Origin of the sequence: Dietzia alimentaria 72 (assembly GCF_000226215.1) — a bacterium.
GTDB lineage: Bacteria > Actinomycetota > Actinomycetes > Mycobacteriales > Mycobacteriaceae > Dietzia > Dietzia alimentaria.
Window position 1 is genome coordinate 1 of the sequence record NZ_AGFF01000021.1, and the last position, 52,037, is coordinate 52,037.

The window sequence follows — 52,037 nt, forward strand, 5'->3', positions numbered from 1 at the left end:
ACCCACTGGCCCTATCTGCCACCTGTTCGTTGGGTGCCTGCCATTTAGCCGATGCGCGTTCGTCTACCCGGCGACCGACATGCAGCAAGACGCCTGGCTTCGAGCGCACGTAGCGATGTTCGAGGCGCTCGGCGGCTCGGTACCGCGGATCGTGTGCGACAACCTCAAAACCGGCGTGGTCAAGCACCCACGCGACGGGGAGATCGTGCTTAATGACGCCTACCGGGAGATGGCCGCCCACTACTCCGCAGCCGTCCTACCAGGAAGAATCCGGCGCCCGAAAGACAAATCTGGGGCCGAAAACACCGTCTTGCATGTGGCGACCTGGGTCATCGCCGGACTGCGGGACCGGCAGTTCGCCACACTGCACACGCTGGCCGAGGCGATCGGCGAGCGGATGGACGCCTGCAACCGCGAGCCGTTCCAGAAACGCCCCGGCTCGAGGCTCAGCGTGTTCACCGCCGAGGAGCAGCCGCTGCTGACGCCGCTGCCGGCAGTGGCGTACGAGATCAGCCGGTGGCTCTACAGTCGGCGCGTGGGCCGCAACGGCCACGTGGTGGTCGAGCGCAACTACTACTCCGCCCCGCTGGCGCACATCGGCACCAAGGTCGACGTCCGGATCACCGCCCGCACGCTGGAGATCTACCGCGGCACCGAACGACTCTCCAGTCATCTTCTGCTGCCGGACAGCGCCTCGGGCCAGTACCGCACCAACGACGCTGACCTGCCGGCCGGTAAGCAGTACCAACAGTGGGATGCACCCCGGGTGCGCCAGTGGGCCGAACGGGTAGGACCCTCAGCAGTGATCGTGATCAACCGGATCTTCGAATCCGTGCCCGTCGACGAGCAAGGCCTGGACGCCGCCCTGGCGGTGCTGCGCCTTTCGCGGCGCTTCTCGGCCGAGCGGGTCGAAGCCGCGTGCGCCCTGGCGCTGACCGGCCCGATCCGCTCGCCCCGGTACGCGCACATCCAGCCGATCCTGGTCACCGGCCAAGACAGGACCGCGACTCTGCGGCCACCACGGGAAGCACCGAATGAAGTCGGCGGATACGTCCGCGGGGCCGACTACTACGCCGGAGGTACCCGATGAGCAGCATCGACATCGAAACCAAACGCAAACTCCGCGAGATGGGCGCCCAGCCCCTGCTCGAGGCCATCGAGGCCCAACACGAGGACCACGTCCTCGGGATGAGCTTTCACGAGCGGCTGCAGCTGTTCGTCGACCACGCGCACGAGAGTTTCAACCATTCCAAAGTCGATGGTCTGATCCGCCGAGCAGGGCTTCGGTACCCGAGCGCGGATCTGCGGCGAGTGGACCTGATCGAGGAGCGTGGCCTGAACCGAGCGGTGCTCGCCCAGCTGGCGACCTGCTCGTTCATCGATCGTCAGCAGAACGTCGTGTTCCAGGGTTTCACCGGCTCGGGCAAGTCCTACCTCGGATGCGCCCTGGCCAAGCAGGCCTGCACCCACCGGTTCCGGGCGCACTACATTCGGATGCCCGACCTCGAAGAGGCCTGGGCGTTGGCGAAAGACCGACCGCAGGGGCAGACGAAGTTCCTGAAGAAGTACGCCGCGTTCTCACTGCTGGTGATCGACGAATGGCTGCTCGACCACCCGGACGAGGCGATGCGCAGCATGCTGCTCGAACTCCTCGAGCGGCGCTACGACACCGGCTCCACCGTGTTCTGCACCCAGTACGCGAAGAAGGACTGGCACCAGCGCCTGGGCTCCGGGGTCCACGCCGACGCGATCATGGACCGAATCGTCCACAGCGCCATCTGGATCGACACCGGCACCCACAACATGCGCGAACACGCCGCAGCAAACCAGTAAGTAACTCCCCGGACGGGGCCGGTGGACCCCACGGACGCGATCACCGGCCCCCAACGGCAATACTGCTGGCCCCCGGACGCAATATCCGGTGGCCCCCAAACCTCCAAATACTCACTCCGGGGCCACCGCAGTGCAGATTTGGGAGAAGATCCGCGGCCGACGCCAGCTGGTGGCGCACATCGGCTCCGCCCATACGCCGGGTGAACTCGCCGCGTTGATTGAGATCGCCAAGCAGCGAATCCATGCTGACCAGCACGAACTTGATCTCGGCCTGGAAGACGCGGCCTCCGCGGTGATCGATCTGCCTGCTCGTTCGGCCGCCGTGGCAAAACGGTCATCGTCACGAATCCTGTGGCAGGGCCTGGCAGGCAGCTACGAGCGTCTCGGGTTCAACGTGGTGGCCGACCCGGTGTTCCGTGACTTGGTACTGGCCCGTCTGGTCGAGCCGACAAGCAAACTCGATTCGGTACGGGTGCTCGAACGTCTTGGTCTGGATGCTCCGCACGTCAACACGCTCTACAACTGTTTGGGCCGGGTTGTCGCCCGCGACTACCGCTCCAAGATCGCTACCGCGTGTTGGCATCACGTCACGGCGGCCAACGGCCCTGGCGTCGCCCTGATCTTGTACGACCTGACCACGCTCTATTTCGAGGCGGAGAAGGAAGATGATCTACGCAAAGTCGGCATGAGCAAGGAACGCCGGGTCGACCCGCAGATCACGGTCGGACTGCTGGTGGCCCGTGACGGATTCCCGCTGGATATCCACGTCTTCGAGGGAAATAAGGCAGAGTGCGACACGAGGTCGCATGTGTGAGTGGATCACGATGAAGGAGGCACCGATGGTGACGTGATTCCCGGTTCGTGCTCAACGACCGGTCTCCTCCCTGGCGTGCGTCGCGGGTAACTGCGAGGTGCGAAGCCCAGGGTTCAAGCCGAAGGGCGCTCGATCCTTTCCGAGTGCCACGGGCGAGGAGAAGGACGGGCGGGCGAACACGAGTGAACCCTTGGTTGATGCCTCGTCATGTTGAAGGTCCGGGTAGAAGGGATGCGGGACCGGACCGAGTTCAGGGATGGGCCGCTGAGATGCGGCAGATGCCGGGCGCTGATCGGCAAGCGTCTGGGTGAGCACCATCGTCCCCGGGGTATAGAGGGCGCCCTCTCCGTCCGCGTCTGACGCATGTGGAACGTGGAAACCCCGTCTGGGTCCAGTCAGTGCCCAATGGGCAGGGCTGGTAGGCCGACCGTGAGGAAGGTGCAATCCCCAGCCGGGAACAGGATGACCCGAGAAGCAAACGCCGGCGGCCGAAAGGCAACGGGAAGGGCGTCACCGAGATGCGGCCACCTCCTGGCCGTGGTGGCGTCGAACCGGCCGGATACGAGCGTTGTGCTCGGCCCGAGAGGGAGCCCACGCGGGTCAGGTGAGTTCGTGAAGAAAGGACGATGATCGTGACGTCAGCATCCGCGGGGACGTTGGACGCCGACACCGAGGTGGCGGTGAACGGATCGCGGGACCGTGCCGAGGACTGGGACCAGGTCGACTGGGACCGTGCCGAGGCGGAGGTACGGCGGCTGCGGCAGCGCATCTTCACGGCGTCGAGGGCAGGCGAGCACCGCAAGGTGCGGAGTCTGCAACGGTTGATGCTGCGGTCCAGGGCGAACGCTCTGGTCGGGACGCGGCGCGTCACGCAGATCAACCGGGGACGGCGGACCGCTGGGATCGATGGACTGACCGCGCTGCACGGCCAGGATCGGGTAGAACTTGCCCGGTGGGCCCAGCAGCGCGGCCATGAGCCACCGGCCCTGCCGGTACGTCGGATCTACATCCCGAAGGCGAACGGCAAACGGCGCCCGCTCGGCATCCCCGTGATCGCCGACCGTGTTGCCCAAGCCGTGGTGCTCAACGCACTGGAGCCCGAGTGGGAGGCCCGGTTCGAGACACGAAGCTATGGCTTCCGTCCCGGACGGGGCTGTCACGACGCGATCGAGGCCATCTACACGGTGTGCAAGGGCAAGCACCCTGCACGATCGTGGGTCCTCGATGCGGACCTGACAGCGGCGTTCGACCGGATCGACCACGACCGGCTACTCGATCATCTGTCCGGGTTTCCCGCCAAAGAGCAGGTGGCCCGGTGGTTGAGGGCCGGAGTGGACGAGAGGGGAAAGTTCGCCTCGACCAGCGAAGGCACGCCGCAAGGCGGAGTCATCAGCCCGCTGCTGATGAACATCGCCTTGCACGGGATGGAAGATGCTGCAGGAGCCCGGTACAAACCGTGGCGCTCAACCCGGGGCTGGTCCGTGCAGGGAACACCTGTGCTGGTCAGATACGCCGACGACCTGGTGGCTCTGTGTCACTCCCGGCAACAAGCCGAACAGGTCAAGGAGCGCCTTACCGCGTGGCTGGCACCCCGAGGGTTGTCGTTCAACGAGGACAAGACGAAGATCGTCCATCTGTCCGAGGGATTCGACTTCCTAGGGTTCAACGTCCGCCACTACCCCGAGCCGGGGAAGTTGTTGATCAAGCCGTCGAAGGCAGCCGTCAAACGGTTTCGTGCCCGGTTGCGTGCCGAGATACGCAGCCTTCACGGCGCGAATGCTGCGGCGGTGGTCAGCAGACTCAACCCGATCCTCCGGGGATGGTCGGAATACTACCGGACGGCAGTGTCGAAGAAGGTCTTCTCGAGCGTCGACCACACGCTGTGGTGGTTGCTGTACAAGTGGGGTCGACGCCAACACAACACGAAGACCGGCCAGTGGATCACCGACCGCTACTTCGGACGGTTTCATCCACAGCGACACGACCAATGGGTCTTCGGCGACCGGGAAACCGGCGCCTACCTACGGAAACTGTCGTGGACGCCGATCCGTCGCCACCAGATGGTCAAGGCCGATGCGTCACCTGACGACCCGGAACTGACCGAATACTGGCAACGACGACGGCGGCGTCACCGGCCACCCGACACGGCGGCACCGCTGCCTCATTACCTACGACGCCCACGGGAATTTGCTTGAGCCGGATGCGGTGAAAGTCGCACGTCCGGTTCTGAGGGGGCCCCGGCCCGGTAACGGGCTGGGGCTACCCGACGACCAAGACGTTGATCCCGGTGATCACCGCCTTCCAGGAGCGGCACGCGATCACTGACATGGTCGTTGTGGCGGACGCCGGAATGCTCTCTGCGGCCAACCTGAACGCCCTGGAGGACGCCGGCCTGTCGTTCATCGTCGGCTCCCGCACGTCCAAAGCGCCGAAAGAGCTCGAGGACCACTTCGGGCGCCGCGGTAATGCGATCGCCGACGGCGAGACCGTGGAGCTGACCCGACCTATGGGGCAAGGCCGCGACCGGCGAGACCGCAGAGTGGTGTGGCATTACAAGTGGGAACGTGCCCAGCGAGACCGCCGTACGCTCAATGCGCAGATTGACCGCGCCCAGCGGGTGGCCGACCGGGCCGAACCGTTGAAGAAGCAACGGTTCGTCAAGCTAACCGGTCAGAACGTCACCTTGGACGAGGCATCGATCGAACGAGCTCGTCAGGCGGCCGGCTACAAGGGCTATGTCACCAATATCGGCCCGGAGATCATGAACGGGAAGGCGATTGTCGCGGCGTACCACGACCTGTGGAAAGTCGAGCAGTCCTTCCGCATGGCCAAATCTGATCTGAAGGCGCGGCCGATCTTCCACCGGACCCGGGACTCCATCGAAGCGCACCTGACCGTCGTGTTCGCCGCTCTCGCGGTCGCCCGCTACCTGCAGAACATCACCGGCACGTCGATAAAGAAGATCGTCGGCACCCTCGAACCCCTGCGCACCATTGTCGTCGCCATCGGTGACCACGAGATGGTCGTCGAACCGACCGTCAACGACGACGCCCGAAACCTCATCGACGCCATCAACGCGGGTCACTAAAAGTTGTGGAACTCAGGTCTGGCCAACCGGCTCGCCGTGCTGGAGCCGACCTCGCAGCGGCGGTTGGATTTCCTGACCGACCTGCACAACTGTGACCTGCTGGTATTGGACGACTTTTTGACCACGCCAGTCGCACCGCACACCGCGGCCGAGTTGCTCAACATCCTGGCCGCCCGCGAAGGCCGAGGCTCGACCTTGGTGACCTCGCAGTTCGATCCGCCCGACTGGTACAAGTCCCTCCAGGACGCGGTCATCGCCGAATCAATCCTCAACCGGATCGTCGCCGGCGCCGAGATCGTCGCCCTCGACGGGCCGAACATGCGCCGGCAGCTCGCCGACGCGCAGTAGTCAGTCGGAACACAGCGGTCGGACGGGTGGCACCACCGCTACCGGATACCCGTCCGACCGCTACCGGATCGTCAGAACCGCGCTACCAAAAACACGTCCCTAACACCAAGTCGGGTGCCACACTCGGCGCAGACCGGATTAGCGGTGACGGGGGCGCAGAACAGGTGCGTGAATTCGTCGGCCACGGCGGCGTCGGTGATGGTCACCCCGAGTTCGACGGTGCGGCAGATGGTGTCGGCGAGCAGACTGGCGGTAGCGTTCAAAGTGGGCCCTGGGGTGTCCGATGCGTGGTGTGAGAACCTGCATCTTCACACGCCCCAGGACCCTTACATCTTGTGCCTCACCGCGTCACCGCCGCAGCCCAGCTACGCACTCCGGATCCGGAAGGGCTCAGTTAGCCATACGGGGACAGCATTCCTCAGCGCGCTCAACGAGTCGGCCTTGCAGCCAGCTCTACTGCTGCATCATCATCTCAAAGTGAGCTGAGTGGCCAGCGGCTTCAAAAATCTGTCGAAAAGCGCGCAGGTGCATGGTTGCGTCAGAAGAAATACTGGAGTAGTCGACATCCCAAGGCGCAGTATGGGACCCATCGTTATACCAGGACAGAAGCGCCTGGCATGCCCACCGATCGCTTTCCGAGACATCCGCGATAATCTTGTCGGTATCGAGCCCCCCTGCGATTTGAAAGTAGTTCTCGATGATCCTCCGCATGGCATTGGGGAGCCAAGCTGAATGCTCAAGATTGTCTGCCTCGGATGCGGCGCGCACTTGGTCCCAGAGTTGCGTGTAGTTGGACTTTATCGGCGACCTTTCATAGTGTTTATGGGTGGAAGTTCCGTTAGCTTCCTTGGTTAGTACTAGGTACGAGCGTGTGCCTGGGCTGACGCCCTTTGGGGTGAACACAGATTCCTTGTAAAAGAATGCGTTGTGGGTTAGAAGGATGACTTGTTCAAGTCTTCCCGTCTCCTGCACGCAGGACTCGAAGAGAGTCCTAAGGAGGAGGTTAATTACAAAGAGGGTTTCACCGTCTAGGCTGGAAACTGGGTCGTCAATTATCGCTACTACCCGATCGGAGGCGCTCTTGTCCTCATGTAAGCGAAGAAGTTTGTGGAAATAGTAAAGGAAGGAGATTAGGGTCCTCTCTCCTTCACTCAGTGTGTGGCCGGCGGGCGCGCCGTCGGCGCGAGTTAGTCGGTATGAGTCATCGTCGTCAAGGTGCTGAATCGTGAAGTTAAGAAAACCGAGACTTCGAAGCGTACTGTTGATAGCTTCTACTGTGGGCGCAGCCGACGTCAATCGTTTTTGCAAATCGGCTAGCTCGCCTCGCTTTTGAATGAGTGTTTGCTTCGCCGAATCTAGCTTTGGTCGCAAGCTTTTGAGCGCCTTTGTGGGTGCTTCGATGGCGCCATCGAAAGTGGCTAGGTCGTTATCGACAACGGAGTGGACGTAGTACCGCCAGACCTCCTTTTTGAGATCGTCCTTCGCCTGTTCGCGGTTGCGAAGCAGTGAATTGGTTTCGTCGATTCGTTTGTTTGTAGTGGCGACGATTCTCTCAAGCTCTGTCTCGGAGTCTGAAATCCCCGGCAGGACTACGCGCGACGACGGGGCATTTACCTTAACTTCGATCTGCCGCTTTCGGGCGACTATGCGCTGTTCCAGCGCTTCTGCTGCTTTCAGAATTGCCGGCGTTTCGTCGACGGGATTAGCGCGGACTCCGGACAGGAAATTGCTGACCATGGTGAGACGTCGCTCTTCTTCGGCTAGTACCTCTCGGGCACTGCGTATTTGATCTGCGTAGAAGTGATCGAAAAGCGCATTAAGTGAAGCTGAAATGTCTTTGTCAATTGCCTGCTGGCAAAACGGACACTGGCCGTTCGACTGATCCAAATATTGTAGTCCCTGTCTCACCCAGTCGGTATTGCTGAGAAATCGGGTAAAATCCCCGAAGCTAGTTTCATCTTTCGGTTTTATTGGTTCCTCTAAGAGGTAAGCTTGTTCGGAAGTTATCTCACCTACCGAAGGTAGAGGCGCAATGCGGGGAACCTCCTGCGCGTTCTCTTCTCCTAATGTCTCGTAAGAGGCAACGAGTTCATCCTCGGACTTTATCCCCTGTGCGGGGGTGTGATTGCGCACTCTGAGGGCTTCGGACACGTTCTTATTTGAATCTCTAAGAAACCCTTGGAAAGCTTGTTGTAGGGGCTCCGGCAGCGTCTTGCGTGCCTGCCAGCAAGCATTGGTAAGTGTCTTTTTCGCGTTGACAATTAACTCTTCTTGCCTGCGTATCGTAGTGTCGAACTGTGCGGCCACCGTTTCGGCCGATTTAATTTCACCGGTTTGGGTCGCGCCACCATTACTGGGTCGCTTACCGGTGAGCTCATCAATTCGTTTTTGATCGTCAGGGTTGCCGTCCCTGATTGCAAAAACTCCAGGTATGCGTTGATCCGGATGAAGAAGAAGCTCAACGAAGTTTTTGTCAAAAAGCTCTAGGCTACGCCCTGGCTCCTTCATTGAATTAAGACTTTTGGCGATTGAGGATTTTCCTGAACCGTTTGGTCCGTAGAGAAAAGTTATCTGAGCGAAGGGCTGTAAGGGTGGCGCATCAGCGCCGAAGCACGGGATGTGGTCGAGTTTCAATGATTCGATCATCTTAGTTCGCTTTCGTTCGCTTCAACTGCACCCGAAATTGGTTGCTCCGCTTACCTGAAGTGTTCCTTCAATGTGGGGCGCTGGATGTTCGCGTGCTGCTCGCTCCCCGCGCCAATTCTCGTCGACGAGTGAGCCGAGGGAGTGACCCCGACGGTCATCGCCCATGTTAACCGTGTACGAGTCAAATTCTGGCGCGCTTTGCTACAGCGTGTCTGATACTTGGGCTGCGATAGCCAGCTGAGTTCGAATCCGACGAGGCCGACGGTGCTTGGTGTCGCCGGTGAATCTTGGAGCGATATGCGAGCGTTGACGAAGGGGGAAGGCTGAGACGAGACACGGACCTCGCGAGCTGGGTGTCTGTGTTCCGGCCATCGCGCCGATCGGGAGACGTACCCATGCTCCCCTGAATGGACGTATGGTTCGCGCTCAGACCCCGGCGTTGAGCAGTCGCACCCAGGTCTTTGGCAGAGATATCGAGGGCGGTCTGCGCTGTGACCACAGCCGCGCCCGCGCTGGCCGACAGCAAACCGCCGCCCGTAACGCGGCGACCTACCAAGCCCGACGCGCCCCACCCGGCCCTCGTTTACACATCGCCTCAGTCGTCGGCGGCAGCCGATGTCTCGCGGTCGTAGCGAGCGTACTCATGCGTTTTGCCCGTGGTGGACCGAGAGACCGGAACGCGCGCCCACTGCCCTTCGCCTGGCTACCGCCCACCTTGTCGTCGTTGCCCCAACGTCTCAGCGCGGCGCGGGGATCCAACTTTCCCAAGACGGAAACCCGATCTGAAAACCTGTCAACTCGAGCACGTCATCGTCGCGTGATCGCCTTCGACTCATTCCCTCGCCTTACGTCTCTCGGCCGGATTGGCCCCATGGGGACGCCCAACCGCATCGTGCTGCCGGCTGTGGATATTAACCCCCCTGATTCATGGGGTGTGGGAGATTCGGTTCTCTACGGATGTTGCGTCCTGATCGGCGAGTAGGCGTGCGAAAGCTCCGGCTGGCGCTGCCGGTGGGCGGGTCTCCGGGTGGTGCTGTCGTGGGCGGACAGGTGGAGTCAGGCGGGTTTGGGGATCGCGGCGATCGTGTGGAACACGGAGTCAATGGCGGCGGCCCAGGGCCAGGTCTCGGGGATTCTCACGCGTCGTCGGCGGCTGCTGCGAGTCAACAGAGCTGCGACGTGCAGAAAGCGGTAGCGCATCGCTTTGGGCTCGCACGCAGCGAGGATGGCGGCCTCGCCGATGCAGGCCAGCATCCGGGTTCACGCGATGAGGTCCGCGGCGATCATCACCGCCACCAGCCAGGCCTGATTGAGGGCGAACTCGCGTGAGGGAAGCCGGCCCAGGCCGGTGTCCTTGGCGCGGCGGATCCGGTCCTCGACCCGGGCGTGCGCCCGATGCCGCGCTTCGAGGAACTGCAGTTGCCCGGTGGTGGTGTTGGTAACAAAGGCCTGGTAGCCCCACCCGTCGAGCTCTTCGAACATCGATAGTTGGGCGCCCGGGTGGGGCCGCTCGCGGCGGACGATCACGCGCATCCCGTCTGGCCACTTGGCGAGCATCCGTGGGGAGAGAAACCCGGTCAGCTCTGCGACCTCGGCCCCGTCGCGAATGTCCCCGGAGGGATTGAGCGCTGGCCCCCACGCGGCCTCGGGGCAGGTCGCGATGGCCCGGCGAATCGGGGCGGTGATGGAGAACCCGACTGAGTATTCCACCTGTCGACCGCGGACGCGGTTCTGCTCGGAGATCCACTCCAACAGGTCATGGGAGGCGCCGGCGCCGTCGGAGCGGCTCAGCACATCACGCCGATGGGCAGCGGGGATCTGGACGACCGCCTGCCCCAGGACGTCGATGTGGTCGGCAGCGGTGTTGGAGCCAGCGTTGCCCGGACGCAGACTGGCGGCGAGGAACTCTTCTGTGTTGTCGCACCACACCCCGATTGGGTGGTAGCCGAAGGTCCGCTTATAGGTTGGCGCGCTCTGTTCTTTCTCGCTGTGGGTGACCACGATGGTGGCGTCCACATCGAGCACGACATTCTGACCCAGATCCCGGCCCGCGCACGTGGAGGCGGGCACCCCGCCGGGCAGGTGGGACCACACGTGCCGCCGGGCACGAGCCCGCGCCACCTGGATCTTCTTGCGTTTACCAGCGGTGACCTCATCCAGGGCGCGCCACACAGTCGGAGAGGAGGCGACCGGCCCCAGGACCGTGGACTGGTGGCGCAGAACCCGGATGTCGGCGATGGACTCCCCGCCACCGGTGAGCATCACCGCGACATCGGTCAACACCCTGCCACGGTCATGGATCGGGATGGATCGGCGCTGCGCCATAGCCTTGGATAGCTCGGCGGTCAGACCGACACGATCAGCCAGAAGGCGAGGCGCGATCGTCCCGGCGTGAGAAATCACCCCGACATCGTCGACACAGAACGACAGACCAGACGACCACGAAGTACGCTTCACCTACCGAGTGCTTTCTGCTTGAGAACCTGGATCTCTAGACAAGTCCCAGTTTCCCCTGTTCAGGAAGCACTTCGGCCTATTTTCACCCAGCGATCCGCAGATCCCCATGAATCACCGGGGTTAACGTCTCCGAATACAGCGAGATCGAGGAGCGGGGATTGACCGCTATGTGGCGCCCCCGGCCGGGGAGCGGGCTTGATCATCACGGAAAACGCGTGCGCGATCAAGTTCCCGGTGGGCGCGGCGTCGCTCAATGAACCAGGGCCGTCGGATGACAAGCGCATCCTGGGCCTCAAGGCGCTGGTGGGCGCGGTGCACGCGGTGGGGCTCATGGGCTCAAGAAGGCGTCCTAGTAGGAGATGATGCGCGATGGCATCACGTGGCTCGTCGCCAGTTGGGCGCAGGCCGCCGAGCGGGGCGCCAAGGCGGGCGCGGACGCGATCGAGATTTACGCGGTCCACGGCTACCTCGCGGGCGTGTTCCTCAACCGGCGCGACAGTCAGCGTACGAACGAGTACGGCGGGTCGCTGGAGAACCGGGGCGCGGCTGGCGTGCGAGGCCATTGCCGCGGTCAAGGAGCGCGTGGGAAAATCCGGCACTGATCGGACGGCGCCCGGCCACCCAAATCAACTGATCACCTCGCCCCCGCCGTCGCCCCGCCGCGACCTCCTCACGCCCCGCTCCTAGACTGTCCCCTCGGCGCCCGGGCCGCCGTCACCGACAGTCACCCACCGCGGGGAGCCCCACGTGGAGTACGCGCAGATCGAGGCGCTGCGCGAGCGGCATCCCGCCTGGCGGATGCTGCGCGCCACGCACGCGCCGCTGCTGCTGACGGTGCTGGGCCGGTTCTTCGTGGAGGCGGGGCGCGGCGCCAGTTCCGAAGGGGAGCTGGTGGCCGCGCTGGACGACCAGCTCTACGCCATCAACACCCAGGACCCGGAGAACCCGCGCTACCTGCGCACGGCCGCCGAGTATCTGGCCGACTGGGCCGGCCCGGAGGCGGGCTTCCTGCGCCGCTTCTACCCGCTGGGCGCCGACGAGATCCACTACGACGCCACCCCCGCCCTGGAGAAGGCCTACGCCTGGGTGCAGGGCCTGTCCGAGACCTCCTTCGTGGGCACCGAGTCGCGTCTGCAGACCGCGGTGGACCTGCTGCGCCAGATCGCCAAGGGCACTGAGTCCGACCCCGCCAAGCGCCTGGTCCAGCTCGAGCGCCGCAAGCAGGAAATCGAGCGGGAGATCGACCAGCTGCGCCAGGACCCGGCCTCCGGCCTGCTGGACCGCACCGCGGTGCGCGAGCGCTACCAGCAGTTCGCCACCACCGCCCGCGAGCTGCTGGCCGACTTCCGCCAGGTGAAGGAGAACTTCCGCGCCCTGGACCGCTCGGCGCGCGAGCGCATCGCCACGTGGCAGGGCAGCAAGGGCGAGTTGTTGGCCGAGCTCGTCCACGGCCGCAGCTTGATCGACTCCTCCGACCAAGTGCCTCACTGGCATCGATGAGCCCGGCGCGGACCGGCGCGTGCGCACGGTGCACCACGGCTGGGCGGAGGCCGCGGAGCGCACGCAGCAGACGGTCCGCAACATCTCCGAGCAGCTGCGCCGCTTCACCGACGACCAGGTGTGGCTGGAGAACCGCCGCGTCCTGGACCGGGTGCGCCAGAACGAGACGTCGGCGATGCAGGTCCGCGAGGGTGAGCTGCCCGACCCCGGGCTGGAGCTGGAGGAGACGAGGATCGCTGCCCACGGATCGTCCGCTGTTCACTGCCTGGTCCGCTGCGGAGGTCAATAGCCTGCTCAATCCGGTCCACACCGAGGTGGTCGACACACCGCCGCCGCGCCGCTACCCACTCCGGTTTCGGAAGGGCTCCTTCCCTAACTGGCTGCTACCAGGCCCCATCGAGCAGTTCCGGAATGTGTTCACTTGCTCGTGAGTTCTTCATGGTCACCAACCTCGCGTTGTGGAGCCTGATAGCGGTTCCCAGAGCCGGGTCGGCGAGGAGCTGTCGCGCGGATCGAAGATCGTGGACGTGCAAGGTGGTTTGGTCGTCGCTCAGTGAGGTGAAACCACTGTCTGTCACCTGGACTGATTCACCGACGAGAGTGGCAAGCAAACTACTGGCGCTGTCGGCGAGCATCGGACTTCGCGCGACCCACAGTCTGATCAACGGGCCATTCTCTGAGACGGTCACGTCGGCGACGAAGTACCCGCCTGCGTAGACGGTCCACAGCGTAGAGCCCCGCGCCGGTATCGAAACCGACCAATGGACCGCCTCGAGGAGTTCAGGTCGTGGCAAGAACGCTCTGGCGTAAGTGTGCAAGAGCGCAAGAGCCTCCTCCGCATACGGCGATGTCCTCAGGTGCTCCGTGTTCAGCGACGTCGGAGTCGTGCGGGTCTTTGGCGCCCACCGCGTATTACGGCCAGCCGGGGCCGGCTGGCCTGTGACAACCCACGATGCGAGGTCCGTCGGCGTGAGCAGCCGGTTCCTGAAGAGAGCACGACGCCCGAATGTGCGGAGTTCCGATCGGACACGACGGATCGCCGTGTCCGGGTCAGAAGGCCAGCCGCCGTTCGTGCGATCTTCGACGCCTTCCACGAGGTCGTCGACGAACAGTCGTTGTGCAGGATCGGCCCTCCCGCTGTCGTCGAACTCAAGTCCCTCACTGGCCAGAACGTCCTGTACGTCCCGCTCGTCACGAGGATCGATCCAGGCGAACCCGGGAGAAACCGAACCGTCGACGGTCAGAATGCGATAGGCGTTCGGAACCGGGTGACTGGCAAGCCGCTGAGCCAAGGGCACCGGGTGAGTACCGACGGCTGAAGCAACGTCTCCGTATGTAGTCCAGTGTCCGGCGGGTATTGACGCGGCTACCTGGTCCAGTGCTCGCCACAGAGCGCTGGAGTCGTCCAGGGAAGTGGCGACGGGGCCTGGCCACTCGTTGATGATCCTTTCCGCGATGTCCTCGGCGCGGGCCGCGATCTGTTCCGGCCCCCAGACCTCGGACTGGGCGGGGAAGTGGTTGAGGCGAATACCACTTCGGGCGAATTCGGCCTTCTTCTCGGCGAATGGCCGATTACCCAGTGGGCTGTTATAGCCGGTGAGCGTGAGATTTCCGAGCGTGTGGAGTAAACGCGTGTGAACGTCGGGCACCGTCTCGTCGTCGTCAATAAGCGCCTCGAGATCGGCCGTCCATTCCTCGGACAGTGTCTGCGGCATGATGTGCTCGATGGTGGTCTGAGAGAGGTCGACAGCCTCCTTGCTCCGGTATGTCTCCTCGAGCCACCTCATGACCAACGCCCTATGGTTGGCACGCCCCTTGATGTAGAAGGGCGAGAGCGCTACAGCACTGCGGATCTCGGCATCCGTGGCGAAGTGTTTCCTTCCGGTGGACAGGTATTCGGACACGGCCTCATCGAGCGGCAGCCCAGTGTCGGCCTCGGCGACCACGCCGAGCAGTGTTCGGTTGACGTTCGACGACGAGCGGCCGATCACGAGTCGGCGAACAAGATAGCTCTCGATCGCCAGCATTGCCCGGGCCACGGTGGCCGAGTCGGATTCGCCTCGAGCGCGTAGGTCGAGGAAGTGCAGCATCACTGGAAGGACGGTCGATGAATCCCAGCGGTGCAGACGGAGGAGCCGAAACCTGACGGCCTCGTCCATTTCCTCCACTGGATGGGTCACGATTCGAAGCAACCTGCCGAGTGCCGACAGACGTTCGACCTCGGCGACGATGGCGTCTTCGCCACTGACCGCGTCCAGGCGCCTTTGTTGAAGGGTGTACGTGTCCGCCTGCTTCACGGTGGGACGATCCCTCACCAGATCGAACCAGAACAGGACTTCGAGTTCTTCCGTAGTCAGTGCGTCCTGCAGAGGCTTCCAGTGATACCGGTAAACCTCCTCCGCGCGCGTCGGTAGACGCATGAAGAGATAGTTGCGCAGCAGGTCGGCTTGGCTGAGCTGGAGGCCAGTGTTATTGAGCGATTCGAAGATTCGGTGAACGTTGTCGTTCGCATCGGTAGTCACGACGACCAGTGACACGCCCTGCGTGCTGGCGGCTTCGATGCGGTCGATGTCGTGAGGATCCTCTGGATCGTCAGCCATGATCAACTTCCGACGGAAGAACCGATAGGCCTCACCGACGGGATCCTCGCCGCCGGCCTCAGGGAGACGGTCGATTACCGCGCGATACGAATCGCGGTCTGCCTGGGTCGGTAAGAGTTTGAGCTGGAGCGCGTCCGACTCGAACTTGTTGATCAGGTAGAGCTCGTTCACTGCCTCGGCCTTGCGGGGCTCGCCGGTCTCTAAATGGTGGTCCCGGATGGCGGCGAGTAGAAGCGTGAGTGTGGTCAGCCGCTGTTGCCCGTCGACGACAAGGAACCGCTGGACTCCTCCAGCCGCCGTGCCAGGGGCAGGAGAGAGCACCAGGGAGCCCAAGAAATGCGACGCCGTCGGGTCTACTTCCCGCTCATCGGCGAGCTGAACGATGTCCTCCCACAACTGCGCCCGGTTCGCCTCTTTCCACTGGTACGGACGCTGGTACAGCGGCACCTGGTACTGCCAGGGCCCCTGGAGGATCTGGTTGAGGCCTCGTTCCTGAGCGTTGACCATCGTGTGGTGTCGTCCTGTTCCTACTCGATGTGCACATTGCTAAACCTGCGGCCAACCCTAGTCAGGTCAGGTTTGTCGTCGCCTGCCACCCGACCGGGCGAGCGCTGACCAACGAATACGACCCGAGCGGGCTACCTAAGTTTCAGAGCTGCGTCCGCTTGCGCACCCGTCGGGTAGCGAGCGGGACCGCGCCGTGGGCTGTGCGGATTGCTGACGGGGGACTGCCGTTTAGTGCGCGTACTGTCTCAGCCGCGCCTATGTTCGCCGACGGCGGGCCGCGGTGGAGCGATCCGGAGGCCATCGAAACCGCTTGCATTGGCCATGGGCATCGTCGCCGTAACGACGCCTCCGAGCTCGGCTTCGCCAGCGACGAGTTGTGTGGCCGCGGACTGCGCACCCGGGAACCGGCGGCGCGGGACTCCGCTGACCTCGACCCAAACCGGTGTGGGCTCAGACCGCGAACTGTCGGCGCGCGGCCTCGACCAGCCAGCGTTCGTACCGTCGGAAGCTCCAGCCCCCTTGGAGGACGAGCTGTTGATGGCTCTCCGGTGACCATAAGAACGACAGCGCCGCGGCCGCCTCGTCGACGTCGTCGATCGGTCCGACGATCCCCCGGCTGGCCAGGAGATCTATGGCGCTCCGGTAGTCCAGACGGCGCCGCTGGAGCAGAGCCGACAGCGCCTCGGCGATAACCGGATCGGCGTTCGCGGCAGCGAGGTACTCGCTCCACAACACACTGGTTCGCGCGTTGGCAGCGCCTATAAGTCCGGCGAGCGCTGGGAGGAGCTCGTCGCTATCGGAGGTCGCGACGAGCTCTCGCGCGGCATCCGACTCCGCGAGCAGCTGATCTCCCTCGGCGCCGGCAAAGGCCTGCTCGAACGCGCTGAGTAGCAGGGCACGCTTCGGCCCGTTGGCCTTCACGGTTTCCGTTGACACCCCTGCTCGGTCGGCGATATCGCCGAGGGATGTGCCGCCGTAGCCCCGTTCGGTGAAGCAGGCGGCGGCCGCGGCGACGACCCGTGTCCGGGTGTTGGCCGCTTGCTCGGCGCGCAGCGTCGACCGATACGCACGGGTAGGAATTTCCTCCGACATCGTCCATCCTTATTGACTTGCCTATTGGGGTGGTGAATACTTTCTGGGGCAGGCCAATAATAGCCTGCCTCACCGGAGGACCACTCATGGCATCCATCCTTCTCACCTCCACTCCAGTTCGCGGCCACGTCACCCCGCTACTGTCCATCGCCCAGTCACTCGTGGGCGCGGGGGACCGGGTGCGATTCCTGACGGGCGAGAGATACCGCGACGAGGTCGTCGGCACCGGCGCGGACTTCCTGCCACTCCCACCCGAGGCTGACTACGACGACCGCGATATCGACGCCGCCTTCCCCGGCCGGCGAGGGCTCCGCGGACCCGCCGGCGTGCGCTACGACATGATCGAGATCTTCCTGCGCCCGGTCCCGGCGCAACTGTCCGCTGTGCGCGCGGCATTGGCGGCCGAACCGACCGACGTCATACTGGCCGAATCGATGTTCGCGGCCGCCGCCGTCCTGACCGGCGTCCCCCGCGAGCAACGACCACTCGTCGTCAATCTGGGCATCGTTCCGCTCGCGGTCAAGCACCCGGACGTCGCCCCCTTCGGCCTGGGTATCCCACCCCGTCCAGGCATGGTGGGCCGCCTTCGTAACCGGCTCCTCAGCGTCGGGGCCGAGCAGGTCGTCTTCAGACCGATCCAGCGCTATGCCAACGAGATCGCCCGGTCCGAGATCGGGCGCGATCTGCCGCGATTTTTCCTCGACTGGCCCGCCGGTGCAGACCTGCTCGTGCAGTTCACGGTGCCGGCGTTCGAGTATCCCCGGCCCGGTCTCGCGGATACTGTCAGGTTCGTCGGACCCGTCGCCCGATCGCGACCGTCCGCTACGCCCCTCCCGGACTGGTGGGACGACCTGACCGACGATCGACCCGTGGTGCACGTGACCCAGGGAACCGTCGCCAACTCGGATTGGGCCCTCGTCGAGCCGGCCATCCGCGCACTGGCCGACGACGACGTGGTGGTCGTCGTCAGTACGGGGGGCCGCCCGCTGGAGAGTCTTCCCACGGACCTTCCCGGCAACGTGCGCGCGGCGCCGTTCCTGCCGTACGACCGGCTTCTCCCGATGACCGACCTGTTCATCACCAACGGTGGCTACGGCGGAGTGCATTACGCACTCGAGCACGGCGTCCCGATAATCGTTGCCGGCCGGACCGAGGACAAGACCGAAGTGAGCGCCCGCGTGGGCTGGAGTGGCGCGGGAATCGATCTGCGGACCGACACCCCGACCGCACAGCAGATCGCCGCCGCTGCCCGACGGATCCTCTCGGACGAGCGTTACCGGACCAAGGCCGCCGCCATCGGCCAAGACATCCGACGCTCACCCGGACCCGACGCCGTACACAACCTGCTCGTCGAGGCGCTCGCTGCCTCCCACACAATGAGGAGAACACCCGTCATGAACACCGCATCAGTGACCGTCGGAGAGATACGGGACGCCCGCGATCTCGACGACCTCTCCGGACTGCTCTCGGGAACGCTCTCGCAGCCGGTCGACCCCGACTGGGACGAGTCCCGGCGAGCGTGGCAACTGACCGTCGACCAGCGACCCAGGGCCGTCGTCACCGCGTGCGACGCCCGCGACATCATCCTCACAGTGCGCGCGGCCGCCTCGCTCGGGCTGCGGGTCGCGGCGCAGAACACCGGGCACAACGTGTCCCCTCTCGGGGACCTGACCGGGACGATTCTCGTGCGGACCGCCGCACTGGCAGAGGTGGAGATCAACTCCGACACCCGGGTGGCGCGCGTGGGCGCCGGCGCCCGGTGGGGCGACCTCCAGGCGGCTGCCACAGCCAAGAACCTGATCGGGGTCGGCGGGTTCTCCTACGACGTCGGGGTGATCGGGCTGATCCTCGGGGGAGGGCTCGGCTGGTTGTCCCGTTCACACGGGCTCGCGTCGGCGTCGGTGCTCGGCTTCGACGTCGTGACGGCCGACGGAGTGCCGCGTCACCTTGACGAGCAGCACGAACCCGAACTGTTCCGGGCGGTCCTGCAGGGAGCGGATCTCGGCGTGATCCTCGCGGTCGACATCCAGCTGTACGCCACCGTCGAGATGACAGCCGGCGCGCTGTTCTGGCCCGGCGCCTCGACTCGGGAGGTTGTGCGCTTCTGGGCCGGGTGGACGGAGAGCCTCCCGGACGCGGTGACGTCCGTGGTGCGGCTCCTGCGCGTACCTGAGGCACCCGGCGTCCCGCCGTTCCTCGCGGGCCGCGAATTCGTCGTCATCGAGCTCGTCGCGCAGCTACCCTGCGCCGAGGTCGACATGATCGTGGCCCCGCTGCGCGACATGGCGCCCGAGATCGACACGATCTCCCTTGCCTCCCCGGTCGAGCTCGGCGCCCTCCACATGGATCCGCCGCACCCGTCGGCGGCTCTCAGTGCCAGTGCGGTGCTCCACTCACTGCCGACTGAGTGTGCTGATGCGCTCGTCGACGTCCTGGGGGGAGACGACGGGCGCGGGCTGACTTCCGTGGAACTGCGCGACCTCGGCGGGGCGCTCGACCGCGGTGGGCGGTCCGCGGTGGCCGGCGCGCGAGCGCTTATGGTCGCGGTGGCGGTGGCCCCGCCCTCCGGCGCGGGGGGTGCGCCCGGCGCAGACGCTCTCGCCGCCGGCCGAGTGGGGCTCGACGCGGTGATTCGTGCGGTGGCACCTATCAGCGCTCCGCGGCGTCTGCGCTCGATGACCGAGACGCGGGTAAATCCCCGAGAACTGTGGGCCGATGACCTCACCGAACTGCAGGCCCTCAAACAGCAGTGGGACCCTGCGAATCTGGTTCACGCGAACCATTCCGTCGTCAACGCGATGCGCTGACAACGCGGCGACGAGGCCGCCGGGCGGCCTCGTCGAAGTCCCAGTGTCAGCTGCCGAAATACGGCGGCGGGCTGCTGCGGCGATGGGCGGACGCCCACAAATCGTCGGTCGAAGCGGGCGAGAGTGCATCATCGGGGGTGGAGTCGCTGACGTTGTTAAAAAGGAGCGTGCACGATGCCGGTGTTCACCACGGTGATCGACGACCTCGCGTTTCCCGAGGGCCCTCGGTGGCACGGTGGCGCATTGTGGTTCTCGGATATGCATGACGGCAGGGTGATCAGGTGGGAGCCGGGTGGCGCACCCGAGACGGTGGTGCGGATCGACGACTGTCCGTCAGGCCTGGGCTTTCTGCCCGACGGCAGGCTGTTGGTCGTGTCGATGCACAGCAGGCAGGTGTTGTCCGTCGAGCGGGACGGCAGCACCCGGGTGCACGCCGATCTCTCCGATATCGCCACCTGGCATGCCAACGACATGCTCGTCGACAGCGCGGGTCGGGCTTACGTGGGCAACTTCGGCGACGCGAGTGCGCCCCCAGAGCCGATCACACCGGCGACGTTGGTCGTGATCGACCCGGACGGTGGCGTGACTGTCGGGGCCACCGACCTGCACCTTCCCAACGGGATGGCGCTGATCGACGGGGGTAGCACTCTCGTGGTAGCCGAGACGCGCGCTCTGCCCCCACAGATCACGACCTTCGCGGTGGGTCCGGACGGCGCGCTCTCCGATCGTAAGGTGCTCATCGAGTTGGCCGATGAGCTCCCCGACGGGCTCGCCGTGGACGATAACGACGACATCTGGTTCGCCTCACCGTTCACCGGCGAGCTGATCAAAATCTCGCCGGCGGGTGACATCCTCTACCGCCTCGCCTCACCTCGACCACCATATGCCTGCGCGCTCGGTGGTCCGAGCCACTCGACCCTCTACGTGTGCGTCGCGGACGATTGGGACCGGGCCACATGCCGTGAGCAACGCAGCGGCGGCGTGCTGGCGGTGGAGGTGGCCGGGCTCTGAACGTCGGCATGACGAGCCGCTCCCGCTGACACACTTGTCCCGGAGCTACACGGACGCCGGCGCCGGGATTGACCGGGCCGGGACGTGCCCGAGCGGTGCAGAGGCGCGGACCGCACCGTGAAGGTGGTCGACTGAGGCGGAGAGGCCTATCGGGCCGATGCAGGCGATTCTTCTCCCGCCGCGCCCTCCAGGTTCCGCCCCCGGAAGCTCACCTCCGTGCGCTCGAGCACACCGTTGCAGCAGTTGCACGTGAATTGCGGCTGCAACTCCCCGCCGCAGGCGCGGTGCACAAGCGACAGTCCCGAGTGCCCGTCCGGGGCGAGCCAGCTGCGCGACCAGTCGTTGATCATGGCGGCCACCGCGAAGAAGTCCAGGCCGCGGGGCGTGAGCCGGTAGACCTGCCGGCGGGCACCCTCGCGGTGGGCATCGCGGCGGAGCACATCGGCGTCCACGAAATCCCGTAGCCGGCTCGTCAAGGTACCGGCGGGGATGGGCAACTGTCGCTCGAAGTCCTGGAACCGCGTGGCGCCCATGAGCGCACACGCCAGCACGAGCGTGGCCCAGTTGTCGCCGAGCACCCGGGTCGAGTCCATGGCGAGCCCGCTACCGGCCAGGCGTCGCGAGCGGCCCGCTGTGACGTCGAGGAACAGCCCGTCGTCAGCGTGGGCCACGACGTCCTGCGGCCGGACACCGATCGCGCCGCACGCGCCGCAGCCGAGCATCGGATGCGTGGCGCGCCCGCAGGTGTGGTGATGCAGTTCGATCGCGGAGTCCGGATGCCCGGGCCCCGCCCATGCTTCGTCCCAGGACCGGATGGCGACCAGCACCCGCCACAAATCCTTGCCTTCCTCAGTGAGGCGGTACTCGCGAGCGGCGGCGGCGTCTGGTCGCGCTGAGGGGTGCGTCAGTACACCCTCGGCTACCAGACCCGACAGGCGGCGAGACAGGACGGCGTCCGAGATTCCAAGGCCGTCGCGCAGCGCCCCGAACGTACGTCGACCGACGAACACCGAACGTATGATCCGCACGCTCCACGCATCGCCGACGATCGTCAACGCCCGCGCGAGTGGCGCCACCGGGGCGCGAACGGCAGTCCCGACGCCGGTCACCTGACCATCCTCTTGTTGCGCACGCCCACGACAGTAGCACCCGGATGTTGCTGTGTTTAGTGAAGCAATTATGTCTTCGGGCGCCAAAAAACCACGCCACACGCACAAAGGCCCACTTTCGCTATTGCAGTAACGCGCCAAGGTCGCTACATTGGCATCCAACGTGATGCGGACCACATCGGCCACGCGCGCCAGAGCAAGCAGAGCCACCACCCGGAGGTACCCACCGTGAAAGAACCCGTCTACGTCCTCGGCGGAGCCCGCACCGACTTCGCCCGTAAGTGGGCCGACTCCGGCGCCGGGCTTTACGAGATGCTCGCCGAGGTCATCCCCGCGACCCTCGCCGGCGCCCGCGTCGAGGCCGCCGACGTGGACGTGGTGCACGTGGGCAACCTGGCGGGGGAGATGTTCGCCGGCCAGGCCCAGCTCGGCGGCATGGTGGTGGCCGCAGAGCCCGCCCTCGACGGCGTGCCCACTACCCGGCACGAGGCCGCGTGCGCCTCCGGCTCGACGGCCGTGCTCGCCGCCGAGGCCGACATCGCCTCGGGCCGCTACGACGTGGCCCTGGTGCTGGGCGTGGAACTCATGCGCAACGTGCCCGCCAAGCAGGCCGCCGACAACCTCGCCAGCGCTGCCTGGGCCGGCCGCGAGGCCGTCGACGCGCAGTTCGCCTGGCCCGCCCTATTCGCCGAGATCGCCGCCGAATACGACACCCGCTACGGGCTCGACCCCGCGCACCTGGGCCGATTCGCCGAGATCGCTTTTGCCAACGCCCGCGGCAACATGCAGTCCCAGACCCGCGACTGGCAGCTGGACCCCGATTCCTTCACCCCGGACGACGACGCCAACCCCCTGGTGGAGGGCATTCTCCGCAAGACCGACTGCGGCCGCATCACCGACGGCGCCGCCGGCATCGTCCTGGTGAGCCGCGCCTTCGCCGAGAAGTGGGCCGAGCATACGGGCGCGGACCTCGAGCATGAGGCCGTCCTTGCCGGGTTCGGACACCGCACCGCCACCCTGCTCCTGGCCGACAAGCTCGCCGCCAGCGCGGGCCAGCGCCACATGTTCCCGCACCTCGCCGGCACCGTTGAGGATGCCTACCGCCGCGCCGGCCTGGACGGCGTCGACGAGCTGGACGTGGCCGAGATCCACGACTGCTTCACCATCAACGGTCTCGTCACCCTCGAGCACATGGGGCTGGCCGAACCCGGCAAGGCCGGAGCCGCGGTCGCCGACGGCGCGATAGGCCGCGACGGTCGCCTGCCCGTCAACCCCGGCGGGGGGCTGCTCGCCGACGGCCACCCGGTGGGTGCCACCGGGGTGCGCATGGTCCTCGACGCCGCACAGCAGGTCACCGGCCGGGCCGGCGACCAGCAGATCGACGGCGCCCGCACCGCCATGACCGTCAACGTGGGCGGCTCGTTCACCACGGCCGTGGCCACAGTCGTCACCAGGGGTGCCAGATGAGCGCCGCACGGGACGTCTACATCCTGGGCTCGCTGCGCACGCCCCGCGGCAAGGGCCATGGCGGCGGGGCGTTGGCCGGCGTCAGCCCGCTGAGCCTGGTCGAGCAACTCCTGCACGGCCTTACCGATCGACTGGGCCTGGACCCGGCCGCGGTGGACGAGGTCATGCTCGGCACCGCCACCCAGACCGGCGCGCAGGGCGCCAACCTCGCCCGCACCGCCGTGCTCACCGCTGGCTGGCCGGACACCGTGGCCGGCCAGACCGTCAACCGCTTCTGCGCCTCCGGTATCGACGCGGTCAAGAACGCAGCCGCGATGATCGCCGCCGAGCAGGCCGAGCTGGTGGTGGCCGGGGGAGTGGAGTCCGTCTCCGCCGTACCCATGTTCGCCGACGGTGGGCCACTGTGGAGCGACCCGACAGTCATCGAGACCATCGGCAGCGTCCACATGGGCATCGCCGCCGACATCGGCGCCACCGAACTCGGCCTCACCCGCGACGAGCTGGACGCCTACGGACTACGCACCCAGGACCTGGCCGCGCAGGCGTGGGAACGCGGGTTCTACGACCCCCTCGTGCTGGCCGTCCGGGGCGACGACGGCGAGGTGGCGCTCGATCGCGATGAACTCATGCGCCAGACCTCTCGCGAGCAGCTCGCCCAACTCGAGCCGGCCTTCGCCGCTCTCGGCGCCGACGGACAGGACGCCACAGCACTGGCCCACCTGCCGGAACTCGATCACATCGAACACCTGCACACGCGCGGTACCTCGCCGTCGCTCGCGGATGGAGCCGGCCTCGTCGTCGTCGGCACCCTCGACGCCGCCGAGCGCACCGGGCTCATACCCCTCGCGCGCGTCGTCTCCGGCGCGTCGGTCGGCTCCGACCCGGTGCGCATGCTCGGCGCCGGACAGGCCGCCATCGAGCGGGCGCTGGCCCGCGCCGACCTCACCCCCGACCAGCTCGACGTGGTCGAGTTCGCCGAGGCGTTCTCCGCCTTCTGCCTCAAAATCCAACGCGAGCTGGACCTGGGCGACGACCGCTTCAACGTTAACGGCGGAACCATCGCCATGGGCCACGCCTTCGGCGCCACCGGCGCCATCCTCACCGGCCAGGCCGTCGAACAGCTCCGCGTGGGCGGCGGTCGCTACGCCGCCGCCGCCGTCAGCGGCGCCGCCGGCCTGGGCACCGCGCTCATCCTCGAACGGGCCTGACCGCCCGCGCCCGCCGCCGCCCCCGCAGCACCCACCGACCCCGCCACCATCACCGCTTCGCCCGAAACCCGAAAGGACCACCCCATGGAGACCGAAGTCCTGGGCCGCATCCTCACCACCCTGCCCGCCGACGACGACCACCCCTACCGCACCGGCCCCTGGCGCCCGCAGCACACCGAGCGCGCTCAGGACAGCCCGGAGATCATCGGCCAGATCCCGCACGACCTTGACGGGGTGTACCTGCGCAACACGGAGAACCCGGTGCACTCGGCGCTGACCGGCGCCTACCACCCCTTCGACGGCGACGCGATGATGCACGTGGTCGGCTTCCGCGACGGCGAGGCGTTCTACCGCAACCGCTTCGTCCGCACCGACGGGTTCCTCGCCGAACAGCAGGCCGGCGGGCCGCTGTGGCCCGGCATCGTGGAAAAGCCCTCCGCGGCGCTGGCCGACCACGGCTGGGGCGCCCGCGGGATGCTCAAGGACTCCTCCAGCACCGACGTCACCGTCCACAACGGCCACGCGCTGACGAGTTTCTACCAGTGCGGCGACCTCTACCAGCTGGACCCGCTCACGCTGGAGACCCGCGGCAAGGCGGACTGGAACGGCGCGTTCCCCGCTGACGTTGGTGTCTCCGCGCACCCCAAGGTCGACCTGAGCACCGGCGAGATGCTGTTCTTCAACTACGACACGCAGGCCCCCTACATGCACTACGGCGTGGTGGACTCACATGACCGGCTGGTCCACTACACCGAGGTCCCGCTGCCCGGGCCGCGCCTGCCGCACGACATGGCCTACACCCAGAACTACGCGATCCTCAACGACTGCCCACTGTTCTGGGACCCGGAGGCGCTCAAGCACGGCAAGTTCGCCAACCGCTTCTACCCGGACATCCCCACGCGCCTGGCCGTGATCCCGCGCCGCGGCACGGCCGAGGACATCGTGTGGTTCGAGGCCGACCCGACATTCGTCCTGCACTGGGTCAACGCCTACGAACAGGGCGACGAGATCATCCTGGACGGCTTCTTCCAATCCGACCCGGTGCCCGCCGACGACGGCCAGGGCAGCCACTACAAGCGGGCGTTCCGCTTCCTGGCCTCCGACCGCATGGGGGCGCGGCTGCACCGGTGGCACCTGAACATGCGCACCGGGCAGGTCCGGGAATACGACCTGTCCGATCGAGTAACCGAGTTCGGGATGATCAACGAGACCATCCGCGGCCGCGAGCACCGGTACACCTACGCCGCGCAGAACAAGCCCGGCTGGTTCCTGTTCAACGGGGTGGTCAAGCACGATCTGCTCACCGGGACCGAGACCTCCTTCCAGTTGGAGGACGGCGTGTTCTGCAGCGAGACCGCCATGGCCCCGCGCGTGGGCTCGACGAGCGAGGACGACGGCTACCTCATCACCATCACCGTCGACATGAACCGGGACCTCTCGGAGTGCCTGATCCTCGACGCACAGCGGGTGGAGGACGGGCCGATCGCCCGCGTCCGCCTGCCCGAACGGGTCTCCTCGGGCACCCACTCCACCTGGGCGTCAGGAACCGAGATCCCCGACTGGCGCACATCCGATTCCATGACCACCCCGCTCGGGCTCTGACTCGGGCCCGGGTGCAACACCGCACAGGAAGAGAAGTCACATGGTTCAGTTCACCGATCCAATGCACTCCGCCGAGCGGGTGGCCGAGTATCGGTCGCGCGGGTGGTGGGACGACCGCACTTTGTACGGCGAATTCCGGGCCCGCGTCGCCGAACGGGGTGACGCCCTGGCACTGGTTGATCCACTTAACCGGGAAGCTTTGGTCGGGTCACCGCCGCGCCGGCTGACGTGGAACGAGGTCGACGACGAGGTGACCTATCTCGCCGCGCGCCTGCTCGAGCACGGTGTGCGCGCTGGCGACGTGGTGGGCATTCAACTGCCCAACTCGGTGGAGTTGGCCGAAGCGATGCTGGCCACCTGGGCGATCGGGGTGGTGGCCTCCCCGCTGGCCATGCAGTACCGCCAGCACGAGCTCACCACCATGGGCGGCAAGGCCGGCTTCCGGGTGATCCTCACCTGCGCCCGCTTCCAGGACCGCAGCCCCGCCGCCGACGCGATCGGCGCCCGCGCGGCCCTGGCCCCGCAGCCACCAGTGCTCACCCTCGGCGCCGCCTGCGAGGCCGGCGAGGTGGCCGACGCCCACCTCGTCCCCGGACCCGCTAGCACTAAAGACCGGGCCCGCGTCGAGGACTACCGGGCCGAGCACCCGCACGACCCCAACCACTGCGTCACCCTGTGCTGGACCTCCGGCACCGAGGGACAACCCAAGGGCGTCCCGCGCGCCGACTACGAATGGGTGTCGATCGGCGACGGCACCACCACGGGCCCCGCCGTCCACGCCGAGAGCGTGCTCCTCAACCCGTTCCCGATGATCAACATGGGCGGCATCAGCGGCATGTTCCTGCCGTGGCTGTTCACAGGGTGCCTCCTGGTGCAGCACCACCCGTTTGACGCGCCGACCTTCTTCCGGCAGATCGCCACCGAGCGCGTCACCTACACCCTCGCCCCGCCCGCGCTGCTGTGGATGCTGCTGCACAACGAGGACCTGCAGTCCAAGGTGGACCTGTCGAGCCTGACGCACCTGGGGTCGGGATCGGCGCCGCTCCAGCCCGCTATGGTGCGCGGCTGGCAGGAGCAGTTCGGGCTGAGCGTCATCAACAACTTCGGCTCCAACGAAGGCGTGGCGCTCATCTCCCTTCCCGAGGACTTCCCCGACCCGGCCGACCGCGCACGCTTCTTCCCCCGCTTCGGCGCACCTGGTGTGCAGTGGCACGCCTTTCTCTCCGACCGCGTCAGCGTCCAGGTGGTGGACATGGAGACCGGCGAGGAGATCACCGAGCCCGGTGTGCCGGGCGAACTGCGGGTCGACGGTCCCACCGTGTTCGCCGGCTACCTGGACGGCGAGAACGTGGCGAGCCCCTTCGACGAGCAGGGGCGGCTGCGCAGCGGCGACGTGTTTGAGATCGCCGGGGAGAACAACGAATTCCTGCTGTACGTGGACCGGAACAAGGACCTCATCATCCGCGGCGGGATGAACATCGCACCCGTGGCGCTCGAGGCCATGATCGCGGAACACCCGGCGGTGGCCGAGGTCGCGGTGATCGGGGATCCCGACGAAGTGATGGGGGAGCGCGTCGCGGCCGTGGTGGCCCTGCGCGACGGGTGCTCGTTGACTCTCGACGAGCTTGTGTCCTTCCTGCGCGACCGCAAGATCGGCTCCTACCAGCTGCCCGAGCGGCTCGAGGTGCGGCCCGAGCTGCCCCGCAACGCCGTGGGCAAACTGCTCAAGCGGGACCTGCGCCGCCGTGCCGCGGCGGTCGAGCCGGGCCCGTCGACCGCCCCTACTGCGGCGTTGAGCGGGGAGCCGGTGTGACCGCCGCATCGCAAGACCAGCTGCTATCGCGACTGCGGGTCCCCGTGGTGGCTGCACCGATGTTCCTCGTCTCGGGTCCCGACCTAGTTGTCGCCGCCTGCCGGGCGGGTGTGATCGGGTCGCTGCCCACCCAGAACTGCCGAACAGTGGACGAGCTCGACCAGTGGTTCGCGAGCATCACCTGGCAATTGCGCGACGCCGGCCCGGACGCCGCCCCGTGGGCCGTCAACCTCGTCACGCACCGCAGCAATCGTCGGTTGGCCGATGACTTGCGACTGGTGGCCGAGTACCAACCACCGATCGTCATTACCGCCCTGGGATCGCCGCGCCCGGTCATGGAGGTCGTCCACGGCTACGGCGGGATCGTGATCGCAGACGTGGTGAACATGACCCTGGCGCACAAGGCGGCCGAGGCGGGCGTCGACGGTATGGCCTGCATCTCCGCCGGCGCCGGCGGGCACACCGGGCACATGTCCCCGTTTGCGTTCATCTCCGCTGTGCGGGAGTTCTTCGACGGCCTGGTGATCATTGGCGGCGGGATCGCCGACGGCGCCGGGGTGGCCGGTGCGGTGACCGCCGGAGCCGACCTGGTCTACATGGGCACCCGTTTCCTCGCGGCACAGGAGAGCCTGGCGCACGGTGACTACAAGCAGATGGTCGTGGACCACGGGCCGGATGATCTCGTGATCAGCGACGCCATCACCGGCACTCCCGCATCGTGGTTGCGGCCGAGCCTCATCGCCAATGGGCTTGACCCCACGAACCTTTGCCCCGCGACCGGAGACCGGGACTACACCTCGGGTGGGGAGGGCATCGCACGGTGGAAAGACCTGTGGGCCGCCGGCCAGGGGCTGCAATCTATTCGCGGCATCGAACCGGTGGAGGTGATCGTGGCGGAGATTGCGGGGGAGTACGAGGATCGGCTCGAAGCTATGCTCAAGAGGTTGACAGCAGAGGTGGGCTGAGTGGGTAGTCGTGATGGGACACGATAGCCGGGACGAAATTGCCCATGCCCGCGGTTGGCGAATTCACGGCAGCTTGCAACGGTCGAACTCCTGCTGGAGCCGTGTCCGGCGGCGATGGGTGTTGCGCAACTCGACGATGTACGCGTCAAGGTCCGGCGCGGCAGTGGTGCCGGCCGCGAGCTTGCGCATCCTCCGGAGTCGCAGGGCCGCGCTTCGATAGTTCCGGACGTTGGTGGCGACGAGCGTGGATTCAACCAGTTCGCGGTGCTTCGGGAGAACGGCGATCGGGTCGATGGACTGGTAAGCCTCAAGCAGATCACTCCACACGCGGTCGTCAGAGAGCTCTGATGAGTGAGCAAGCTCCCATGCCGCAATTGGGTCATCGAGAGTGGTCAGCGTGAAAAGCACTGCTTCACGGGGTGTGTTCCCGAGCGTGGTCATCACCTCGTCACGGTGGGTGATCCAGCTCGCTCCCGCGCTGTCGTGGAGCGCAGCGGCAGTGGATGCCGATGGCCACTTCCGGAACACCGTCAGCCGAGCGTCAACGAGATCGTCGGGGCGATGCTCCTCGAGGAGCCGACACCATGAGCGTGCCGCGGCGAGCGACTGATGCCCGCTGTCGAATTCCACAGCTCGCTCGGCCCACTCGATCGCCAGGTCAATCTCGCCGATCTCTTCCAAGGCCTTAGAAGTGTCCTCAAGCCACGCGGCGACCTTCATATCCCGGGCGTGAGTTCGGATGATCGCCTCGACGTCGCGGTCGAGCACCGCGAGACGCTGAGCGTTCCACTCAAGCGTGAACCACTCGCCACTGTTCGGAGAACTCCTGAGATCCTGACCGCGCGGCTCCAGAGTCTCCGCAATCTCGTCCAACCGGCGGCGGTAAGTCGCCACGCCTCGCTCGCCCAGCGCGGAGGCGTACGCGACGGGGTCGAGTTCGAAAAAATCCACGTCACCGTAAAACTGGAACGTGATCATCCACTTGACCAAGGTGGACGGGGCCACACCGGCCCGCGCAGCGGCGACTGGGTGGAGGGCCAGCAGTCGTCGACAGGCGTCGCCGATGATGCCGCTGGAGTCATCAGCCCGGGCGATGATCTTGATCGCACTGGCCAACGCTTTGTGGGTGACCTGGTAAAACTCACCGGGGTCAATCGTATCGGCCGCGGCCTCGAGATTGTCTATGGCCTCGTGCATCTGACCGCCGTGCGCGTTGGACGCGCTCCACCGGTGGAGGTCGGCGCGCGTACGGATCAGGGGAAGAACGTCATCTGCCAGCACCCCGAACATCCTGCCCGATATTCGGGGATTGGGTGTTTGCAGCCGTCATCGTTCGGGCCCTCGTCGTCGTCGTCGTCGGATGTCTTTAACTTCTTGGACGCAGAACCCCCGGCACGTGGGGGACATGCTCGAGGAGGGCGGGTGCTTCGCATTCGTCAGCGCCGGAGGACCGCAGCCTGCGCCACCCCGACCAGCAGACCGCCGATCACCAGTACGCCGGCACTGACCCCGACCAGGTTGGCGACTGTCGGCGGGTCCGGTGCGGCCATCTGCGAGGCGGACCAGTAGAGCAGCGCCCAACTCGCCGCGAGGAGCCACACACCAACAGCCCAGGCCGGGCGATGTGGCCGCGCGGTCGGCCTGCCCGGCCATACCTGGCCGTCCGGGGTCCGCCCGGTCCAGAGACTCGCCGACCACACGAGAACTGTGGTGAGTGCGGCAAGGATCGCGACCCATCCGGCCCCGGGCACCAGCGCAGCAGAGAGAAGGAATCCGGCCGCCAGGGCGGCCAGAGCGAGGAGCGCCACCCCCCAGGCGACCCCGGCCGCGCGCCAGAGCGGGTCGTGGTCGCTGCGCAGTGACCACCAGCATCGGCGCAGGCCCGCCGCCACCAGGACCACCACGGTCACCGCGCCCACGAGTGCCGAGGCCAGCAGCCACACCTGGGTTATCGCGGAAGCAGGGTTCACGGGGCCACCTTCTTCAGCGTCAGTGTGGTGACCGAGTGCGCGGGGAACATGCCCCGAGGCGTGTCCGCATCGAGCGACACTGAGTCGGTCACCACGCGTACATCGGTCACCGAGTCGAAGCGCGGAGCATCGAGGGTGGCGACCTCGGTCTCGCGGTACCCGTCTAGGAGGACGAGCTCGGCCTCCACGTCCCGCTCGGGGTCGCGGTTGATCACCGTCAGGGTGAGGTCCTCACCGGTGCGCGTGGCCAGGGTGGCGAGCGCCTCGTACTGCCCGGCCGCTGAGACGCGACGGGGGCCGTTCTCGATCGTCGAGGGCAACACCTCATGCCCGGTCAGCGGGGAGAGCATCTGCAGGACCAGCGCGGTGGGGGACGGGGCGAAATCCGGAGTGGGGCTGAAGATCGCCACATTGCGCGACCCGAGATTGGCCGAGGTGGAATCCCCGCCGTGATCGAGCGGTACATCCACCAGGGAGTGTTTCAGCGCCACCGGGATGCCACTCTCGGCGAACGCGGCGAGCTGGGTGGCCACGTATAGCGCCGGACTCACCGAGGCCAGGTAGTCCCCGCCCGGCTCCTGCCACGTCTGGAAACCAGGCACCGGCGACGCTCCGTACTCGCTGACCAGCAGCGGTACGTCGCGTCCTGCGGTGCGCCGGATCTCGGCCCCCTCCCGGGCGACGTGCGCGGCCTGCCAGTCGCTGCCCATCATCACGTGATCGTGGGTCTGGGCGGCGGTCATGGGGGAGACGATCCAGGTGTAGGGGTGCGAGACCTGGCAGTCGAACGCCGGGTCGTGCCCGATCGCCTCCAGGAACGGGCCTCCCTGATAGCTCGAGCAGACGCGGATGTCGGGGTCGGCGTCCTTCATGGCGCGGACGAAGTCCACGTAGCCGGCGTGCGGTCCACTGGTGTAGCTCACCGTCAGTCGGGACCCCTCCGGCGGGACGGCGCCGTGTGTCCCGTCGCCGAAGCGCACCTCGCCGGACTCGTGGTCGAGGGTGTAGACGGTGTCGTCCGGCTCGGCGCCGTCCAGGGTGGGGACCGGCGTCCACATCACGCCGTCCACCATCACCCGCGGATCCGGTGCCACCGGGGCGTAGGGCACCTGGCGGACCTGACCGGGGGAGCCGTCGCTGATCTGGGCGTCCTTGCGGCGGTCGCAGTCGGTGGTCAGCGGTTGATCGGTGAATTCGGTCGTCCCGCCGTAGGCGTACTTGTGGGCGCGCTCGGGGTGCTCGGTGGGCAGGATGGTGGGGTCCTGCTCCATCCAGTACGCCTGGTCGCCCACATCGGGCTCGTTGCCGACCTCCCACCACGTCACCCCGTATGGCTCGGGGTGACCGTGCTCGGCCCGCAGGTCCGCCCAGGGGCTGGTGCCGACGGGGGCGTTCATGTAGCTCACCCAGTCCGCCGCCTCCTGCGGGGTGGCGGTGGCAAAGTTCACCACCATCGTGGTCTCGGCGCCCACCTGCTCGACCAGCGCCATGTGCTCGTCGGGCCCGATGTCGCTGTCCAGCGGGGCGCCGTCGCCGCCGCCTGTCTGGCAGCCACGGTCCTCACGCGGCCCGATCGCCCGTTTCCACCGGAAGGTGTTGGCCACCGTGCCGCCCGGGTAGCGCAGCGTGCTTATCCCGGTGGACTGCGCGCTCGCGACGAGCCTCTGCTGCGGCTCGCCGCCGGAGGTGAACGAGCCGAACGCGTCGAACGGGTACCGGTGGTTGGCGCCGAAGAGCCCCTCGGAGACCACCAGGCCGGTGGGTTCCGCGCCCACGACGATCCTGGTCTGCCGGATGCCCGAGTACACGAGGGCCGCCGCGGAAAGAACGACGACGAGAACGACGACAACAGCAACCACGGTCGATCGCCTCTGATGCATACCGGACATCGTCCCACCGATCGGGCGCCCGAGAGACGAATCTGATGGCCCGCACTACAGCTGCGTAGATCGGACGACCGACTGTCCGCGATCCTTGGGGTGGAAGCGCAAACGATGTCGTCGTCCGGTCACCCCCAGCGGTCCGTGGCCCCGCGATGCGTGCCTGGCAGCCGGACGCCGCGGCCAAACATCCGAGCACGCAGGGTGCCGGTCTCCCAGGGCATCCCGTGTTACCCACGGCCTACGCATCGAAAGGGGGCCCGAGGTGTTCCCAGAGCCGTGATCGGGCATCGCGAAAGTCGGGCGGGTCGTCGAGGGAGTCGAGGTATTGGCGTGTCGGTGGGTGCTGGGCGAAGATGTCGATCCACGTGCCTGGGTTGGTTTCCTCCCAGCCCATCATGAGGCCGGGGACCTGCACCTTGGTCAAGAGGACGGTGTTTCTCCGGGGTCGGGGTGACCCTATCCACCAGGGGACCGTGACGGACACTTCGCGCGGGCTGCCCGGGTGGAGATCGATTGCGATTCGATCGAAGGGGAACGGCCAGGTTCTGTACGTTCGGGATCCGGCGATGCTGGACCACGGGATCTGGGCTCGTAGTCCTCTGGCTCGGATGGTTACACCGTGCTCGGTGAGATAAGTACCTTCCTCGACGAACCGGCCGGCGAGGCTGAAGATCGGGTAGCTCAGGAAGAGGGCAGCTGGGAGGAGGAAAATTCCCATGCCCGGTTCCAGGTGTCCGTCTGTGCCCATCAACGCCGCCGACACCAGAATCACCGCGACCAGAAAGTAGCCCACCTCGCTGATGGGGTGGGCCATGCGGTCGGCTGGGAAGTGGATCGCCGGACTGCCGTCACGTACCGCGAGCCGGGGACTGCGGATCGCCTCCGGCCTGTTACGGATGGAGTAACTGAAGACGGGAATCATGAAACACAGCACGGACTGACTTAGGAAGAACCCATTCCCCCAAAGGTGGCCCGGGCTCGACGGGTCGGACCCGATGAACACCGCGCTCAAGTACAAGGCTCCGATGAGCCACAGGTAGACAAGCGCAAGGACGTTCCGCGGAGTCCACCAGGTCTGGGGGCCTGTGTCCTTCCTGCGGCGTCCGATGTAATTCTCGTCGAACATTACTTCCTTCTATCGATTTAGAACAACGCGTTCCACACGAATTTCCCTGTGTTGCTAGCCGATTGCCAGGTGTCCCCGAGGGCATCTCGACCAGCGTCGTAGGCGCTCGCGAAACTTCGATCTGAGTCCTCGAAGAGGCTGTCTACCGCCCCGGAGGTCCAGATGCCGATCCCCGTACCGACAGCCGCGCCGAAGACAGTGCCCACCAGCGGAACTGGAACAATCGAACCGATCAACGCGCCCGTCGCAGCCCCCGCTGCAACCGAGGCCCCGAACCCCGCGCCGCCGCTGACTACAGCCTGGTGCCACGGCTTGTCGAGAACAGCGACATCGTAGGCGACGGCACCCACCGCCATGACACCCCCGAGCCTGCCGAGGGCCTGACTTCTGCTGTTCGCTCTCCGCCACCCGGCCTGGTGCACAGCTGCGGCACCCCGTAATCGGCGTCCCTCGTCGAAGGCTGCTCGGCGAGCGTCGTATCCGGCGAGGCCTCGGGCGTCCTTGGCTAGTTGACGAGAGCGGTCCAGCAACTGTTGCGACCTGGCGTGCTGGCGTTTTCCCCGCTCGCTCACGACCCCCTGGGCGACCGATACACCGAAATCGCCAGCGACGAATACCAACTTGAGCTGCTGTTTTCTAGTGACTATGTCACTCCACGCCCGAGCCGCGGTAGCTTCCTTAGACCTGATTTCAACCGCCTCGGCCGCGGCAGCGGTGAACGCGTTGAGCCTGGCTCGCTGGGTGTTGTACGCGGCCGTCTGATCGGCGTGGGCCGCTACGGCGTGCGTGTCTGCGTCGGTCGGCACCGGGCCGGGGTCGGGGAGCGGCGGGCCGGGATCCTCGATCACGAACCCGTTGACGGACAAACTCGCCGCTACCGCGTCGGAGCGGATCGCCTCCATCGAGCGCTGTGCCTGTTCGAGATCACCGGCCAGCAGGTCCAGACCGCTTGCCGCCTCGCCGAGATACGTCTCGAGCTGGTCCACAGGGTCGATGAGATCCGACACGCGTGTGGTGAAGGCTTCCCCAGCCGGGGAGCTCCACGTGTCCTCGGCTCCGCGTCGGGCAGCAACCAGGGTGTCGCCGAGGGTGGCGACGACCGGGGTCACATACCCGCGCAGCTTCTCGGCGGAGTCGCGTAGCTCGCCCGGCTGACCGCGGACCTCAGTATCGATCGAATGGGTCACCCGCCACCTCCGGCGAGGAACACGGCCTCGGCTGCGTCCGCGTCGGCGTCGAGATACAGCTGACGACTATCGCTCAGCTGAACCGACATGGCGGCCATCCCGCCGGCGATCTCCCCGAGATCTGCCGACAGGTCGCCGAGCAACAGCAGAACGTCGGCGGTGGCGATGCCGGCGTCAACGCCGTCGGGAAGCACCGCCTCGTCAACGTCCCGCGAACGGTCGTCAAAGGACACGGCGATCTCGCTTAGTACTGCGGGGTCGACGTCTAGATGGTCAGCCACTGATCGTCCTCCCGCGCGTCCTCGGGCACAGCGACGTCCATGAGCAGCAGGTCGAATGATTGCCGCGCGTAGATCTCGTCCAAGCCCTCGTGGGTCACCAGCGCCCAGTTCGTCTGACGACCCGCCAGGTCATGGAAACGATCCAGCGCGCTGTACGCGAGCAGTGCGAGCCGTCCGTCGCGGGTTCGCCGCATATGCAGCTCCAGCGGCACTTGGCCATCCGGGCCCGGCGCGCCGGCACTCGGCTGGCCGCACGGTACGTAGACGACGGGCGGGAAATCGCGCAGCATGTCCTCTGCGGAGGAAGTAGTCACCAGCACAGCTCCTGGCACTCGATCAATAGGTGTCCGATACCTATGACGGCCCGGGAGGCGGGATTGGTTTCAACTCAGCCGAAAATTTCTGACTGTTCGGCATTCCCGTTGCCTGCGTATGACGGCGGGGGAGAGCAGGACCCCTGCAGTGCAAGCGGCGTCGAGGAACCATTAGAGCAACGTGATGGCAGTGCCTATGCGCAAGACCGCTCCTGTTCCAGTCAGACTTTCGGCTGGTTTATCCGCTGAAGGGTGGGGGAATCGAACCTGTCATAGTTCGGGCTTCGTAAAAGTTCGGCGGATCAACGAGTGTTGCAAGGTATCGGGCGGTCGGTGGGTTGTGGATGAAGGTGTCGATCCAGGTGCCGGGGTCGGTGTTGGCCTGTTCTATCTGGAGCGCGGGGACCTGAACGGTGGTCAGGATCACCGTGTTCTTTCGAGGGTGGGGAGAACCGATCCACCATGGAACCGTTATGGACACGTCGCGAGGTGTTCCGGGGATGAGATCGATTGCTATTCGGGGATAGGGGAAGGGCCATTTCTTGTATGTTCGGCTGCCGGCGATGCTGGACCACGGGATCTGAGCGCGTAGGCCCCGCGCGCGGATGAAGACGCCCTGTTCGGTCAAGTAGGTGCCGTCGTCATGGAATCGGCCCAGCACCGCGAAGAGTGTGTAGCTGAAAAAGAAGGCCGCAAGTGCGAGGAATATTCCTGCAGCGACCCGGGCCTCGTCGGTGTCCGACAGCATGGCCCAGGAGACAAGCGCGCCGGACAGAATTGCGTAGAGCGCTGCGCTTACCGGCACCGCTGGACGATCCGCAGGAAAAAGGACGGCTGGTAATCCATTGAGTGCAGCGACTTGGGGAGCGCGGATCTGCTCCGGTCGGTTCCGCAGCGTGTAGCCGAAGATCGGCGCGCTGAATCCAATTGCGGAAAGACAGATACCCAAGGTCAACGACCAGAGGTTAGCGGTCTCAAGATAGTCGCGTGTGGCCGCGATGATGAACAGGGCTGCAAAGAACCATAGAAACGCCGACCCTGACACTTTGGCAAAAGTCCAGAAGCGTGGGGTGCTGGTCATGCCGGCTCTGTGGCTCATGCTCGGTAATCCAATCTGAAAGTCAGAACAGGGCTTTCCAGGTTGAGGTAACAGCGTTCGTTCCAAGACCGACCGTGCCCTTGAGCTCATCCCAGCCAGCATCGACGGCGTCTGACACATCAAAGCTCTTGCTCTCGAACATATGGTCTATGGCGCCAGAGGTGAAGATTCCAACTCCGGCACCGACGCCGGCGCCGATCGCGGTGCCGAGAAAGGGTACAGGGATCAGGGTGCCTAGGGCCGCTCCGGCCGCCACCGATGCGCCGAAGCTGGCGCTCCCCGTCACCACTGCTTGGTGCCACGGTTTGTCCAGCACGGCGATGTCGTAGGCGACGCCGCCCACGGCAAGTACCCCGCTGGCGCGAGCCATAGTCTGGCCGATCTGAGTGGAGGATCTCCATGCCTTCTGGGCATCAGCTGCTTCGCCGATAATTGTGCGGGTTGCTTTGGATAGCGCAAGACGCTCGTCCAGGGTGGCGAGATTGGGGCGGGCCGCGTTCATGGATTTCGCCAGTCCTGAAAGATCCCTTGCCCTGGTGAGCTGCTTTCTGCCTCGGAGTTTGGCTTCGCCCTGTGCGGTGTCCAAGCCGAAGCCGATGGGGGTGAAGCCGAGCTTGCGATTGTGCTTATCGCCAACGAGATCGCTCCAGGCGCTGGCAGCGTTGACTTCGTTGGTGCGGACTTCGGCCGCCTCGCCGGCGGCTCGAGTGAAGGCCTTGATCTTTCGGTTCTGGGCGTCGTGGGCCCGCACCAAGTAATTGTGTTCTGCGACCGCGGCGCTGCCGGCATTAGTCGCCAGGGGCCCGGGCGCGGGAGTGGCGGGGCCAGGGTGCTCGATCGCAAATCCGCTTACGGTGAGTCCAGCGGCGCTCGCCTCAGTTCGCACGTCTGCCATCTGGCGCTGTGCTTGCTCGAGCTCCCCGGCGAGAAGCTCCAACCCGTCGGCGGCTTCTCGCAGAAACGTGGAGAGACCATCCACCGGGTGGATTGCGTCGTAGACGGCAGAGTGAAAGGCACTCCCTGCGGGGGAGAGCCAGGAATCTTCCGCACTTCGGCGCGCATCGACCAGTGCGTCAGCGACAGCGCTGACGGTGGGTGCGGCCACGAGCCGCAGGTCGGCAGCGAGAGAACGCACGCCGGCCGGTTCGCCTTTGATCTCGGTATCAATAGTTTCGCCCATTACGAACCGCCGGCGAGAAAGAGCGCTTCGGCCGCGTCTTCGTCGCGCTCGATATAAAGCCGTTGGGTCTCAGACAACTGCTGCGACATCGCTTCCAGCCCCCCGGCGATCTCGGCGAGGTCCAGTGACACGTCGGCGAGTAGAGCAAAGATGTCGCCGGAGGCGATCCCGCCGTCGACCCCGCCTGGGAGAGAAAGTTCGTCGACCTGGAGAGAGGCCTCGTCAAGGGACACGGCGATCTCGCTCAGTACTGCGGGATCGACGTCTAGATGGTCAGCCACTGATCGTCCTCCCGCGCGTCCTCGGGCACCGCGATGTCCATGAGCAGGAGGTCGAACGGTTGGCGCGCGTAGATCTCGTCCAAGCCCTCGTGGGTCACCAGCGCCCAGTTCGTCTCACGACCCGCCAGGTCATGGAAACGATCCAGTGCGCTGTACGCGAGCAGTGCGAGACGTCCGTCGCGGGTTCGCCGCATATGCAGCTCCAGCGGCACTTGGCCATCCGGGCCCGGCGCACCGGCACTCGGCTGGCCGCACGGTACGTAGACGACGGGCGGGAAATCGCGCAGCATGTCCTCTGCGGAGGAAGTAGTCACCAGCACAGCTCCTGGCACTCGATCAATAGGTGTCCGATACCTATGACGGCGCGGGAGGCCGGATCGGTTCCATCCGAGCCGAAACTTTCTGACCGGTAGGCATTCCCGGCGTCTGCGTACGACGGCGGGGGAGAACCTCGTCGTCGTCGGATATGCTCGTCTACCTGGTGGAAGACAAACTGCGAGGAGCGGCATCATGATTTCGTCTGGCTCGGTTTTTAACCCGATGCGCTACCTGTTCGGCCCCGGGCCGGGCGAGGCCATGTGTCTAGCTCTGACGCCCGGGTGCATGGGTCTGTTCCCGTACCTCGCCATGCAGCTGGGCATCGGGTCCTGAGGTCTGGACGTAGGGCAGCAGGCTGGAGCCGTCTCCCAGGGCCTCTTCACCGATCACCCCGAGGGTCCCGTCCTGCTGCAGGATGACTGCCGCCACGTCTTGGAGAGATCCCCGACCCGACAGGCGGACAGCGGTGTGAATGTCCCGCTCGAGTAGACGGTGGCGCCGTAACACCGGCCCCTGGAACTGGCCGCGGTAATACAGCAGTATCGGAGGGTGATCCAGGGCCCGGCGAGCCCGGGGGAACCGGGCGCGAATCGCGGCCAAGAACCACTGCATGAGTACCAGTAGGGTCACACCGAAGAGGAGCTGCGTGAGCGGGACCTCGACCGCGGTGATGGTCCGCCCGAACGTGGCGCCGATGGTGACGGCGACGATGAAATCCAGCGGCGACATCTGTGCCAGCGTTCGTGGGCCCGAGATGCGCAACATAACCACGATCGCGGTGGCTCCGGCGACAACGATGACCAACGTATGGGCCAGTGAATCCCAGCCGTTCCAGATAAGGGAGAGGTTCATTCCACGCATGTTTCCCCGCACGGCCGGTACGCCACAACCCGGGACGCCGGAGTTCGCGGGGACGTGCGATGTGGAGTGGGCCCGCTATTGGCCGGACGGAAGCAGCTGGTCGCGGACCGCCTTGGTCAGTCTCACGTAGTCGCCTGAGTCGGGATCCCGGATCCATGTCCGAGGTCCCGCCTTGGGGAGGCCCTTGGCGGCGAGCTCCCTGGGGTCCGGCCGGTACCAGTTGGTCACCGGGATGTCGTTGACCACGTGCACGATGTCCGGTCGTCCGGCGGGTGGGACCGAGGCCAGTGCGCCGCCGACCTCTGCCGCGGTGATCGCGGTGGAGCCCCACTTGCTCACCGCGGCCACGGCGACCGGACCCGTAGTCCCGGGCACCTCGTAGAGAACGGCCAGATCGACCTCGGGCAGAACCCCCAGCGCGTCAGCGACCTGGATCGGGTGCACCGGTCCGTGTGCCGTGCGCACGATCGCGCTCGCCGGACCGAGCAGCCAGAAGTCGCCGTCCCTGTCGCGCTCGAAGAGGTCGTCGGTCGACACCCACGTGTCGCCGCGGCGGAACACCCCGCGCAGTCGGCGCACCGAGGCGTCGACACCGAGACGGGGCCGGGCGAGAAGCACCCCGGGGGCGCCGACCTCGCTCGGCACCGCGTAGCCATCGGGCCCGTTCACCACCGCGCCCGAATCGGGATCGACCTCGACGAGCCGCACCTCGGCGGTACCGGGAAGCGGACGGCCGCGCGAGCCCGGCTTGGACGTCGAGAGGTTGGCCAGCACCACGTCAACCTCGGTGCCGGCGTAGAACTCCAGGACCCGGGTTCCCGGGTAGCGGTCCAGGACGCGCTGCCACACCCCGCGGGGCATACCCGATCCCATGAAGAGCGAGATGGTCGGGAGGGTCTCTCCGGGCTGCACCGGCCTGCGCACCAGCTCGCGCATCATCGCCCATGTATAGGACACGACCGTCACCCCGTAGCGGCGGATCTCCTCATCAAAGGTCGCCGGGTCGAATCCGCGGGACAGCGCGATCCGGGACCCGCCGGCCACCGCCCCGCCGACGGCGGTGAGTAGCCCCGAGGGGTGGTGGAGTGGGCTGAGACAGTAGACGGTCGAGGCTGCGGTCAGGCGCGCGGCGCTGGCGGTGCCGAACGCGGACAGTGCCCACCGGTGGTTGGTCACGAGCTTGGTCTGCCACGTGCCTGCCACGCGGGTGAAGACGACAAAGGCCAGGTCGCGGGCGAGACCGGGGTTCGGCTGGTACCAGCGGGGCAATACGACTGCGTCAGGATCGATGCGCTCGAGGTCGATGACGTCCTCGGCGAGTTCGGCGGGCAGCTCGCGGTCGGCGCCGCCTCCGCCGAGCACCAGGGCCCGTGCCCCGGCGTCGGTGACCCTGGCGGCGTGGTCGGGGTCGACGACGACCTCGGTCACCGAGCTCAGCCGCAGCAACTCAGGCAGATCCTGGGACGGCGGGAGTAGGACGGCGACAGCACCGAGACGCGACAGTGCGGCAACAGCGACCAGCGCCGAGGGCCGGGTCCCCATGAGTACGCCCACATGATCTCCCTGGTGCACCCCGACCTCGATGAGTCCCTTGACCACATTCGTGATCCGGGTGTCGACGGCCGCGTACGTGTGGACGCGGTCGGAGAACAGGAAGCACGCGTCATCGGGCTGACTACGCGCACGCTCGGCCATGATCTTGGCGAACGAGATGCGGGTTCCCGTCTGGATCTGCCCCAGCCGCAACAGGCGCGGGGCCGCGTGGAGCGCCTCAAATCCCAGTGCCTGCGTCGTCTTGAGCGCACCCACGGCGAACTGGCCGGCTCCGCGCGCCACACCGATTCCGAGTCCCGCGACCTTCGTCGCCCCGTCGGCCGCGAGCATCACCGCCTTGGTGGGGGAGGGCTCGTCAACGCAGTCCGGAGAGACCTCCGCGATGCCGTCCGGACGGTCGTCGGAGCCCTCGATCCATCCCATCCAGCCGGCGACGGCGGGCCACGTCATGGTGGAGGCGGTAGTTCCGACGACGAGGCCGAAGTGCCCTGCGCGGATCGGGAACTCGTAGACGTCGGCGGCGGGGGCGACTGCCGCAATCTTGCGGACGCCCGCGGGCACGCCGATCTGGTCGACCTCACCGAGCACGGCGAGGATGGGGCAGGTGATGTCGCCCAGTGACACCACGTGGTCACCGATCACGAAGCCGCCGACCATCATCCGGTTCTGGATGATCACCTCATGCATCATGTCGACGATGGCAGGGCCGGACCACGCAACAAATCCTTCGCCTCCGAGGAAGCGGCGCTGACGCTCGTGTCCGAGGAGCGCTTCGCGGTTGTGCAGCTGACGAAGGAAACTTACCTGCGAGCGGGCCGTCTTGATCGGGTCGAGTAGGCGGAACCCGGTCGAGGCCAACCACCCGGGGAGCGAGCGATCGCTGAACACATACTCGGCGACGAAGCCGGCGACGTTCACGATCACGTCCTCGGGCACGCCAAGCGGGGCGTTGGCGCGCCAGTCCACGGGGGAGCCGAACGTCACGAGGCTCTCGATGTCCCGCGAGCGCCGGTAGGCGGCGGCCTGGTAGCAGAACATGCCGCCCTGGCTGTACCCGCCGAGATGCACCGACCGTCCCGTGGCGGCGGTGACGATGTCGACGACCTCGCTGATCGCGACGACATGGTCGGTGAGGGTGCGTTCGAGTCCGCCCGCCTCGAGGTCCGGGGAGCCGAAGTCGATCACCCACGGATCCATGCCGGCCTCGTACAGCGCGGCCACCGCACTTGTAGAGGGGGAGACGTCCCAGACGTCGGCGGAGATCATCATCGGCGGCACGAGCACGATCGGTGGGCGCACGGTCTCGTCGTCGTCGATGCCGCCGCTTCCGTCACCCGAAGTGACCGTCGGCGCCGCGTAATAACGACGAAGCCGGAACATGGGGCGCCGGGTGACGATCTCGAACGGGGAGGGCTCCTCGTCGGTCTGTAGTCCGCCGAAACGCAGCACTTCAACTGCGTTGACGACGTACGACGTCGCGGTCTTGAGCGCTACGGCGAGAGTCTCGGGACTGAGGAGCATAATGCGTCTGAGACTAGTGCCACGGTCTAGGTGCTGGTCGAGGTTCCAGCTGTAGACCACGGCTGGTCCTGCCGACGCCGGTCATTCATGGGATCGTCATAGACATGGTCAACACGGAAGAGGTCGAGGGCCCATCGGTCCTTCGCTTGGTAGCGATGCTCGTGGCTGGCATCGCGAGTGGAATCGCTCTGGGCGCGACGACGGCCTGGCAGTACGGCGTGACTGCGGGATGGTCGGCTGGCGCAGCCGTTTACATCGTGTGGGTCATGGTTGTCACGAGTCGATGCGATGCAAAGCAGACCCAGTCCCACGCCACGCGCGAGGATCCGGGGCGGAAAACCAGCGACATCATCATCTTGTCGGCTGCGCTCGTCAGTCTGGCGACCGTGGCGATCCTCCTCACCGCGGCTGGCGGCGAAGGGGGCCTGAATAAGCAGGTGGTGGCAGGTGCGTCGCTGCTCAGCGTCGCACTATCGTGGCTGCTCGTCCACACCGTGTACATGCTGCGCTATGCCCACCTGTACTACACCGAGCCCGTCGGCGGGATCAACTTCAACACCCCTGACGAGAACCCGCGCTACTCCGACTTCGCCTACGTGTCTTTCAACCTGGGGATGACCTACCAGATTTCGGACACGGAGTTGCGGACCTCGGAACTGCGACGGGTCATGTTCTGGCACACACTGTTGTCCTACGTATTCGGCACGGTGATCCTTGCAGCCGCGATAAGCCTGGTCACCGCACTGATCAGTTAGCTGGTGCAGCTGTCCGTCTCCGCAGGCTGCGCCTCCCGGAAAGCGGAGAGGTTCACGCTATGGCGTGCAGGCTGAAGGCGGCGAGAAAGCCCAGCGTCGCGATGAGCCCGGCGTAGACGGAGGCGTTCTCGAAGGCCTCCGGAATCATGGTGTCGCTAATCATCGCGAGGATGGCGCCCGCGGCAAGTGCGTTGACCGCCGCCAGGAGCTCAGGCGGTGCGCCGTCCAGGAGGAGATAGCCGGCCAGTGCGGCGAGCCCGGAGGCCACAGCGATGCCGCCCCAGACCCCAAAGACGAACCCTGGCGATCGCCCGGCCCTCTTCATTCCAGCAGTACTGGACAGCCCCTCGGGGACATTGGAGATAAAAACGGCCGCCAGCATGGGGATGCTGATGCCGCCGCCGGTGAGGAAACTCAGCCCGAGAACCATCGATTCAGGCACACCGTCGATCAGCGCACCGAGCGCGATAGCTCCGCCGCTTCCGGAATCGCCGGATTGTTGGTCTCCGGAACGCTTACGGTGCCTGGCGCCGCGGCGGGACAAGAGGATGTTGAGCCCCACGTAGACGAGCGCACCGGCAAAGAAGCCGCCCGAGGTGGCGAGCAGCCCACCCTGATCCGCCGCTTCCAGGACGAGATCGAACGACAACGCGGAAATCAGTACGCCGGAGCCGAAGGCCATCACCACCGCCACGACCCGAGCGGGCACCGCCACGAGCCACGCGATCGCACTGCCCACGAGCAGGGCGCTACCTGCGAGAAGCCCGGCCCCGCCAGCCCCCAACCACTCGGGCATTATCGACCGCCTTCCCGTCTCTGGCGCGGCGAGCGCATCCCGGCCGCGTGATCACGGCCAGGGAGAGGTCTCCACGACGATCGGCCCGGCCACCGCGCCGCCGTTGGTGGTGAGTCGGTACTCCACCTTGCCCGCGCGGGTTGGAATGTTTGCGTCGTAAGGATGTGCGACACCGGTCCAGAGCCTGGGGCCCGGGACATCGAGCGTCTTCTGCCCTCGCTCACCTGTGTCGAGGTTATGCCAGTCGAGTGTCGCGACGAGGTTGCACGGCCCCACCCCGGGCATCGCCACCCCCCAACTCACTGACGCCGAGGCGGGGTACGACGAGTCGGCCACTTTTGCCGCGATCGCCCCCTGGCACATCCCGGTGGGCGAGCCACCCGCCGCGATGAGATTCCCCGGCCCGGGAACAAGGTACGCGGGCAGGTTCGCCGACATCACGGTCAGTGAGCCCACCTCTTGGGCGTTCGCGGTAGCCGGCGCCGCGAGGCCCACTGCTAGCGCAATGCCGGCAGCTGCGGAGAGTGTTGTGACTGCACTGCGGGTGCCCTTGATGGTTTCCATGTCGAGAATGTTTGCACAAGACGGGGCCGCCCGACACCGCCAGAGATTCGCCGGAGGCCGGTGCGGCGTGACCCGGGATCAGATGTGCAATTCCTCCCCGAGGACAACCGTCCGCTGCGGAGGCAGGTGAAAGGCCTCTGTTCGGTTGGCCTGGTTCCTCTCGAGCGAGAGGAACAGTCGTTCACGCCAGTGCCGAAACCCGGGTGTCCGCGAGGGTCGGAGGGAGAGAACTGACAGGAAGTACGTCGCGGCGCTGAGATCCATGTCCATCCCGAGCTGGTCGGCGGCCCGGCGCAGGTTGTCGGGGATATCTTGGGCGTCAGCGAACCCCACCCGAATGGTGACGCGGACCAGGCCGCCCAGCGGCGACTCAAGCTGCTCGCTCCGGTACTTGTCCTCGAGGCGCACGTGGGGAACGTGGCAGTGTTCCAGCCTCACGATGACGACCTGGCCGGGGAAGATCTGTAGGTCCGTCACGCAGCTCACCAGCGCCAGCGGCGTGGTAGCCGGGTCGGAGTGGGGAAAGACGGCCAGGGCTGGACCGCGCCCCACCGGGGTTTGGCCGAGCGAGGCGAGGAAGTCCTGTAAGGGTCCCTCCAACGTCTGCCGTGCAGCAGACACCTTGGCGCTGCCGCGACGCCAGGTCATCATCACCACCACGACCGTGGCGGCGAGCAACACCGGCAGCCAGCCGCCGTCGAAGATCTTGGTGGCATTGGCTGCGAGCAGAAGAACCTCCAAGGCCCCGACCGTCAGTACGTACACGGTGACCGCCGGCCACCGCCAGTGCCAGACCGAGACCGCGAACAACAGGAACAGCACCGATTCCAGAACCAGGGTTCCCGTGACCGCGAATCCGTACGCACTGGCCAACGAGGCGACGAGGCGAATACGACCACGAGGGACAAGACGGTGACGAACAGCAGCCAGTTCAGAGCCGGAACGTAGATCTCTCCGGCCTGCTCGCGGGAGGTGTACCGCACGGTCAGCCGGGGCAGCAGTGACAACCGCATCGCCTGCCGGGCGATCGAGAACGCGCCCGAGATCACTGCCTGGGAAGCGATGATCGTTGCCGCGGTAGCCAACACGACCAGTGGGACCTGAAGCGCGCCCGGAGCGAGGTGGAAGAGCGGATTGGCCACGGCGTCCGGTCGGGAGATGACGAGCGCACCCTGTCCCAGATACACCAGGGCGAGGGCGGGAAGGACCACCCAGAACCAGGCGCGGCGGATAGCGGACGCCGAGAAGTGACCGAGATCGGCGTAGAGCGCCTCGGCGCCGGTGACCGTGAGCACCACAGCACCCAGTAACACGAAGGCCTGGAACGGGTGCCGGATCAGCAATTCGATTGCCCACGACGGCGACAAACTCACCAGGATCGACGGGTGGGCGATGATGTGGGGGATGCCGAGCACCGCGAGCACTGCGAACCACACGAGCATGATGGGACCGAATGCCCACGAGACCCGACCGGTACCGATCGGCTGAACGAGGAACAGCAGGGCCAGCACGGCCACGGCCACCGGGACGACGACCAGTCCGAGCCCCGGATTGATCACCGACAGGCCCTCCACCGCGCTGAGGACCGAGATCGCCGGCGTGATCACCGCATCCCCGAAGAACAGTGCCGCACCCAGAATCCCGAGCACCGTCACGGCCGCGGCAGCCCGGCGTCCATGGAGGCGGCGGCGCAATAGTGCGACCAAGGCGAGGATGCCGCCCTCTCCGTCGTTGTCGGCCCGGATGATGAGCAGGACGTACTTGATGGTGACGATGATGGTGATCGTCCACAGAACCATGGAGATGATCCCGTAGACGTTCTCCGGGGTCACGGACACCGCGTTGTGGCGCATGCTGAACGCCGTGTGCAGCGCGTACAGCGGGCTCGTACCGATGTCGCCAAAGACCACCCCAAGGGCCCCGAGCGTCATGACCCCGGAACCGCGCCCGCCGCCCCGAGGCGTGGCACTCCGCCGCAGTCCGTGTGGTGCCCACCGACCGGGACGCTTCATCGTCTTAGTGTGCTCTCGTAGCTTCGGCCGTGCCAGCCCTGAGAGCGACGGGCCGACCTCGTCGTCGTCACCCACTTCCGGCAGGCCGACCTCATCGGTTGCTCGCTGCCTCGATTCGATGTGACCGGCTCACCACATAGCAAAATAAGTGCTATGTTCCAAATCACACCTAGTCGCGCGGTGGAAGGTGACCCAGATGCCTTTGTATCAATTTCGCTGCCAGATCTGCGGCATGTTCGACTTGCCGTTTTCGATGTCGGCGGTTCCCGATGCGGCGCGGTGCCCAGACTGCGGAGATGACGCCCGTCGCGGGATAAGCGCACCGATGCTCGGCAGGGGCAATTCCCCGGCTATGCGTCTGGCTGACGCCACCAGGCGCACCGCTTCGGAGCCGGTGGTGGTCTCGGGGGCTCCGCCCGGTCGCCGAACTCGTCCGGGGACTCCCGTCAGCAAGGACCCGAGACAGGGAAAGCTGCCCAAGCCGTAACACTGAGTCGCTCAGCTGTTCGGCGCGTACATCAATGGTTCTCCGATCGGAAAGAGAGGTGACGCCCAGGAACCAGGTGGTACGGCTGTCCGGCTCCTAGCGTCTTCGTGGACCGGGTCGCAGACGTATCGTGTCGTGTTTTTCGCTATCTAAACAAGGAGTTCGTCATGCCCGAGTTGCTGTTTCCCCTCGATTCCACCAAGCCGTTCACCGACCAGGAAATCATCGGCCACAATCGCTGGCACCCGGACATCCCAGCGGCGGTCACCGTCAAGCCGGGTCAGGAATTCCGTGCGCACTGCCGCGAGTGGTTCGACGGCCACATCAAGAACGACGACTCCGCCGAAGACATCCGAACAGCGCCGATGACCGTGGCGCACACGCTGTCCGGTCCGTTTCGGGTGGAAGGCGCTAAGCCGGGCGATTTGTTGGTGGTCGACATTCTCGGCGTAGGGCCGCTGCCGCAGGAGGACTCCGGCCCGCTCGCTGGTCAGGGCTGGGGTTACACCGGTATCTTCGCTAAGTCCAACGGCGGCAGTTTCCTCGTGGACCAATTTCCCGACGCATACAAGGCCGTCTGGGACTTCAGCGGCCACACCGCCACATCCCGCCACATTCCGGGCGTGTCGTTCACAGGCATTACCCATTCGGGATTGATGGGCACCGCCCCGTCCGCGCAACTGCTCGGCAAGTGGCACCAACGAGAAGCCGCGCTGATCGCCACCGACCCCGATCGCGAGCCGCCACTAGCGTTGTCCCCCGATGCGCAGAACGCGGTGTTGACGACGTTGACCGGCGCCGAATACGACCGTGTGGCCGCGGAAGGTGCCCGTACCGCGCCACCGCGGGAGAACGGCGGCAACATGGACATCAAGAACCTCACCACGGGCAGCCGGATTTTTTATCCGGTGTTCATCGACGGTGCCAATTTTTCCGTCGGCGACCTGCACTTCTCGCAGGGTGACGGTGAGATCACCTTCTGCGGTGCGATCGAGATGGGCGGGTTCATCGACCTGCGACTCGACATCATCAAGGGCGGCATGGAGACGTACGGGGTCAGCGAGCACCCGATCTTCATCCCGGGTAACACGCCGCCGCAGTATTCAGAGTGGCTCGCGTTCTCCGGCACGTCGGTGACGCTCGACGGAGAACAGCGCTACCTCGACTCGCAACTGGCGTTCCAGCGCGCCTGCCTGCACGCCATCGACTACCTGACCAAGTTCGGGTACAGCCCCGAACAGGCCTACCTGCTACTGGGTGCGGCGCCGATCGAGGGCCGGTTCTCCAGTGTCGTGGACATTCCTAACTCGTGCGCCACGGTGTACCTGCCGACGGCGATGTTTGAATTCGACGTGCGACCGTCCGTGGACGGCCCCGTCAAGATCGATCCGGGTATTGGTGCGCCACGAGCGTGACTTCCGTGTCGGCAGATGGGGCGAGGGCGCGTCGGTAACCGGGTGCTACATAGCCGGAGGAGCGGCGATTTCTTCCGCCACCCGCTGTCCGGATTCGACCGCCCCGTCCATATAGCCGGCCCACCGTGTAGCGGTCTCGGTACCGGCCCAGTGGATTGGGCCGATGGCGCGTCTCAGGTGCGGCCCGAAGCGGGTCAGGGTCCCCGGTGTGGTGAACGCGCCGTAGCAACCGCGGCTGTATTCCTCTTGTGCCCAGTCGAGTTCGATGTAGTCGATGGGGTTGCGGGCCCGCGGGCCGAAGTAGGCAACGAGATCGTCCAGGACCAACGACCAGCGGTCGAAATCGGTCATCCGCGCGCCGAGGTCGGCGTGTCGACCTTCGAGGAAGCCGACCAGGACTCCCGGGTTGCCATCGGGCGGGGAGTTGTCGAAGACCGTTCCCAGCGGTCGCGTGTCGCTGTTGGCCTGCCCGCTCCAGCTATCACTGCGCCAGAACGGCTCGTCGTAGACCACATTGATTTTGATGACCCTGCCCATCGGCATGCGCTGGGTGAGCTGGTCGCGGTCGCCCGGAAGGCCGGGGGAGTAGCGGATCCTGGACGCCAGGGTTGGAGGCACCGCTATCACCACGTGCCGTGCACGCACGCCCTGGTCGTCGGTACGCACGCGCGCCCCGCTGTCATCCCAGTCGATTGCGGTGACCGGGGTGCCGAGCAGAACCCGATCGCCCAACTTGCGGGCCAGTTCGAGCGCGATGACCTGGGCGCCGCCGGCCACACGGTCCTGCTGCGCACCGCCCGCGACGTCGATCAGCGGGTCGAGCCCGCCCGCGGAGCTGAGGTAAAAGCCCGCCCACAGGGCCGACACGTCTTCTGGACCGGCGGAAAACACGGCTTCGGTGACGAGCCGAAAGAAGGCCCGTCCGCGCTTGGTGAGCCCGGTGCGCCTTAGCCAGGTGTCGAACGTCTGGGCATCCAGTCGGTCCGCTTCAGCTGCTACCCAGGGCTCTGCCGGCGGAATGTCTCCCGCCATCCGGTCCAGTCGCCACTGGATCTGCCCGATGTCGGCCAGGGTGGTAGGGCTGAACCGGGGGATTCGGCCGGTGTACTCGGCGCGCGTGCCGCCGAGTTCGGCGATGTGCTTGCCGGTGAGGTGGGTGGGGTATGTCTGCAGTCCGAGTTCGCCTATGAGTGCGTGCACCCGGTGTTGAGTGGGGCCGACCCATTGTCCGCCGACCTCAATCGGTCCGCCGCCGGGCAACGTTCCATTGAGTACGCGACCTCCGACCCGGTCACGGGCCTCGAGGACCAGCACCTTGTGGCCCGTCAGTGACAGGTCGCGGGCAGCGACCAGGCCGGCGATTCCTGCACCGACGACGACCACGTCCACTGATCTCTCCATAGCGGATGTCCTTCCGGAAATTGGGCTCCTTCTATTGTTCTGCCCAGTCCCTTGTCGTCGTCGATGAATGCCGACGGCCGGCGGCGTCATCACTCGCCATCGGCCGTCGATCATCGGTCGTGCGGCGTCAGGAACCCATCGACCCGAGCGAGCCCATCGAACCGAGTGAATTCGACGACCCCGACGACCCCATCGAGCCCGTCGAGCCCGTCGAGCCTGTCGAACCGGAAGACCCCAGTGAGCCGAATGAATCGCCGAGGCTGCCCATGGGCAGGCTGCCCATTGAATCGACGTTCAGCTCGCCACACGCTGCCGGGTCCGTGGCTTCTGCCGGCAGTGAGTCGTCCAGATCGGACCGCGCGTCGCCGTCGTACTCGCCGTTGCCGTTGTGGTCGACGCCGTGCTGGACAACGGAACCATCACCGTTGCGCAGGCTGGCCGCCACCTCATCGGAAACCGTGAGAGTCCGGGAGTACGTCGCGTTGCCCGTCGGGAAGCGATCGACAGCGAGGGCGCTGTCCGCGCTGGTGTCACCCTCCGTGGTTAGCGACACCTTGACAGCGCCGTAGGAATCGCCGGCATCCGTGGTCTGGAGCTCGCCGTTGGGTCCACTGCCCTTCTGGTCGGGATCGGGACACGTGTTGGTGCCACCGATGTGGATGTGCTGCGCGTGCGGCGCGCCGTCGAGCAGGCCGGAGCTGCGCATCTTCACGGTCAGCTCGTTTCCGTCCAGCGTGAGCCACGCCGTGCTCTCGACACCCGACTTGTTGAGCTGCGTCAGGTTTGCGGTGAGATTGGTGGTGTCATCACCCGTGTCTTCCGCCATTGCGGGGGCCACCCCGAGCGAGCTGAAAAGTGCGGCGGCTGCCAGGACCGGCAGCGTTCGTCTGGTCATCGTGCGCATAGATTGCGTCCTTTCGACCCAAGGCACCGTGCGGAAAATTCGACCGCAGTAGACGGTGCTGGCAGTGATTCGCACCACATCGGAATCCGGATGGGGCGTTTTTCGAATTTTCTGGGGTTAAGGATTCGCTGCCGCACGTAGGCCGATTGTGTTGCCGTCACAGAGTCACAACGGAAGCGCCGAGCTGGTTGTGCGGGCCGATCTGCGGTGCAAGGCTGAAGTTCGCCGACGGATAGCCCGTCGCCGCTCCAAGGAAGGTCGAGCACATGATTTCCACCATCCTCATGCAACTCAGTACCGGGTCGGATTTGTACCACTCCGGTTCGGCAGCAGCCGACAGTGCCTACGATTTAGCCAGCCGCCTGTTTGCGGCGGCCGCCGGGTTTGTCGGGAGCATCGGTTCCTGACCTGATCGCTCGAACAGTCTTACCTGCACCTCCCCGGATAGTCAGGGGAGGTGCAGTGCGCATTTCGGGGACCGCGTCACTCCTCGTCTGCGCGACGACGGAACACCGCCGCGATCGCGTAGACGAGAAACTGCACCAGCAGCAACGGTGCGATGAAAGCCAGCGCACCCCAGCCGGTGGTGGCCACAGGCACCCAATTGTCCCACCATCTGCTGGCGTCCCTGAAATAGTGCGTATACGGGCGCGGATAGGTAGAAGGGCGCGCGGACGGGTCGATGAGAACATCCGGCACAGCCGACCCGCCGATCGTCAATCGAAAGTCCGCTGGCGTAGACGAGGAAGTAGCCCGATACATGTAGGGGATTCGGCACCCCCGGCAACGCGGATGGCAGCGCCTCAAATAAGACTTGGCGGGTAGTTTCAGCCAAGCTCGCCGAAACTACCCGCCAACCAGTACTGCTAGCCAGTACTGCTAGGTGACACCAAGGTCAGTAGACCTGCGGGTCAGAACCAGTATTTGCGCCCGCCGATTTCGCGTCCCATGCTTCCAAGAATGAACAGGACAACGCCGATAACCAGCAGAATTCCACCAATGGTCGTCAACAGTGGAATTTCTAGAAAGAAGCCGAGAATCAGTAGAATTGCGCCCAGAATAATCATGTAGGTTTCCTTTTCACTCAACGGTGGTGCAGAGACCACCTGTGTTGTCAGTACGTCGGCTAACGCTGGCTTACGTTAGCTCATTTTGCAACTCGATTAACGAACATTACGGCATAGTTGCTCGATCCACATCCGTTTGCCGGATGCAGAAGGCCGCATCTTCGTAGAAAACCGGCCCTTCCGGATTTAGAGTG

The 52,037-nt window shown here is 65.8% G+C and carries 39 protein-coding genes and 7 pseudogenes; 20 read left to right on the plus strand and 26 right to left on the minus strand.

Annotation, left to right across the window (positions count from 1 at the left end; all coding sequences use genetic code 11):
* From ON04_RS08885 to ON04_RS08910, 6 genes and pseudogenes are all read left to right on the plus strand, one after another.
* Nucleotides 1-1,090, plus strand: a 1,090-nt coding sequence (locus ON04_RS08885; protein WP_029458099.1) for an IS21 family transposase, incomplete at its 5' end; no start/stop codon positions are given.
* Complete coding sequence (locus tag ON04_RS08890; RefSeq protein ID WP_010541256.1) at nt 1,087-1,833, plus strand: ATP-binding protein; 747 nt, start codon at nt 1,087-1,089, stop codon at nt 1,831-1,833. The genes ON04_RS08885 and ON04_RS08890, both read left to right, overlap by 4 nt.
* 88 nt (nt 1,834-1,921) lie before the next feature.
* Nucleotides 1,922-2,632 (plus strand): annotated as a pseudogene (locus ON04_RS08895) (IS1634 family transposase); the annotation flags it as partial.
* A 647-nt stretch (nt 2,633-3,279) separates the two neighbouring features.
* Complete coding sequence (ltrA, locus tag ON04_RS08900; protein WP_238529275.1) at nt 3,280-4,842, plus strand: group II intron reverse transcriptase/maturase; 1,563 nt, start codon at nt 3,280-3,282, stop codon at nt 4,840-4,842.
* A 74-nt stretch (nt 4,843-4,916) separates the two neighbouring features.
* Nucleotides 4,917-5,735, plus strand: a pseudogene (locus tag ON04_RS08905) (IS1634 family transposase); the annotation flags it as partial.
* Between the two features lie 18 nt (nt 5,736-5,753).
* Nucleotides 5,754-6,083 (plus strand): annotated as a pseudogene (locus tag ON04_RS08910) (ATP-binding protein); the annotation flags it as partial.
* A 95-nt stretch (nt 6,084-6,178) separates the two neighbouring features.
* Here ON04_RS08910 and ON04_RS08915 read toward each other — a convergent pair.
* From ON04_RS08915 to ON04_RS15740, 3 genes and pseudogenes are all read right to left on the minus strand, one after another.
* Nucleotides 6,179-6,346: pseudogene (locus ON04_RS08915) on the minus strand (ISL3 family transposase); the annotation flags it as partial.
* Between the two features lie 190 nt (nt 6,347-6,536).
* Nucleotides 6,537-8,729 (minus strand): AAA family ATPase, encoded by a 2,193-nt coding sequence (locus tag ON04_RS16215; RefSeq protein ID WP_081477157.1) that lies wholly within the window; start codon nt 8,727-8,729, stop codon nt 6,537-6,539.
* 1,056 nt (nt 8,730-9,785) lie between these two features.
* Nucleotides 9,786-11,186 (minus strand): annotated as a pseudogene (locus ON04_RS15740) (IS1380 family transposase).
* A 195-nt stretch (nt 11,187-11,381) separates the two neighbouring features.
* Between ON04_RS15740 and ON04_RS17070 the strand changes: the two are divergent.
* The 3 genes and pseudogenes from ON04_RS17070 to ON04_RS16225 form a co-directional block, all read left to right on the plus strand.
* Nucleotides 11,382-11,549: a hypothetical protein gene (locus ON04_RS17070; RefSeq protein ID WP_238529279.1), complete on the plus strand. Its 168-nt coding sequence runs from the start codon at nt 11,382-11,384 to the stop codon at nt 11,547-11,549.
* Complete coding sequence (locus ON04_RS17075; RefSeq protein ID WP_238529280.1) at nt 11,549-11,788, plus strand: oxidoreductase; 240 nt, start codon at nt 11,549-11,551, stop codon at nt 11,786-11,788. The genes ON04_RS17070 and ON04_RS17075 overlap by 1 nt, the downstream gene beginning before the upstream one ends.
* Before the next feature lie 145 nt (nt 11,789-11,933).
* A pseudogene (locus ON04_RS16225) lies at nt 11,934-12,861 on the plus strand (DUF3375 family protein); the annotation flags it as partial.
* Nucleotides 12,862-13,069: 208 nt separating this feature from the next.
* Here ON04_RS16225 and ON04_RS08940 read toward each other — a convergent pair.
* Together ON04_RS08940 and ON04_RS08945 are read right to left on the minus strand one after the other, a co-directional pair.
* Nucleotides 13,070-15,793, minus strand: coding sequence for a GmrSD restriction endonuclease domain-containing protein (locus tag ON04_RS08940; RefSeq protein ID WP_010541264.1), 2,724 nt, complete (start codon nt 15,791-15,793; stop codon nt 13,070-13,072).
* 450 nt (nt 15,794-16,243) lie between these two features.
* Entirely contained in the window at nt 16,244-16,885 is a 642-nt protein-coding gene (locus tag ON04_RS08945; protein ID WP_010541265.1) for a TetR/AcrR family transcriptional regulator, read from the minus strand.
* An 86-nt stretch (nt 16,886-16,971) separates the two neighbouring features.
* Here ON04_RS08945 and ON04_RS16730 point away from each other — a divergent pair, with 86 nt between their 5' ends.
* Both ON04_RS16730 and ON04_RS08955 read left to right on the plus strand, forming a co-directional pair.
* The gene (locus tag ON04_RS16730) at nt 16,972-19,692 is read left to right on the plus strand and encodes an FAD-binding protein (protein ID WP_010541266.1); all 2,721 of its coding nucleotides are present in this window, start codon (nt 16,972-16,974) and stop codon (nt 19,690-19,692) included.
* Between the two features lie 174 nt (nt 19,693-19,866).
* Nucleotides 19,867-20,703, plus strand: a complete 837-nt coding sequence (locus tag ON04_RS08955) for an SMP-30/gluconolactonase/LRE family protein (protein WP_010541267.1) — start codon at nt 19,867-19,869, stop codon at nt 20,701-20,703.
* A gap of 146 nt (nt 20,704-20,849) precedes the next feature.
* Here the strand turns inward: ON04_RS08955 and ON04_RS08960 are convergent, their stop codons facing one another.
* Nucleotides 20,850-21,812 carry a winged helix-turn-helix transcriptional regulator gene (locus tag ON04_RS08960; protein WP_010541268.1) on the minus strand — a complete coding sequence of 321 codons (963 nt, stop codon included), beginning with the start codon at nt 21,810-21,812 and terminating at the stop codon, nt 20,850-20,852.
* Nucleotides 21,813-22,040: 228 nt separating this feature from the next.
* On the opposite strand from ON04_RS08960, the gene ON04_RS08965 reads away from it, so the two are divergent.
* From ON04_RS08965 to ON04_RS08985, 5 genes are all read left to right on the plus strand, one after another.
* A complete protein-coding gene (locus ON04_RS08965) occupies nt 22,041-23,279 on the plus strand; it encodes an acetyl-CoA acetyltransferase (protein WP_010541269.1) in 1,239 nt (412 codons plus the stop codon).
* Nucleotides 23,276-24,487 (plus strand): acetyl-CoA C-acyltransferase, encoded by a 1,212-nt coding sequence (locus tag ON04_RS08970; protein WP_010541270.1) that lies wholly within the window; start codon nt 23,276-23,278, stop codon nt 24,485-24,487. The genes ON04_RS08965 and ON04_RS08970 overlap by 4 nt, the downstream gene beginning before the upstream one ends.
* An 84-nt stretch (nt 24,488-24,571) precedes the next feature.
* Nucleotides 24,572-26,089 (plus strand): carotenoid oxygenase family protein, encoded by a 1,518-nt coding sequence (locus tag ON04_RS08975; RefSeq protein WP_010541271.1) that lies wholly within the window; start codon nt 24,572-24,574, stop codon nt 26,087-26,089.
* 40 nt (nt 26,090-26,129) lie between these two features.
* Nucleotides 26,130-27,902: a class I adenylate-forming enzyme family protein gene (locus ON04_RS08980; protein WP_010541272.1), complete on the plus strand. Its 1,773-nt coding sequence runs from the start codon at nt 26,130-26,132 to the stop codon at nt 27,900-27,902.
* On the plus strand, nt 27,899-28,867 hold the full coding sequence (locus ON04_RS08985) for an NAD(P)H-dependent flavin oxidoreductase (protein ID WP_010541273.1): 969 nt from the start codon (nt 27,899-27,901) through the stop codon (nt 28,865-28,867). Before ON04_RS08980 ends, ON04_RS08985 begins: the two co-directional genes overlap by 4 nt.
* A 63-nt stretch (nt 28,868-28,930) precedes the next feature.
* Here ON04_RS08985 and ON04_RS08990 read toward each other — a convergent pair whose 3' ends face one another.
* The 13 genes from ON04_RS08990 to ON04_RS09050 form a co-directional block, all read right to left on the minus strand.
* The gene (locus tag ON04_RS08990) at nt 28,931-30,157 is read right to left on the minus strand and encodes a hypothetical protein (RefSeq protein ID WP_010541274.1); all 1,227 of its coding nucleotides are present in this window, start codon (nt 30,155-30,157) and stop codon (nt 28,931-28,933) included.
* A 146-nt stretch (nt 30,158-30,303) separates the two neighbouring features.
* On the minus strand, nt 30,304-30,837 hold the full coding sequence (locus ON04_RS08995) for a hypothetical protein (protein WP_010541275.1): 534 nt from the start codon (nt 30,835-30,837) through the stop codon (nt 30,304-30,306).
* Nucleotides 30,834-32,696, minus strand: a complete 1,863-nt coding sequence (locus tag ON04_RS09000; protein ID WP_141564713.1) for a hypothetical protein — start codon at nt 32,694-32,696, stop codon at nt 30,834-30,836. Before ON04_RS09000 ends, ON04_RS08995 begins: the two co-directional genes overlap by 4 nt.
* Before the next feature lie 262 nt (nt 32,697-32,958).
* Nucleotides 32,959-33,846: a hypothetical protein gene (locus tag ON04_RS09005; protein ID WP_010541277.1), complete on the minus strand. Its 888-nt coding sequence runs from the start codon at nt 33,844-33,846 to the stop codon at nt 32,959-32,961.
* Nucleotides 33,847-33,863: 17 nt separating this feature from the next.
* A complete protein-coding gene (locus tag ON04_RS09010; RefSeq protein WP_010541278.1) occupies nt 33,864-35,033 on the minus strand; it encodes a hypothetical protein in 1,170 nt (389 codons plus the stop codon).
* A complete protein-coding gene (locus ON04_RS09015) occupies nt 35,030-35,314 on the minus strand; it encodes a hypothetical protein (RefSeq protein ID WP_010541279.1) in 285 nt (94 codons plus the stop codon). Before ON04_RS09015 ends, ON04_RS09010 begins: the two co-directional genes overlap by 4 nt.
* Nucleotides 35,299-35,628, minus strand: a complete 330-nt coding sequence (locus ON04_RS09020) for an SAV_915 family protein (protein WP_238529282.1) — start codon at nt 35,626-35,628, stop codon at nt 35,299-35,301. The genes ON04_RS09015 and ON04_RS09020 overlap by 16 nt, the downstream gene beginning before the upstream one ends.
* Before the next feature lie 238 nt (nt 35,629-35,866).
* The gene (locus tag ON04_RS09025; protein ID WP_141564714.1) at nt 35,867-36,709 is read right to left on the minus strand and encodes a hypothetical protein; all 843 of its coding nucleotides are present in this window, start codon (nt 36,707-36,709) and stop codon (nt 35,867-35,869) included.
* A gap of 40 nt (nt 36,710-36,749) precedes the next feature.
* Nucleotides 36,750-37,907, minus strand: coding sequence for a hypothetical protein (locus tag ON04_RS09030; RefSeq protein ID WP_010541282.1), 1,158 nt, complete (start codon nt 37,905-37,907; stop codon nt 36,750-36,752).
* A complete protein-coding gene (locus ON04_RS09035) occupies nt 37,907-38,188 on the minus strand; it encodes a hypothetical protein (protein ID WP_010541283.1) in 282 nt (93 codons plus the stop codon). Before ON04_RS09035 ends, ON04_RS09030 begins: the two co-directional genes overlap by 1 nt.
* Nucleotides 38,173-38,502, minus strand: a complete 330-nt coding sequence (locus ON04_RS09040; protein ID WP_238529283.1) for an SAV_915 family protein — start codon at nt 38,500-38,502, stop codon at nt 38,173-38,175. The genes ON04_RS09035 and ON04_RS09040 overlap by 16 nt, the downstream gene beginning before the upstream one ends.
* A gap of 268 nt (nt 38,503-38,770) precedes the next feature.
* Nucleotides 38,771-39,358, minus strand: coding sequence for a DUF421 domain-containing protein (locus ON04_RS09045; RefSeq protein WP_010541285.1), 588 nt, complete (start codon nt 39,356-39,358; stop codon nt 38,771-38,773).
* A gap of 84 nt (nt 39,359-39,442) precedes the next feature.
* Nucleotides 39,443-42,442 (minus strand): AMP-binding protein, encoded by a 3,000-nt coding sequence (locus ON04_RS09050; protein WP_029458100.1) that lies wholly within the window; start codon nt 42,440-42,442, stop codon nt 39,443-39,445.
* A gap of 104 nt (nt 42,443-42,546) precedes the next feature.
* Between ON04_RS09050 and ON04_RS09055 the strand changes: the two genes are divergently transcribed.
* Nucleotides 42,547-43,197, plus strand: coding sequence for a DUF1345 domain-containing protein (locus ON04_RS09055; protein WP_010541287.1), 651 nt, complete (start codon nt 42,547-42,549; stop codon nt 43,195-43,197).
* Between the two features lie 52 nt (nt 43,198-43,249).
* Here ON04_RS09055 and ON04_RS09060 read toward each other — a convergent pair whose 3' ends face one another.
* The 4 genes and pseudogenes from ON04_RS09060 to ON04_RS15750 form a co-directional block, all read right to left on the minus strand.
* Nucleotides 43,250-43,993 carry a ZIP family metal transporter gene (locus ON04_RS09060; RefSeq protein WP_010541288.1) on the minus strand — a complete coding sequence of 248 codons (744 nt, stop codon included), beginning with the start codon at nt 43,991-43,993 and terminating at the stop codon, nt 43,250-43,252.
* A gap of 51 nt (nt 43,994-44,044) precedes the next feature.
* Entirely contained in the window at nt 44,045-44,557 is a 513-nt protein-coding gene (locus tag ON04_RS09065) for a hypothetical protein (RefSeq protein ID WP_010541289.1), read from the minus strand.
* A 78-nt stretch (nt 44,558-44,635) separates the two neighbouring features.
* Complete coding sequence (locus tag ON04_RS17350) at nt 44,636-45,208, minus strand: KUP/HAK/KT family potassium transporter (protein WP_420795339.1); 573 nt, start codon at nt 45,206-45,208, stop codon at nt 44,636-44,638.
* A pseudogene (locus ON04_RS15750) lies at nt 45,188-46,569 on the minus strand (KUP/HAK/KT family potassium transporter); the annotation flags it as partial. The pseudogene ON04_RS15750 and the gene ON04_RS17350, both read right to left, overlap by 21 nt.
* Nucleotides 46,570-46,765: 196 nt before the next feature.
* On the opposite strand from ON04_RS15750, the gene ON04_RS16235 reads away from it, so the two are divergent.
* Nucleotides 46,766-47,056, plus strand: coding sequence for an FmdB family zinc ribbon protein (locus ON04_RS16235; protein WP_081477158.1), 291 nt, complete (start codon nt 46,766-46,768; stop codon nt 47,054-47,056).
* 167 nt (nt 47,057-47,223) lie between these two features.
* Nucleotides 47,224-48,471, plus strand: coding sequence for a formamidase (gene fmdA / locus ON04_RS09075; protein WP_010541291.1), 1,248 nt, complete (start codon nt 47,224-47,226; stop codon nt 48,469-48,471).
* Nucleotides 48,472-48,516: 45 nt separating this feature from the next.
* On the opposite strand, the gene ON04_RS09080 is transcribed toward fmdA, so the two are convergent.
* Nucleotides 48,517-49,872 (minus strand): flavin monoamine oxidase family protein, encoded by a 1,356-nt coding sequence (locus tag ON04_RS09080; protein ID WP_010541292.1) that lies wholly within the window; start codon nt 49,870-49,872, stop codon nt 48,517-48,519.
* Between the two features lie 127 nt (nt 49,873-49,999).
* Nucleotides 50,000-50,776, minus strand: coding sequence for a hypothetical protein (locus ON04_RS09085; protein ID WP_010541293.1), 777 nt, complete (start codon nt 50,774-50,776; stop codon nt 50,000-50,002).
* Nucleotides 50,777-51,042: 266 nt separating this feature from the next.
* Between ON04_RS09085 and ON04_RS16735 the strand changes: the two genes are divergently transcribed.
* Complete coding sequence (locus ON04_RS16735; protein WP_158217834.1) at nt 51,043-51,183, plus strand: hypothetical protein; 141 nt, start codon at nt 51,043-51,045, stop codon at nt 51,181-51,183.
* A 504-nt stretch (nt 51,184-51,687) separates the two neighbouring features.
* Here the strand turns inward: ON04_RS16735 and ON04_RS16840 are convergent.
* Complete coding sequence (locus ON04_RS16840) at nt 51,688-51,843, minus strand: hypothetical protein (protein WP_010541294.1); 156 nt, start codon at nt 51,841-51,843, stop codon at nt 51,688-51,690.
* Nucleotides 51,844-52,037 lie beyond the last annotated feature (194 nt).

Excerpts from the sequence above, each read along its gene's own strand:
- ON04_RS08890 (WP_010541256.1), top strand. The coding sequence starts at position 1,087 with ATGAGCAGCATCGACATCGAAACCAAACGCAAACTCCGCGAGATGGGC.
- ON04_RS16215 (WP_081477157.1), bottom strand. The coding sequence starts at position 8,729 with ATGATCGAATCATTGAAACTCGACCACATCCCGTGCTTCGGCGCTGAT.
- ON04_RS17075 (WP_238529280.1), top strand. The coding sequence starts at position 11,549 with ATGCGCGATGGCATCACGTGGCTCGTCGCCAGTTGGGCGCAGGCCGCC.
- ON04_RS08940 (WP_010541264.1), bottom strand. The coding sequence starts at position 15,793 with ATGGTCAACGCTCAGGAACGAGGCCTCAACCAGATCCTCCAGGGGCCC.
- ON04_RS08945 (WP_010541265.1), bottom strand. The coding sequence starts at position 16,885 with ATGTCGGAGGAAATTCCTACCCGTGCGTATCGGTCGACGCTGCGCGCC.
- ON04_RS16730 (WP_010541266.1), top strand. The coding sequence starts at position 16,972 with ATGGCATCCATCCTTCTCACCTCCACTCCAGTTCGCGGCCACGTCACC.
- ON04_RS08955 (WP_010541267.1), top strand. The coding sequence starts at position 19,867 with ATGCCGGTGTTCACCACGGTGATCGACGACCTCGCGTTTCCCGAGGGC.
- ON04_RS08970 (WP_010541270.1), top strand. The coding sequence starts at position 23,276 with ATGAGCGCCGCACGGGACGTCTACATCCTGGGCTCGCTGCGCACGCCC.
- ON04_RS08975 (WP_010541271.1), top strand. The coding sequence starts at position 24,572 with ATGGAGACCGAAGTCCTGGGCCGCATCCTCACCACCCTGCCCGCCGAC.
- ON04_RS08980 (WP_010541272.1), top strand. The coding sequence starts at position 26,130 with ATGGTTCAGTTCACCGATCCAATGCACTCCGCCGAGCGGGTGGCCGAG.
- ON04_RS08990 (WP_010541274.1), bottom strand. The coding sequence starts at position 30,157 with ATGTTCGGGGTGCTGGCAGATGACGTTCTTCCCCTGATCCGTACGCGC.
- ON04_RS09005 (WP_010541277.1), bottom strand. The coding sequence starts at position 33,846 with ATGTTCGACGAGAATTACATCGGACGCCGCAGGAAGGACACAGGCCCC.
- ON04_RS09025 (WP_141564714.1), bottom strand. The coding sequence starts at position 36,709 with ATGACCAGCACCCCACGCTTCTGGACTTTTGCCAAAGTGTCAGGGTCG.
- ON04_RS09030 (WP_010541282.1), bottom strand. The coding sequence starts at position 37,907 with ATGGGCGAAACTATTGATACCGAGATCAAAGGCGAACCGGCCGGCGTG.
- ON04_RS09045 (WP_010541285.1), bottom strand. The coding sequence starts at position 39,358 with ATGAACCTCTCCCTTATCTGGAACGGCTGGGATTCACTGGCCCATACG.
- ON04_RS09050 (WP_029458100.1), bottom strand. The coding sequence starts at position 42,442 with ATGCTCCTCAGTCCCGAGACTCTCGCCGTAGCGCTCAAGACCGCGACG.
- ON04_RS09055 (WP_010541287.1), top strand. The coding sequence starts at position 42,547 with ATGGTCAACACGGAAGAGGTCGAGGGCCCATCGGTCCTTCGCTTGGTA.
- ON04_RS09060 (WP_010541288.1), bottom strand. The coding sequence starts at position 43,993 with ATGCCCGAGTGGTTGGGGGCTGGCGGGGCCGGGCTTCTCGCAGGTAGC.
- ON04_RS09065 (WP_010541289.1), bottom strand. The coding sequence starts at position 44,557 with ATGGAAACCATCAAGGGCACCCGCAGTGCAGTCACAACACTCTCCGCA.
- ON04_RS17350 (WP_420795339.1), bottom strand. The coding sequence starts at position 45,208 with ATGATGACCTGGCGTCGCGGCAGCGCCAAGGTGTCTGCTGCACGGCAG.
- ON04_RS16235 (WP_081477158.1), top strand. The coding sequence starts at position 46,766 with ATGCCTTTGTATCAATTTCGCTGCCAGATCTGCGGCATGTTCGACTTG.
- fmdA (WP_010541291.1), top strand. The coding sequence starts at position 47,224 with ATGCCCGAGTTGCTGTTTCCCCTCGATTCCACCAAGCCGTTCACCGAC.
- ON04_RS09080 (WP_010541292.1), bottom strand. The coding sequence starts at position 49,872 with ATGGAGAGATCAGTGGACGTGGTCGTCGTCGGTGCAGGAATCGCCGGC.
- ON04_RS09085 (WP_010541293.1), bottom strand. The coding sequence starts at position 50,776 with ATGCGCACGATGACCAGACGAACGCTGCCGGTCCTGGCAGCCGCCGCA.
- ON04_RS16735 (WP_158217834.1), top strand. The coding sequence starts at position 51,043 with ATGATTTCCACCATCCTCATGCAACTCAGTACCGGGTCGGATTTGTAC.
- ON04_RS16840 (WP_010541294.1), bottom strand. The coding sequence starts at position 51,843 with ATGATTATTCTGGGCGCAATTCTACTGATTCTCGGCTTCTTTCTAGAA.